This window comes from Paracidovorax oryzae ATCC 19882 (assembly GCF_000687165.1).
Classification (GTDB): Bacteria; Pseudomonadota; Gammaproteobacteria; order Burkholderiales; family Burkholderiaceae_C; genus Paracidovorax; species Paracidovorax oryzae.
Window position 1 is genome coordinate 1 of record NZ_JMKU01000028.1, and the last position, 56,098, is coordinate 56,098.

The following is a 56,098-nucleotide window of genomic DNA, read 5'->3' on the forward strand; positions in this document are numbered from 1 at the left end:
AACATGCGGAACCAGGAGGCGCTCACCGACGCCAGCACCCGCAACATGGCCAAGCAGGCCCTGCTCAACTTCCAGAAGGAAATGGCGGAAATGAACGCCAAGACCATCGGTGCCTTCGGGAAGGGCCTGTCCGGCCTCTCACCCAGTTGATGGATATGGGCTTCCGAGCAGACCTGGCCACCGATCAAGGAAAAAAGCATATGCCGTATGCCGTCTTCCTGGCCGTGGCCATGCTCTCCTGCGCGGCCTACGCGGTTCTGGTGCATTCCGGCGCCGAAGCGGCCACGCAGCCCGCGCAGCACGAGCTGCCGGCCACCTCAAGAACCCATTCCCGCACTCCGGACGCACCCCAAAAAACATCCAGGGAGACCGCTCCATGACCCCCGAACTCTCTCGCCGAGAAGTGGTCGCCGGCCTGATTCATCTGGTGACGAAAGCCATCGAGCTCGAACTCACCGACGACGCCGCCGAAATTCTCCAGGGTGCACGCATCCTGCGCCCGCGTATCGTCGAGCTGGACCTGCTGGAAGGCTGGATCTGCATCCAGCGCGGCCAGGTGGACGAGTGCATCCGCCTCACGCGCAACGTGGAAGGCAGCCCCACCCATTGGGGCATGGCCAAGGCGCTGATGGCGCGCTGCCAGCGTTTCATGCGGGATCCCGCCTGGCGCGCCAATGCCGAAGAGGTGCTGGCAGGCTGCACGGACCCCACGGCCCTGTACCTGGTGCAGCAACTGTTCGCACAGACCCGCGATGCCGATGGCCAGGATGCCGGCCAGGAAGCCGCCCCCCGGGAGGCCGGCGAGACGCCGGATCCGCAGTCCGCCCTCCGCCCGCGCAAGTTCGCGCCCGTGGATCCGCTCACCAACCCCTTCGTATTCCAGCTGCGCGCCTGAGCCCCGCGCGCAGTGCTCCCCTCTCCCTACAGGACAACGCCATGAACGCCCTCCAGCTGCCCGTATCCCCCGCGCCGGCCATCGAATCCGGCGCCGCCCAGCCCAGCCACCTGAGCGCGCTGGCGGAGAAGTTCGCACGCCTGATGGAAGGCAAGCCCCAGTCCACCCTGTCCGAAATGGCTCCGGACTCCACCCTGGGCAACGCGCTGCTGCAGCAGGACGAGTCCATGCGCAAGACGCTGCAGGATATGCACGCACTGGCCCACGCACAGAAAGACAACTCGATGAACGACATCGACATGACGTCCCGCCAGATCGAGCTGATGTACCGGGTGTCCGGCATGCAGTTCCAGTTCCATGCCATGGTCTATCTGGCCCAGAGCGGCAAGAGCGGCCTGCAGACGCTGATGCGCAACCAGTGAGCGGAGGCCACCATGACGCATGACACGCCTTATCCGGCACCGGGCTTCTCGCCGCTGCGCCGGTGGCTCGCTCCCCTCATCCTGCTGCTGGCGCTGGTCGGCTGCAAGGACGACCTCTACACCAAGCAGACCGAGGCAGACGCCAACGACATGGTGGCGGCGCTGCTCGAAAGCGGCATCGACGCGGGCAAGGCGAGCTCCGACGCCGGCAAGACCTGGAACGTGCAGGTGGAAAAGAGCGACGTGGTGCGCTCGCTCGCCGTGCTGCGCTCCTACGGGCTGCCACGCGAGCGCCATGCCACCCTGGGCGAGATGTTCAAGAAGGAAGGCCTGATCTCCACGCCGACGGAGGAGCGGGTGCGCTTCATCTATGGCGTCGCCCAGCAGCTGGAGGCCACGCTGTCGCAGATCGACGGCGTGGTCACCGCGCGGGTGCAGATCGTGCTGCCCAACAACGACCCGCTCGCCTCCACCGTCAAGCCCGCGAGCGCCTCGGTGTTCATCAAGTACCGCGAGAGCGCGAACATCGCCGGACTGACGGCGGGCATCAAGAACATGGTGGCGCGCAGCGTCGAAGGCCTGACGTACGAGAACGTCACGGTCACGCTCGTGCCGGGCATGCCCATCGGCCCCGCGCCGGAGAAAGAGGCCTCGCGCGCCGGCCTCTGGGCCGCGCTGGCCGCCGCCGTGCTGCTGGTGCTGGGCGGCGCGGCGGGATGGGTCGCCTGGAAGCGGCCGGCCTGGCTGCCTGCCGGCCTGCGCCGCAAGCCGGAAGCCGCCGGCGGCGAACTCGCCGCGGACGCATCCGCCCCATCCCCCGCATCCGCGGCCCCCCTGCCGTCGGCCCCCGCCATGGCCAAGGGACTTGCGGGATGAGCCGCGCACGCGATCTCGCCCGCCTGGCCTGCGAACTGCAGGCCCGCATCGACGCGCTGCCCGACCATGTCGATCCCAGCTGGCTGCAGCCCACGGACGCCGTGGGCCCCGCCGCGGCACGCGGCGATGCGCTGCCCCCGCAGGTGCAGGGCGCCCTGTCCAAGGACTGGTTCGTCCGCCGCTGCGGCCCCCTGCCGTCGCTGGAGCGGCTGGAGGACGGCGGCGCACGCCTCGCACTGCTGGACCGGACATCGCTGCTGGCACGCCTGTGCGCGCTGGCGCTGCTGGGCCGGCCCGGCGTTCTGCGCTGCTGCGTGCAGCGCAGCGCGCGCACGGCGCTGCAGGAGGCCCTGGGCCCCGCCTTCGCTCCGCTGCGCGCGCGCGACGGCGGCGCGGCCGTGTCTTCCGAAGTGGCCGGCTGGCCACCGCTCGCATGGTCCTGGGTGGGCTACCGCGAACTGGTGCGCGCCGGTGCCTGGCCGGACCGCGCGCTGCGGCGCATGGTGCGGCTGGCCCTGCCTGCATCGCGCTCCAGCGCCCCCCGCCCCCACCTGGTGCCCCGTGCATCGGCCGCGGCGCGGGAGCGCCTGCAGGCGCTGGAAACCCTTTTCGGGGAGGGCCGCGCATGCTGATCTGGTCTTCTCCCGCAGGCGCCGGCCTGCACTCGCCGACCGGCATTCTCCGGGCCGCCGAATTCGAAACCGCCACCACGGCCGTGGCCGTGCTGGAAGGTGCACGCACCGAAGGCGACCACCTCCTCGCACAGGCAAGACAGGAGGCCGCCGGCCTGCTGAAGGCCGCGGCCAGGCAGGCGCAGGCGCTGCGCGACCAGGCCGCGGCCGATGCCGCAGCGCTGGTCGATCAGGCCCGTGCCGATGCCCGGCTCCTCGCGGAGCAGGCCGTGGCCGACGCCTCCGAGGACGCCGCCCGCCGCTGGCACGCGGAGTTCGCCGCGCTGCAGGCATCGCACGATGCCGCCATGGCGGGCATGGAAAAGCGCCTGGCGGCCGTCGTCGCGATGGCGGTGGAACGCATGGTGCTGGCAGAGCCGAGGCAGGCCCTGCTGCAACGCGCGATCCTGACCCTGCGCGACACCCTGGGCGACGCACGCACCGCGCGCCTGCGCGTCCATCCGGACGATGCAGAAGCGGCACGCGCCGCGCTCTCGGCCATCGGCAGCGACCCCGACGCCCCGCGCGTCCAGGTGGAAGCCGATGCCGACCTCCCGCCCGGCAGCAGCATTTTCGATGCCGACATCGGCCGCCTGGACACCAGCCTGCAGGTGCAGTTGGCCGGCCTGCGCGGCGCGCTGGAGCGCGCCGTCCGCGTGGCCGCCGAGGAGCCGGTCACCGTGGCCTATGCGAGCCGGCTGGGCGAGGATGATGGCCAGGACGACGACCGCCTGCCCCGGGAGGATGACGATGCATGACATGAACGGAACCGCGCGGATCGCCCGCTGGATGGAGCGCGAGATCGCCGCCGCCCCGCTGGTGCGCCGCAGCGGCAAGGTGGCCGAGGTGATCGGCACGCTCATGCGCGTGAACGGCCTGGATGCCAAGCTGGGCGAGCTGTGCCATGTGCTGGACGAGCGCGGCGAACTGCTGCAGGCGGCCGAGGTGGTGGGCTTCGCGAACGGGCAGAGCATTCTCTCGCCCTTCGGCTCCATCCTCGGCGTGCGCGGCGGATCGCCCGTGGTGGGCCTGGGCGAAGTGCTCTCGGTGCCCGTCGGCCCGCGGCTGCTGGGCCGCGTGATCGACAGCCTGGGCCAGCCCATCGATGGCAAGGGACCGCTGGACTGCAGCGAAACGCGGCCCGTGTTCGCACTGCCGCCCACGCCCATGGAACGCGAAATGATCGAGCACCCCCTGCCCACGGGGGTGAAGGCCATCGACGGCCTCATCACCCTGGGCGAGGGACAGCGCATGGGCATCTTCGCACCCGCCGGCGTGGGCAAGAGTACGCTGATGGGCATGCTCGCGCGCGGCACGCAGTGCGACGTCAGCGTGATCGCGCTCATCGGCGAGCGGGGCCGCGAAGTGCGCGAATTCGTCGAGTTCATCCTCGGCGAGGAAGGCATGGCGCGCTCGGTGGTGGTCTGCGCCACCTCGGACCGCTCCTCCAGCGAGCGTGCCAAGGCGGCCCACGTGGCCACGGCCGTGGCGGAGTACTACCGCGACCAGGGCCTGAAGGTGCTGCTGATGATGGATTCGCTCACCCGCTTCGCGCGGGCACAGCGCGAGATCGGCCTGGCCGCGGGTGAACCGCCGGCGCGCCGGGGCTTTCCGCCTTCCGTGTTCGCCGAGATCCCGCGGCTGCTGGAGCGCGCCGGCATGGGCGCGCGCGGCTCCATCACGGCGCTCTACACCGTGCTCTACGAGGATGAAAGCGGCAACGACCCGATCTCGGAGGAAGTGCGAGGCATCCTCGACGGGCACATGATCCTCTCGCGCAAGATCGCCGCGCGCAACCAGTACCCGGCCATCGACGTGCTGGGCAGCCTCTCGCGCGTGATGTCGCAGATCGTGCCGCGGGAACACCAGCAGGCCGGCGGGCGCTTCCGCCAGCTCATGGCCAAATACGAGGAGATCGAACCGCTGGTGCAGATGGGGGAATACAAGCCCGGCAACGACCCGCTGGCCGACGAGGCCATGGAGAAGCACGAGGAGATCCGCGCCTTCCTCAACCAGTCCACGTCCGACCTCTGGGACTTCGGACGCTCCGTCGATACGCTCTCGGACATCTCGGGCTGACACGCCCTGCACGCCCGCGCGGCGGTCGCAGGCGCCCGGTTCCGGGGCACGGCACCCGCGTCCCCGCAGCCGGGCGTGCCAGTCCGCGAGGAGCGGAAGAATCACCCCAAGGGAAACAGTTCAGGCGAAGGGAAGGTGGCCAGCGCCTGCGCCCCGGGCCGAAGCAGGAACTCGACCACCTCGTCGGTGCGTTCGAGCATCAACGCACGCAGCGCGGACTCCTCCAGGGCCAGCCGCAGTGCCTTCCAGTTGGCGCGCAATGGCGCCGTCCGCAGGGCGCGGCCCCTGCCGCCCAGGAATTCCACCACCTGGCGCAGGCGGCCATGGGGCATGGCGTCCAGTTCGCAGAACTGGAAGCGCTCCAGCAACTGGCGGGCGGGAGAACCCGCCGCGCCATCGCCGGGCATGGGCGGGGATGCGCCGGCCAGGGGATCTCTGTCGGGTATGGGCACGGGCCCCGATGCCAGGGTCCGCGCCCCCCGCAGCGGCAGCCGTGCCCCGGCGGCAGGCACCGCGGTGGTGCGAAGCCGCCGGCCCCATCCACCGCGGGAGCGGAGCGGGGAGACGTCCGTCGTGGCTGGCGTCATGCGATAGCCTGGCGCAAGGATCAGACGTTCTCCGCACCCTGGGGCACGGTGCGGCGGTCTTCCGCGGCACGCACGGCACCGTCGGCCTGCCAGGTGGAGCCGATGCTCTTGTAGTTGACGCCAGCCCAGATCCCCTGCGCACCGTTGGTCAGCAAGGCACTGGTCGCCGGGGGCATGTCCTTGGTGAGGAAGCCCACCAGGTCCCCGACCGAGTTGGAGCTGTCGATGATCGCGACGCGTGCGGCGACATGGTCTTTCAGGCGACCGTAGTCGTCGGGCAGGATGCGGGGGGCCAGCTGCTGCTTCGCGCCCGCCTGGCGCGCCTCCTGCTCGGTCACGGAGAACCAGTCCGAGGCCTCCAGCACGGTGTTGATGGCGGCCTTCACGCCGATCATCTTGGCCGTGGCGCCGATGGCGCCCTGCAGGGACACTCCCTCCACCGGCACGCCGCGCAGCACGTCGCGCACGTTCGCCGCCGTCACGCCGGCCGGCAGGCCCAGGGGCGGCAATGCTCCCCAGGCATAGGCGGCCGCCAGGTTGGCCCCCCCATAGAACAGCCCGGCGCCAGTCAGGTGGCTGCCGCTCACCCCGTTGGTCGGCTTGTCAATCTTGATCATGGAGAACTTGGACTGGATGCCGTCCCGCATCAGCGAATAGGCGATCACCTTGGCCTCGCTCGCGATGCTGGATGCCGCGAAGGAGTTGTCGCCGTGCGCCGTGCCGTACGCCGCGAAGCCCACGTTCACCATGACCGAGGCCATCTGCAGCGAAACGACGCGGTCCGAGTGTTGCTGCTGCTCCTTGCGCAGCTGGTTTTTTTCCTCAGGCGTCTTGTTCGCCCACTGCTCGGGGCTCAGCGCATGGAAACCACGCGCCGCCTCGTCGGGATTGCGCTTCTCGCGCACCTGGCGCAGCGCCTGCAGCGACATGTTGACCACGCCCATGCCGATCTCGATGCCCAGCAGCGCACCGGCAGGCGCCTGGCGCAAGCCTGCGATCAGCGCTTCCGCGGCCACTTCGCGCACCGCGGTGGTCACTCCCACGGCGATGCCCTGGTGCGTCAGATGGCCGATGGCCACCTTGGGAATGCGGAAGGCCTGGCTGCCCATGTTCCACGCCGCAGAGACCCCGCTGCGGGCCAGGGAGACAGGGGCCATCGCCGTGCGTCCCAACGCCTCACCGCCGCTCTGCACGGCCTGCCGGGCGGCTGTCGCCCGATGGCGCAGCGCTGTGGTCGCCATCTGCCGCCAGCTTTGCTGTGCCGGCACGGCAGCGCCGTCTTCGTTGCCGGCGGGCGGGGACGGCTGCCGTTCGCCCACGGCTGTGCGGAAGGACTCACGGGCGGCGTCGGAGCCGTCCGCTGCAGGGCGCGCCAGCGAGCCGGAAGGACTGAATTCGATATAGGGCAACTCGTCCTGCAAGGCGTCGGAGTAATGCGTTACCTCCGTCCGGAAGGAAGGATGGCTGGATCCGAGATCGCTGCGGTCCCGCAGGGGCACCATTTCCCGCTGGGGCGACATGTCCATCGCCATGCGCGGTGGGCGCTGGGGGAGCGGCGCGTCCGCGCGGGCACGTCCGCTGTCGCTGCGCACCGGCGGTCCTCCCTCGTTGTTGAAGCGCTGGCTGCCGCGGGCCGACGGGGTCTGCGAGGTGGAGGCACCGGCCTGCGAACCGGAGCCCTGTTCGCCGGCAGCGGGGGTGATGGAAGACCTTTGGGTCGAAGAAAGGGGCGTCATGGCGTCACTCCTGGCGTTCGCCAGCGCCTTGCGCCGGCTGGGAAGGGGAAGGGGGAAGGAAAGAAGAAGCCCCGGAAGGGCTGGGGGCCCGGAAGCCCTGGGCGATCGCGCCCATCTGGCGCACGCCGTTGGCGAGTGCCTGTGCATCGGTCGAAGGCCAGCGGCCCACGAGCACGGGGCCGGCCAGGCTCCGGGCGAACACGACGCCGGCCTTGACGAACAGGTGCATGTTGGCGAGCAGCGCGGCCTGCGCGCGATCGGGATCGGCCAGGTAGTCGGGGCCCAGGTCCACCGACAGCAGCAGCGTTTCCTCTCTGGCATCGGGCGTCACGGCCACGGTGTGCCGTTCCAGCTCGAAGCGGCCGGTGCGCGCGGCCTCCTGCGCCTGACCGGCGCCGGCGCCCAGCACCAGCGCGGCATCGCACACCAGGGCCTGCAGGGCCGGCGAGGCCTCGAATTCCTGCACCGGGGCAGGCGACTGTTTCGACAGGTCGAGCGGGGCGTTCATGCGGCCTCCTTGCCCGTCTGGGCAGCCTGCGCCAGCGCCCGGGCCCCGGTGGACACGGCCTCGCACAGCGACAGCATGCCGTCAAAATGGGCCGCCAGCATGCGGGCGTCGGCCATGCCGGGCTCCAGGGGCATCAGCAGCACCGCGGCGCCGCTGTCGTCCAGGCTGAAAGCCCACGGGGCCAGCAGGATCGCCTGCCCGTTCGCCACCAGCAGGGCCTCGCTCCAGCGGGCCTCCGAGACGCCCTCGGGGCGGGGCAGCAGCGCGGAGGCCAACCAGCGCCCGTCATCGCGCTCCTGCAGGGATGCGATCGCCAGCAGGACGTCGTTGACCATCACCATGCCCTGCTCGGCGAAGGCGCGCACGGAGCCGTCGTCCGCCCCCATGTGCTGCAGGGCGGCCGCCAGGCAGGCGCGGCGCGCAGGGGACAGGGGTATACGGGGCGGCACATGCGCCTGCGCGGATTCGGTTGTCTTCGTTGTCATACTCCTCCAGATTTCTAAAAGGTCCGCCATGTCCGGGTGACCGTCGGATCAGCGCGATGTCCGCGCCGCCGCAGACCAAGCCGCCAGGCGGATCGACTGCTTGGATCCATCCTAGGAAGGTGCCGGCATGCCCGCGCGTGGCGGGCGAAGCCGCATGCGGCACCGCGAAGCCTCCCCTGGCCCTCTCCTGGCCATTCACCGGATCGCCGCCCTCCCTCGCCAGGCCGGCGTTCTCTTCGTGTCCGCAGGCACCTCCGCGCCGCGGCCCCGCCTACCCTGGGCGCTTTCGAATCCGCCTTCGCACGACGACACACCATGAACGCCTTCTGCCATGCCCCTGCCGGCCCGGACGCCGGCCCCGAGGAACACACCGTCCGCGACGTCCAAGGCCTGCTCGCGCTGTGCCGGGAGGACATGCAGGGCCTGCGCGGGCTCACCCTGCGCGGCGACTTCTGCGACGACGACCTGCGCCTGCTGCCCGCCACGCTCCAGTCCCTGGAACTGTCCGACTGCACCGGGTTGACGGCCCGCGGCCTGTCGTGGCTGCTCGCCCTGCCGCTGGCCTCCCTGACCCTGCGGCGCATGGCCCTGCGGCCCGAGGCCGCGCACGCGCTGGCACGCCACAGCCGCCTGGCGAACCTGGAACTGGCCCATGTGCCGCTGGATGCGGAAGGAGCGCGTGCCCTGGCGGGCGCGGGCTCGCTCGCCACGCTGCGGCTGGACCATTGCGGACTCACGCCGGAAGGGCTCGCGGCCATGTCGTCCCTGCCGCGGCTTTCGCGCCTGCAGGCCCGCGGCAACGGACTGGGCCCCGAAGCGGCGACCGCGCTGCTCGGCCTGCGCAGCCTGGCGGAACTGGACCTGGACGGCAACCGCCTGGGGGCCGAAGGCGCCGCCGTGATCGCACGCATGCAGGGCCTGCGGACCCTCTCGCTGAACCACAACGCGCTGGGCGACGACGGCGCATTGGCCCTGGCGGCACTGCCCGGCCTGCAGACGCTGTCGGCCCAGGCCAACCAGATCGGTGCGCAGGGAGCCGCCGCCCTGGCACGCGGTGCCGCGCTGCGCGCACTGGACCTGCACCGCAACCGCCTGGGCGATGCCGGCGTGCGCGCCCTGGCCAAGGGCACCCGGTGGCAGCAGCTCGACCTCGCACGCAATGGCATCGGCGCAGAAGGGGCCGCTGCCCTGGCCCGATTGCCCGCGCTCGCCGCCCTGGTCATCACCCACAACCCGCTGGGCGATGCCGGCGCCGGCGCCCTGGCGGCTTCGGATTCGCTGCGCTTCCTCGATGCGGGAGACTGCCGCATCGGCGATGCCGGCGCGTCGGCGCTCTCGCGCTGCCCCCATCTGGCCTCGCTGGTGCTCAACAACAGTTCGGCCGAGGGTGTGCGCATCGGGGAACGCGGCGCACTCGCCCTCGCCGCCAGCCCGTCCCTGGAGGAAATCGATCTGGAAGGCCATGCCGTGGGATCGACCGGGGCCCGCGCATTCGCCGCCAACCCGCGGCTGCGCCGGCTCGGCCTGGCACGCAACCAGGTCGGCAACGCGGGCGCCCACGCACTCGCCGGCAGCGCCAGCCTGGCCAGCCTGGACCTGTGGGACAACCGCGTCACGGACAAGGCCCTCCACAGCCCCTGCGCCCCGTGGCTGCGCCGCCGCGGCTCTGCGCCGCGCTGGGTGAGCCGCGCGGCCGGCTGACCGCCGGGGGCGCAGGGCGCCCCTGCCCCGAGAAACACAAAAAGGCCCCGGCATGTCGCTCGCGCGCATGGCCGGGGCCTTGCCCGGGTCCACCGGCGGCGGCCTGCGCCGCACGCCGGCAGCCGCCGTCAGCCGGTATAGCGCTTGGTTCCGCGGTGCTGTGCGCCCTCGACCTGCGCAGCCTGGGGTGCGATCACGTCATGGGGCGTGTTCACCACCGTGTTGCCTGCCAGGTGGATCTTCGCCTGCGCGGCATCAGTACGCACCACGGCCTCCTTGCCGTTCTTGAACGACGAACGGGTCACCGAGATATCGATCGGAAAGTCCTTTCCGCCATTGGTCCGCACGGCCTTGCCGAAGGTGTCCGCCGTGAAGTTGTCCAGCTTGAAGGAACCGCCTGCATTGAGCTGGAAGATCTTGTCGCTGGCATTGAAGGCGGAACTGTTGGTGACCTCCACATGCCCCGGCCCCTTCATCGTGAAGGCATCCTCCCCGACATCGGCCCACTTGATGCGGTCGAGCTTCGCATCCCCCATCGCATGGATGCCATCCGCCCCGGACAACTCCAGGTTGGCGATGGCTGACCCCGACTCCATGCGGATCAGCGGCTTCTGGCCCTCGGACTGGCCGCCGTCGCCCAGGGCCGGTCCGGCCTTGATCCGTGCGCCGTTGAAATCCACCTGCACCCCGGCCGGGATCACGCGGGTGGTGTTGTAGATGCCCACGCCGTCCGCACCCACCGCATCGGGCTTGAGCGCCTCCTGCAGCTGCTTGGCCTGCGCGCTGCTCAGGGGCCTGGAGGGATCCGTGGAGCGGATCACCGGAGCGCCGCCCTGGCCGGAAGGCTCCGCCACGCCGTGCGGGCCGTCCACGCCTTTGCTTCCAGCACCACCGCCTGCACCGGCGCAGGTACCGGTAACTGCGCCGGTATGACCGGGGCTGGCACCGCCGCCGCATGCGGGTGCACCTGCGCCCGGACCGCCACCCGAGCCACAGCCCTGGCCTGCCGGTCCACCGCCATCGGGCCTGCCGCCGGACAGCATCGTGACCAGTTGCGTCAGCAGCGCCAGGATCTGCTGGAGCGAATTCCTGCCGCCCTGGCCTTGCAGCAGCTTGTCCACGCCGCTCGTATCGCCCTGCATGAAGGCGCCCAACAGTTGCTTGACGAGCTCTGCCATGGCCTCGGCGCCACCGCCGCCGGCGGCATGGCTGCAACCCGCCGCGCCACCACCCGCTGCCTGCAGGCCCAGGCCCAGGAGCTGCACGAACTGCTCCAGCACCTTCAGGAGGACATCGGAGCCGGAGCCGCCGCGGTGGCCCAGCAGCTTGGCGAGCGCCTGGGGATTGCCGAGCAGCATCGCCAGGATCAGCTGACGCACGAGATCGCTCAGGTCATCGTCGTCATCCCCGTTGCCGCGGCCCACGCAGCCGGAGCCGCTGGCCGCGCCGTTGCCCGAGATCGCATCGAGGTTCTTGAGAAAGTCCTTCGCGAAGGACTGGAAGCTCCCGTTTTCCGCGCCGTCGTCCAGCCGGTCGAGGGTGCGGACATCGGTGCCCAGGGCGCGTGCCAGCTTGTTCGCGAACGCGTTCGCCCGCACGGCCGCCAGCGATTTCTCCAGCGCCTTGCCCAGGTTCTTGAGCAGTTCGGCGAAACGCTGCAGCACTCCTTCAGGGCCGTTGCACTGCCCCTGCGCGGAGCGCGTCCCGCTGGCACCGCAATAGCCACCGACGCCATGGCTGCTGCCCTGGGCGGCACCCTGCAGTGCGTGGAGCACCTGCTCCAGCACCTGCAGCGCGAGCTGATCGAGCACCGGCTCCGCACTGCCGGCCGGCGTGGCCACCGGCGTCTCGGTGATCTGCAGTGACGTGGATTGGGAATATGTCTGAACAGAGACGGACATGGATGTGGGTTCCTGTGAATGGTTGGAAGAGAAACGGATCCCTGCGGGACAGGGCCTCGCTGCGGGCGTGGCAGCTGCGCGCCCTCCCTCGGCAGCCTGCAGGCGGGCATTCCGGCGGAATGTGGAAAGGAGACCGGCGCGGGCCGAGTTCAGAAGGCCATGCCGCGGCCGGTCCGGGGCCGGCCGGCAGCCGCCGCCGCCGCCGGCGCGGCATGTTCCCCGGCGGGCCGGGGCACCGCCCGCGGCGACGGACCGCCCGTGGGCAGTCCGCCGTACTGCAGGTCAGCGGGACGCTGCATGCTGCTCCTGCTGGGGAGCGGGAGCGGGAGCCGGAGGCTGCGTGGCTTCGGGCTGCTGCACCTTGACCGGCTCCGGCTGCGACACCGGGGGCGGGGGCGGGGTCTTGGCCCGGGGATCGGAATCACGCTGCGTGCCATCTCGGGTCTCCGACTCGGTCGAGGCGGGCTGGGGTGCCGGGGTGCTCGACGGCTGGGGCGCCGGGGCCGGTGCGGGAGTCGGCGCAGCCTGGCCGCCCTGCGGTGCCTGGCCGCCCTGCGGTGCCTGGCCGCCCTGTGCGCCGCCTGGAGCCGGCGATCCACCGCCGCTGCCGCCACCCTGGCCGGCGCCATCGCTGCCGGGCTTCTTGCCGGTCAGCGCCTCGATCAGCTTCATCAGCATCTCGAGGATCTGCTTGAGCTGCTCCTGGCCTTTCTCGCCCTTGAGCATGTTGTCCACGCCGCTGGTATTGCCCTTCGCGAAATCGTCGAGCAGTTGCTTGATCTGGTCCTCGGGGCTGCCGGCACCGTCGGCGCCCTGGGCGCCACCGCCCGAGCCGCCCGCACCCTGCGCGCCGCCAGCCTCCGGCGAGCCGCCGCCAGCGGGAGCACCGCCACCGGCACCTTGCGCGCCGCCGGCACCACCCTGGGCGCCACCTGCCCCGCCCTGCGCACCGCCGGCACCGCCAGCGCCCTGGGGAGCACCGGCACCACCGCCGTTGCCGCCGCCCTGGCTGCCGTTGTTGCCCTTCAGGGCCATTTCCAGCAACTGGATGAACTGCTTGAGCACTTCCATCAGCTTGTCGAGCGAGGCGTCGCCCTTGCCGTCCGCACCGCCCTTGTCGCCGGCACCGTCCTTGCCCGACACGTTGTCCGCGCCCTTGGAATCGCCCTTGAGCAGGCGTTCGATCAGCTGCTTGACCAGATCGCCGATGCTGCCATTGGAGCCGTCCGAGCCATCCGCGCCGCCGGCGCCGCCAGCGCCTTCGGCTCCGCCGGTTCCACCGGCACCGCCCGCCCCATCCGCGCCGCCGGCATTGCCCGCGCCGCTGGCACCGCCGCCCGAGCCACCGCCCACGCTGCCGCTGCCGTCGGCGCCGCCTGCACCACCTGCACCGCCGCCCTGGGAAAGCGCGTCCAGGTTCTTCATGAAGTCCTTGGCGAAGTCGTTGAAGCTGCCGTTTTCCTTGCCGTCATCGAGCTTGTCCAGCGTCTTGGCGTCCGTGCCCAGCGCGTTGGCCAGCTTCTGCGCGAAATCGTTGGCCTTCTGGTCGTTGAGCGACTTGTCCAGTGCTTCGCCCAGGCCCTTGAACAGTTCGGCAAAGCGCTGCAGCGCACCTTCCGGGCCCGAACCTCCCTGGTTGCCGCCGGCACCGCCGGGACCGGACGCGGAATCGGCACCACCGGGTGCCTTGCCGCCGTCCTTGTTGCCGAGCTTGTCCTGCAGCGCCTTGAGCACCTGCTCGATGATCAGCATCATGATCTGCTGCAGCGGATTGTCTCCGCCGCTGCTGCCGGATGCCGCAGACGAATCGCTGGAAAGGCCCAGCGAGGAGGTTTGCATCTGCGTCTGGAGAGAAATGGCCATGGATGAACTCCTGTGAAGTGAATCAGAAAAGCAGCGGCCGCCTTGCGGCGGACGCCGTTGCCGCAGTCCTGGGAAGCAACCGCTCCCCGGACCACCGCCGAGCGATGGCCGGCATGCACGGCCGGCCACCCCGAAGGCGGCCGGCGGCAGGCATGCCGGGCAACACGTCCCGACCTCCCGCTCCTGGCTGCGCACTTTCCGCCGCGGGCACGCAGCGCGCCGACACTCCGAACCAGGAAGGAGCGACGGCGCGCTGCGTGCACGGAAGCAGAAACCCGCACGGCAGGCATCAGGAGATCGCATTGGCACGTTAAGAGCCGCCCCCCGCAGTCCACGGGCGCCACGCGAAGACGGCGCAGCGGATGCGAACCGTCTGCGGCAACAGGCATGGCTGCAGCGGATGCCCGGAGCGAACGGAGCAGGCGCAAAGGGGCACGCGGCACGCGCCCTTCATGCAGGGCGGGCCCACGGCGACAAGCGCCGGGCGCCCCACGGGGCGTGCCGGCGCACGAATGGAGTGAAGACTGCGGAGCGGGGCTATCTGCCTGCAGCGGCGCTCGCGCTCGCGGCAGGGGCCGGCGCCGGCGCGGGCACTGGTGGCGAAGCCATGCCTGCGGGGCCGGGATCCGCCGGGTCACGCGGGGCGAAGACGCGCTCCAGCCGCTGCGCCACGGGCCGCAGGGTGAGCTGCTCGCGCACCTGGTGGAAGAAGACACCCACCAGCAGCACCAGCAGGAGCATGGTGGCCGCGCCCTTGATGGGCTGCGCCAGGCTGCCCGGCTCGAGCTTCTCGGCCGCCTTGCTGAGAAGCCCCATGCCCAGGTCGATCAGCATCAGCGTCATGAGCACCGGCCCCGCGATCTTGAGCACGGTCTGCGCGTAGCCGGCAACCTCGTCGGGAAAGAAGCGTTCCGCCAGCACCGGCCAGCTGGGCATCATCCCCGTGAGCGGCCACCAGTCGTAGCTGTCGAACAGCAGCCCCACGAACACCATCATGCCGCCCAGCATGTAGAAGCCCACGATCGCCAGCTGCATGAGCAGGTTGCCCACCGGCGTGCTCTGCTGCCCGCTGAGCGGGTTGGTCTGCTGGATGTTGTTGTAGCCCGCCTGGTTGTCGATCAGCATGCCGATGCCTTCGGCCGCCCAGAACACCACCGAGACGGCGAATCCGATCAGCATGCCGATCAGCGCCTCCTTCACCACCAGGGCGATGAAGACCAGCGGGCCGGTGGACTCGAGCAGCCCCGAGGGCTGCCCCCACGCCACGAAAGCCCCCAGCAGCAGCACCGTCCCGTTGCGCACGCGCCCCAGCAGCAACTGGTCATTGGTCGCAGGCAGCACCAGCATGGCCGCGTAGAAGCGTGCGCAGCAAAGCGCGAGCAATCCCAGCATGCCGTGCAGGTCCCCGCCCAGCCGGACCAGCGCATGCCCATTCTGCAAATACTCTTCCATCGCGTCAGGCCTCCACCGCCCTCGATGCCCCGGATCGCGCGCCGGTGCGCCGCCCCTGCCGCGCAGTGGCCAGCATGCGGGCCACCGCGGTTTCCTCGGCCTCCTCGTCCTGCGCGTCTTCCTGCGCGCGCTCGGCGGCCGCAAGGGCCTGCTCCAGGCGCTCGCGCGTGGCTTCCAGCTGCCGCTGCGCACGGCGCACGGCCGCGTCGCGCAGCCGGACCTGCTCGCGGGCAGCCTCCACGCGCCCCCGGGCCTGCGCCGTATGGCGCTCGGCCTCCGCGCTCTGGCCCTGCGCCTCGGACACCAGCATCTGCAGGGTGATCGCATCGTTGGCCACGAAGCAACTGCCCGTCGACGTGGCCGACGCCAGCCGCTCGCGGCGCGCACGCTCCGCATCGCGCGCATGCGACTCCTCGGCCTGCGCCTGTGCCAGTCCCTCCTCTTCGCCTTTCAGCGACTGGATGCTTTCCTGCAGGGCCGCTTCGGCCTGCTCCGTGCGGCGTGCCTTGAGGCGCACCAGCGTGCGCAGGCCCTTGATCGTGCTCACGAGTTCTCCATCGGCCGATCCACCCCGGCCTGCTGGCCAGCAGCCTGGGGCATGGCGGCCCGCGCGGCGGCGGACGCCCCGAAGCCGTCCACCGGAATGCGAAACCCCGGGACGCACGCGCCCGCGCCCGGCCATCGCTTCGCGCCGGGCGGCACCGCTTCGCCCGGCACGGGGCACCGCAGCCACCCGGGCCCTAGATTGGCGCATGCCGCGCATTCCGCGCCGGATCGATGGCCCACCATGTCGGAAAAAACCGAAGAGCCCACAGCCAAGAAACTCAAGGACGCCCGCAAGAAGGGCCAGACCACCAAGAGCCAGGACCTGGTGGCCGGTGCCGTCCTGGGAGCGGCCCTGCTCGTCCTCACGGGTGCGGGGCCCCTGCTCTACGACCGCGTGCGCCGCATCGTCACCACGGCGCTGGAGCAGGGCGTGCGCGTGCACGGCACGCAGGAGCTGCTCGCGCTGCTGTCCTCCATGGCGCTCGACGGCATGGCGGTGGCCTTCGGGATGGTCATCGTCTCCGTGCTGGTGGCCGTGCTGGCCCTGCTGCCGCAGGTCGGCTTCATGATCACCTTCGAGCCCCTCACGCCCAAGTTCGACAGCCTGAACCCCGCCGAAGGGCTCAAGAAGATGTTCAACGCGCGGTCGCTCGTCGAATTCGCCAAGTCCGTCCTCAAGGCGGTCGTCTTCGGCGCCGTGCTGTGGCACATCGTGACCGGGCTGGTGCCCCTGCTCGTGGCCTCGGTCTATCTCACACCCGAGGCCAGCGGAAAGATCGCCTGGAGCGCGCTGCTGAAGCTCTTTTCGTTCGCATTCCTCGTCTTCCTGGTCATCGCCCCCCTGGACTTCGGCCTGCAACACTGGCTCTTCGTCCGGGACCAGCGCATGAGCAAGGACGACGTGAAGCGCGAGAACAAGGACAGCGAAGGCGATCCGCACCTCAAGGGCCACCTCAAATCGCTGCGCGAGGAAATGGCGACATCGCCGCCGCAGGAACGGGTGCCGGGCGCCACGGTGGTCGTGACCAATCCAACCCACTACGCCGTGGCGCTGCGCTACGAAGCCGGCGCGACCCCATTGCCCATCGTCGTGGCCAAGGGGATGGACGAACAGGCGGCCGTCATCCGCGGACTGGCCGCGCTGCACCACATCCCGCTCATCGCCAATCCGCCGCTGGCGCGTGCCCTGCACAAGCTGCCGCTGGACCAGCCCATTCCCGAGGAACTGTTCGAGGCCGTCTCCGTCGTGCTGCGCTGGGTGGCGGAACTCGACCGGCTCGGCGGCGGCAGCCCGCGCTGACGCCCTGCTTTCCATCCCGTGCCCCGCTCCCCGAGGACCCTTCCATGGCCAAACGATTCGACTCCACCCTGGTCAACGACCTGACGATGGCCGGCTTTCTCGTCGGCGTGATCGCGCTGATGATCCTGCCGCTGCCCACGCTGCTGATCGACTCGCTGCTCGCGATCAACCTCAGCATCAGCGTGCTGCTGCTGATGACCACCCTGTTCATACCGGACGCGGTCTCGCTCTCCACCTTCCCTTCGCTGCTGCTGTTCACCACGCTGTTCCGGCTGTCGCTGAACATCGCCTCGACCAAGGCCATCCTGCTGCACGCCGACGCGGGCCACCTGATCGAGAGCTTCGGCCAGCTCGTGGTGGGCGGCAACCTCGTGGTGGGGATCGTGGTGTTCCTGGTGATCACCATCGTGCAGTTCATCGTCATCGCCAAGGGCTCGGAGCGCGTCGCCGAAGTCGGCGCGCGCTTCACGCTCGATGCGCTGCCCGGCAAGCAGATGAGCATCGACGCCGACCTGCGCGCCGGCCTGCTCACCGCCGACGAGGCCAAGGCCAAGCGCGCCCGGCTCAGCATGGAGAGCATGCTGCACGGCGGGATGGACGGCGCGATGAAGTTCGTGAAGGGCGACGCCATCGCGGGCCTCATCATCACGCTGGTCAACATCCTCGCGGGCATCGTGGTGGGCATCATGTACCACAGCATGACCGCCGGGGAGGCAGCCAACCGCTTCGCCGTGCTGTCCATCGGCGATGCCATGGTCTCGCAGATTCCCGCGCTCTTCATCTGTATGGCCGCCGGTATCCTGACCACCCGCGTGGCCGACGAGCACCGCAAGAAGCCCACTTCCCTGGGCGAGGACATGACGGAGCAGCTCACGCGCAATACCCGCTCCATGTACCTCGCGGGCGCCCTCACCCTGGGCTTCGCCGCCATTCCGGGCTTTCCCGCCGTTCCGTTCTGCCTGCTGGCGGCGGGTCTGGTGGGCGGCGGCCAGTGGCTGGCGCGCAGCCGCAAGTCTGCCACCCCGGGCAGCGCCAAGACCCACTCCAAGCCCATCGCCTCCCTGCTGCGCGAAGGCGGCAAGGGCGAGGGCACGGCCATCCAGCACCGCGCGCCCGAGTTCGCCAAGCCGCTGTCGATCCGCCTGTCGGACCCGCTCGCCCGCCTGCTCAATGCCGAGCGGCTCGACCAGGCCCTGAACAAGGAGCGCGAAGGGCTGCAGACGCGGCTGGGACTGCCCTTCCCCGGCGCCGCGATGTGGGTCTGGGACGGCCTGGAGGAGCTGCGCTTCGACATCCTCATCAACGACGTGCCCGTGGCCCAGCCCCAGTTGCCCGGCGACATGCTCCTGCTGCTGGACCCGCAATCCCCCCTGGCTGCGCAGGCCCAGCGGCACGGCCCGCTGCTGGGCATGGAGGAATCGCTCTGGGTTCCCCAGGCGGCCATCCCGCCCGCGCAGCGCACCGGGGCCTGCCTGGAGGTCGAGCAGGTGATCGCCCGCGAAGTGGTGGAGATGCTCCAGCGCCACGCCCACCTGTTCATGGGCGTGCAGGAAGTGCAGTGGATCATCGAGCGGGCCACGCCGGAATATCCGGGGCTGGTGGCCGAAGTGCAGAAGGTCATGCCGCTGCAGCGCATGGCCGAAGTGCTGCGCCGCCTGCTGGAGGAACAAGTGCCCATCCGCAACATCCGCAGCATCTTCGAGAGCCTCATCACCTGGGCGCCCAAGGAAAAGGACCTGCTGCTGCTCACCGAATACGTGCGCTCCGACCTGGGCCGCTACCTCGCGCACGAGGCCGGCGGCGGCCAGCGGCACATCTCGGCCATCCTGCTCGCGCCTGAAATCGAACAGGCGATCCGTGGCTGCATCAAGCCCACGCCCGCCGGCAACTACCTCGCCATGTCGCCCGACGACGCGCGGGACATCACCGACCGCATCGCGGCCGTCGCCCGCTCGTCGCCCGCCACCGGCGTGGCCCTGGTCACGTCGATGGACATCCGCCGCTACGTCAAGAAGATGATCGAAGGCCGCATCGACTGGCTGCGCGTGTATTCCTTCCAGGAACTGGGCAGCCTGATCGAGCTGCGGCCGATCGGCCGCGTCGCCTAGCCTGCGCCATGGGCCGAGACCTCTCGCAACTCCGCCCGGCCCCCTCCGGCGGCCGCCGCCTGGCCCCGGAGGCCGCATGGCGCGGACCATCCACCCTGCCGCAGGCGGCCGGCGCCGCGCACCGGTTCCAGCGCCACCTGCTGGGCAGCGCGGCCGACGATATGCCGGAATCCGCCGGTTTCCTGCAGATGCCCGGACGGCGTGCGCCCGCGGCCCCCGCCGAGCCAGGCTCACCCGCCGCGGCCCCGCCAGTGCATCCGCTGCCTGTCCACGCCTGCAGCCCGGACGAGGGAGCCCCGCCGTGGTCCGGCCCCGAGGCCATGGCGGAGAGACAGGCCCGGACCAGCCAGCAGGCGGAGGAAGACGACCCGGCGGCCGGCCGCGCCACGGCGCAGGACGGCGCCACGCCATCCGCCGGCACCGCGGACTCCATGCAGGAAGCTGCCCTCGCCGCGCCTCCCGGCACGCCCCTCCCGCCGTCCCCCGCTCCGGCCCCGCCGCCGCCCCCACAGGCGCCGCCGCAGGCGCGCCAGGACGGCGACACCTCCCGGCAGCCCAGGCAGGACTCCGGAGCGGAACAGCCCGGCGCCGCCGCACCGGCACGCCCCGCCTCGGCCGATGCGCCCGCGTGGCTGCAGGACACCGTGCAGCGCATCGCATGGCTGTGTGCCCAGGCGGATCCGGCCTTCCAGTCCTGGTCCGTCACGGTGCCGATGGACCCGGCCGTGCTCCCGGAAAGCGAAGTCGCCCTCACCCTTTCGCCTTACGCGATGAGCCTTCGGTTCCGCACCCGGTCGTCCGAATCGGCACGGCTAATCTCCCTCCATCGCGATCCACTGCGTGCGCAGCTCGAGGCATTGGGCCCCGGGCAGCGCGGCATCGACATCGATCTGGAATCTCCAACGTGAACGTCCTTGCGCCCCCATCCGCCGCCAACGCCGAACTGGCCGACTGTCTGCCGACCGTGCCCGCCGGCGAGGCGCATCTGGCGCGCATCGCCTTCGACCGCCGCTTCGCGCGCTGGGCAGCCGGCCTCTTCGGACAGCCGCAAGGGCGCGTGGCAGCTGCCACGCCCGGCCACCGGCACGAAGCGGCGATGCTGGACTTCTCCTGCATGCACGGACACCTGCAGGTCTCCGTACCCGTGTCGGCCTGGCCGGCGCTCGGCATGGCGGCCCGCCTCGCCGATGCCGCGCTGGCGCGCGAAGTGGCGGAAACCCTGCTCGCAGGCCCCCTCGCCGCCGCGGCCCCGGTGCTGCCAGGCCTCGCCCTGTCCGGCGTGGCCGTGCGCCTGGCCGTGCAGGCGCCACTGGAATGGATATACGGCGGCCTGCGCATCGGCCTGCATGCCATCGACGGCACCGTGGCCGCCCGGCTGCAGGCCAGCCTCGCGCAATCCGCGCAGGCCGACGGCGCCCCCCTCGCGGCGCTGCGCCTGCCCGGCACCGTCCGCCTCGCCACCCGCAGGCTCGCGCCCGCGGACCTCGCCACCCTGGCGGCAGGCGACGTCGTCCTGTGCGGCACGCTCGCCGCAGGCCGGCGGCGCCCCTGCCATCTCTCTTTCGGACTGGGAACCACCATGCACATACCCGCAGAACTCGATCTGGACGACTCCGAAATCGCCCTGCACGCCGCGCCGCAGGCCGATGCCTTCGCGGACCTGGACGATGGCAGCGGCGAGCCGGCCTCCGCCAGCGCCGGCGCGGAAATCCCGGAAGACACCGGCAGCGAAGCCGCCCCCCCGGCCACGCCCCTCCCCCTGGCCGACATCGGCGGCATCCGCGTTCCCGTCGCCATCGAGATCGACACCGCGCACATCCGCCTGGACGAACTCGCGGCGCTGGATGCGGGCTCGGTCGTCCCGCTCGCCGTCCCCGCCCGCGACGCCACCGTCCGCCTCGTCTGCCACGGCCAGGTCGTGGGCACGGGCCGCCTGGTCGTGATCGGCGAGAACCTGGGCGTGCGCATCGCGCACACGGCGGAGGCCGGCTCAGCGGCATCGCCCACGGCGGCGGATGCGCCATGACGCCGATTTCGGGACTCGATCCCATCTCGCTGGCGCTGGCGCTGATGCTGCTGGCGGTGCTGCCGTTCGCAGCCATGATCGTCACGTCCTACACCAAGGTAGTGGTGGTCCTGGGCCTGCTGCGCAACGCGCTCGGCGTGCAGCAGGTGCCTCCCAACATGGTGCTCAACGGCATCGCCATCATCATCTCGGTGTACGTCATGGCCCCGGTCGCCATGGAGGCGTCGGACCGCATGCAGATGCTGCCGCCCTCCGCGCAGAGCTCCAACACCCAGCAGATGCTCGCCGCCGCATCGGCTGCGCGCGAGCCGTTCCGCAAGTTCCTGGACAAGCACGCCGACGCCGCCGAGAAGGCGTTCTTCCTCAAGTCGGCCCAGGCGCTCTGGCCCGAGGACCGTGCCCGGTCGCTGCAGGCCGACGACCTCGTCGTGCTGGCACCCGCCTTCCTGCTCACCGAGCTCACCGCCGCCTTCCGCATCGGCTTCCTGCTCTACCTGGCCTTCATCATCGTCGAGCTGGTCATCGCCAACGTCCTGCTGGCCATGGGCCTGTCCCAGGTCTCCCCCACCAACGTCGCCATCCCCTTCAAGCTGCTGCTCTTCGTCGTGCTCGACGGATGGTCCCAGGTGATGCACGGGCTGGTCATGACCTACCGCTGACCGCACAGGGCATGCATGCCATGAACCACGACAACATCGTCCAGCTCACCTCCGAGGCGCTCATGCTGTGCCTGCTGCTGTCGCTGCCGGCCGTGGCCGTCGCGGCGATCGTCGGCCTGCTCGTGGCGCTGGTGCAGGCCGTCACCTCGCTGCAGGACCAGTCGATCTCGCAGGGCATCAAGCTCATCTGCGTGACGGTCACCGTCGCCGTGAGCGCACCCTGGGTGGGCAGCACCGTACTGCAGTTCTCCCAGCGGCTTCTCACAGCGGTGTTCACGCCATGATGCAGAACCTGTTCTCGGTATTCCGGCTGAAGCAGCTGCGCACGCGCCAGCTGCAGCAACAGCAGCTGGTCAAGCGCGAAAACCTGCGCACGCAACTGCATGAAGAAGCCGTGCAGGACCGGCAGCGCGCCGTGCTCCAGGGCCGCTATGGTGACTACGTCTTCAAGACGCTGGGACGCCCACCGCCCCCGCCGCCGCCCCGGCACAGCCACCTGCCGGGCCAGGGCAGCGAGCATGCGCCCACCGAGGAGCGCACGCCGCTGGACTTCCTGGCCGACTTCGAACAGGCCAGGGAAACCGGCGAATCCGCGCGCAGCGAGCACAAGGGCCAGGAAGAGGAAAGCAGCCGGGAGGTGCGCGAGCGCGGCCGCGAAAGCCTTACCGAGCGCCGGCGCGACCAGGAGGAGCAGGAGCATTACGCCCAGGACATCTTTCTGCAGCCCGGCAGCAACACGGCGCAGCAGGACACGCGCGATGGCGAATCCGGCTCCGGCGGGCAGTCCGGCGGCCACCAGGGCGGCGATGGCCGCGGCCATGGCGGCCAGGCCCAGGCGGGTGGCAGTGCGGCGAAGCTGCGCATGCAGGCCATGCTCGCGGACCTCGAGTTGGGCATGTCCAGCGACGACCCCATGGTGCAGGCCGACACGCTGGTGGCCGCGCTCGGCTCCATCGTCTGGGCTTCGCACGGCGCCGGGCACCCGGTACAGGCCATGCTGCTGGCACGGATCGCCGAGCACCTGCGCCGCCAGAACGGCGGAAAGCCGCTCACCACGGTCGCCGAAGTGCGCGAGGCGCTGCTGCGTGCCGGCATGGACGTCTCGAGCAAGCCGTCCGACCGTTTCGCGCTGCTGCCCCTGCAGCTCCTGAACTACAGCAGACCCCGCACCACGTCACAGCTGCGGCTCACGACGGAACGGCTGGCCGGCGGTCCGGCATGGCTTCTGCCGCGCATGCCCGAAAGATCATGAGCTTCCAGCAGTACGAACAACTCGTCACCGATCTCTGCGGTGTCATCGACCTGCCCGATTCCCGGGCCGTGCTGGACCGGGGCTGGGTGGAAGTCGAAGGCTTCGAGGTCCAGATCGCGCACTACGAGAACGACGTGGGCGCGATGTACCTGAACTTCCATTTCGGCATCGTCACGGCAGGCCGCACGCTGGCCGTGTACCGCCTGCTGCTGGAGGCCAACCTCACTGTCTATGCGCAGGACCAGGCGCAGGCCGGGATCAACCCGGACACCGGCGGCATCATCCTCATCGTGCGCGTGCCGATGACGCCCGACATCACGGGCACCTGGCTGGCCGAAACGCTCACGCACTATGCCGAGCACGGCCGCTACTGGAGCGACAACATCCTGACCTCCACCGACGAGGCCTTCACGGGGATCTGCTCCGGCGAATACCTGTGGATCAAGGTCTGAGCCCGGCCCCGGGCGGGGCCGGCAGGCCGCCGGCTCAGCTGCCCAGCGGCGGCATGGAGAACATCGCCGCCATGGCCGCGGGCGCCGCGGGCACCACTGGCACCGCTGGCCGGACCCGGGACACCTGCATGCCGGGGGGCTGCGCGACCGGAGCGGTGGTGGATTCCTCGGTGGACGACATGAGGCGGTAGCCCCGGCCGTACGCGGCCTGCACATGCAGGCTGCAGCCGCACTGGCGCAGCTTCACGCGCAGCTTGTAGATGTGCTGCTCCAGCGTGCGCTTGTTGGATTCGACCGACCGCCCCCAGACCCGGGCCACGATGGTGGGCGAGGACACCACCTGGTTGGGCCGCGAGAACAGCAGCCAGGCGAGTTCGCATTCGCGGTGGGTGAGCTCGACCACCGTGCCGCGATGGACGAAGCACTGGCGGGCCGGATCCAGCTCGCAGCCATCCACCGTGATCGACCGCGCGGTCTCCAGCGCATAGGCCTCGACATGACCGCGCAGCCGCGCCTTCAGTTCGTCATGGCCCACCCGGGACAGGTTGATGTAATCCACCGCCCCGCACGCCAGGGCCGTGCCGAAGCCGGCCTGCAGCTCGGAGCCGGCCACCAGCACCGGCACGTGGGCCGAGATGCAGCTGCGGATCAGGCCGAGGTCCTCGGCCAGCGTACCGCCGCAATCCTCCAGGATGACCGCATCGGGCGGGTGCCGACGGGCCTGCATCCGGAAGGCAGCGATGCTGACCTGCAAGATGGCCTGGATGCCCCCTCGATTCAACAAATCCACCAGGAATTGATTTACCGCCGAACGGCGCGACAGCAATGCGACTCGCATGAATTTCCCCATACGCAAACGTTTTCGTAGATCTAGTCATGACCATGACAGTCATGTGTCAGCCACCGGGATATTCACAATTTTTGCATTTCATTGCAAATATCCGTGCGTGAGTAGCGACAGGCGCAAGCTTAGTTCATTCCGGCCGAGATAGGTGTATTGATCGTCTGTAAGACGTCGATAGGAATATGCAATTTCCTGCAGGAATTTGTATCAATGATTCTGGCGATGCTTCCACTTGCTAATCCGCGAAGTCAATACTGTCAAGGATCTGCGCACATGTTTGGTTTTTCGTGTCAATAACTTTCCTATATGGACCACGCAGCTGCGTCCACTTCCCGCGTGCGGCCCCATGGCGCAAATTTCGGGTCCCCGTGCCTGGAGTGTGCAAATTTGAGGATTTGGAAAACCTAGGTGAGATTTGTCCGCGGCATGGTTCCTAGCATCGCCTTCATCCAAACCACATGGGGCGCGGCGGGGGCCGCGACGATCGACATGCTCCTTTCTCTGCTCTCTCTTTCCTGCCATCGCATCGGCCACGGAGCGCAGGCGCTCACCCAGCTGCTCCAGAATCTGCAGGTCAAGGAGGCCGCCGCGATGGGCCGCCGGCGCCTGGAACGCGGACAGTCCCGCGATGCGAGCCCCGTGGAAGAAGGTGCCCTGCTCGGGCGCACCCTGCTGCTGATCGGACAGGAAGAGCTCGCGAGCGATGTCTTCCACCAGCAACTCAAGGCCTACGACGCCGTCTCGCGCAGCATGGTGCGCTGGCATTCCGCGCTGGACCAGGCCTGGATGTTCCAGCACCTGCGCAAGCCCGCCCGGGCCGCCGCCTGCTGGGCCATCGTGGCCAATGACCACGACGTTCCCGCCCCGCTGCGCGTGGAAGCCTGCTGCGGGCTCGCCCTGTCGCTGCAGGCCCAGGGCCAGCACGCCTCGGCACTGGTGGCGGCCCAGCGCGCGCAGTCACTGTGTGAATCGGAGGAGGCAGCGGCCTCCCTCGCGCTCCACGCCGCAGCCATCCGGCTCGAAATCCTTTCACGCGTGGAACTGCTGCACAGCGAAGAGCTGTCGGACCACGCCTTCGCCGAGGCCGCGCAGGAACTGGGCCGCGAGCGCCTGTCCGGCGAGGCCCTCGCCGCCGAACTGCGCACCCTGGAATCCACTCCCGGCACGCCCGCCTTGCTGCGCGCCCGGCTTGGGTACCTGGCCGGCATACATGCCGGCGATCCTTCAGGCCGCCAGGAAGCCGTTGCCGGCTTCGGGCGCTGGCTGCGCCAGCATGGCATCTCGGGCATCGACGCGGAAGCCCGGGTCGAGGGTTGCCTCGCCCTGCTGGCAGACCGCGCCATTCCTGCGGCCCGCGAAGCGATCATGCCGCTGGCCGGCGGCGAGCGCGAGATCGAACACCACCCCCTGGCCTCGGACATCCAATACTGCCTGTCGAAAATCCACATGAGCGAAGGCCGTCTCGGCGAGTCGCTGCGGCAGTACAAGCGCCATGTGGCGCAGGCCATGCGCGTGGTGCACCACGCGGCCCTGCAGAGGATGGACACGCCCGCCAGCAACGCCCCGCAGGACACCGTGGGCCTGCGCCTGCCTCCGCGCTACCGCGCCGCCTACCGCTACATCATCGAGAACCTGCACGACCCCAACCTCTCGGTGCGCGAGATCGCCGGCCGGCTCGGCGTCACCGAGCGCGCACTGCAGCTGGCGTTCCGCAACCACCTGGGCATGACCCCCGCGGAACTGATCCGGCGCGAACGCGTGCGGCGCATCGAAGGGGAGATGGAAGAGGCCAGCGCCACGGGCGGCCGCGTCCACATGCTGGACGTCGCCTCCCGCTGGGGCATCAGCAACCGCTCCACCCTGGCGAATGCCTTCAAGCTGTCGTCGATGCGGCACTGAGCGCCCCGCGCCCGGCCCGGGCGTGCCGGCGGGCAGAAATTGCGGTCAGGCCGGCCTGCCGTCCGCCTCGCTGTCCGCCTTTGCACCCGCCTTCTCGCCCGCGGCGACCATCCGGTCGAACTCGCGGTGCTCGTAGGCGATGTAGGCTTCCATCATGCCGCGGTAGATCGCCTCGATCACATCGGGCTCCCCCCCTTCGGCCAGCGCGCGCTCGCGCACCCGCCGCACGATGAACTCGATGCGCCCTTCGTCGCGCACCTGGGAGGCCTCGCGCTTGTTGCGCGCCGCCTGCGTCATGTAGCCGCCCCGCTCCACCAGCAGCGGCACGAGGATGTCGTCGAGCGCATCGATGCGCTCGCGCACCTCCGCCATGCTGCTGCAACTGCGGGTCTTTTCGATGGCGCGGGTCATTCCAGTCCTTCTTCGACGAGTTCGGCCGCGCGCAGCAGGGCGCGGGCCTTGTGTTCCGTTTCCTTCCATTCCAGCTCGGGGACCGAGTCCGCCACCACGCCGGCCGCGGCCTGCACGTAGAGCGTCCCGTCCTTCACGATGCCGGTGCGGATGGCGATGGCCACGTCCATGTCGCCCGCGTAGCTGAGGTAGCCGCAGGCGCCGCCGTACAGCCCCCGCTTGGTGGGCTCGAGCCGGTCGATGAGCTCCATCGCATGCACCTTGGGCGCGCCGGTGAGCGTGCCGGCGGGGAATGTCGCCTTGAGCACGTCCATGCTGGTCATGCCTTCGTTCAGCAGGCCTTCCACATTGCTCACGATGTGCATCACGTGGCTGTAGCGCTCCACCGCGAAGGCCTCCGTCACTTTCACGGTGCCGGTGCGGGCGATGCGCCCGATGTCGTTGCGCGCGAGGTCGATGAGCATCACGTGTTCGGCCCGCTCCTTCGGGTCGTTCACCAGCTCGACCTCGGCCGCCTTGTCCTTCTCGGGCGTGGCGCCGCGCGGGCGCGTGCCCGCCAGCGGACGGATGGTGATCTTCTGGCCCTCGTCCGTGCGCTCCTGGCGCACCAGGATCTCCGGGCTCGCCCCCACGACGTGGCAGTCGCCGAAGTGGTAGTAGTACATGTAGGGCGAAGGATTGAGCGAGCGCAGCGCGCGGTAGAGCGACAGCGGCGACTCCGTATAGCGCTTGTGGATGCGCTGGCCCACCTGCACCTGCATGAAATCGCCCGCGGCGATGAGCTCCTTGGCGCGCTCCACGGCCGCCAGGTAGTCGGCCTTGGCGAAGTCGCGCTGCGGCGGGTGGCTCTCCGTCGGCTTGACCAGGGGGGCGGCCACCGAGTACTTGAGCTGGTCCTTGAGTTCGCGCAGGCGCTTCTTGCCGCGCGCATAGGCCTCGGGCTGCGCCGGGTCCGCATAGACGATCAGGTAGAGCTTGCCCGAGAGGTTGTCGATGACGGCCACTTCCTCGCACTGCAGCAGCAGGATGTCCGGCATGCCCAGCGTGTCGGGCGGGCAGGTCGATTCCAGCTTCTTCTCGATGTAGCGCACCGCGTCGTAGCCGAAATAGCCCGCCAGGCCGCCGCAGAAGCGCGGCAGGCCGGGCCGCAGCGCCACCTTGAAGCGCGCCTGGTAGGCGGCGATGAAATCCAGAGGATTGCCGTGGCCGGTTTCCACCACCTGCCCGTCGGTCACGACCTCCGTGCGGGCCTGGTCGCCGAAGCCGCTGGCGCGCAGCAGCGTGCGCGCCGGCAGGCCGATGAAGCTGTAGCGCCCGAAGCGCTCGCCCCCCACCACGGATTCCAGCAGGAAGCTGTAGCGGCCGCCGTCGCGGGCATGGGCCAGCTTGAGGTAGAGGGACAGGGGAGTTTCCAGGTCCGCGAAAGCCTCCGCGATGAGCGGAATGCGGTTGTAGCCTTCGCCGGCCAGGCTTTTGAATTCGAGTTCGGTGATCACGGGAGATCGCTCCAGATCGGCCGGACCGCCACGGGCGGTCGTTGCGCCCGCGGCCGGTACCGCGCCAGGTTCATTGCATTCGGCCCCGCGGGGGCCACGGAGGACACGCCGGGATCGCGGGGCCCGGGTGCGGTCAGCGGTTCGGTGCGGCAGGCTTGCGCCAGGGCCAGGCTCCCCGGCCGCTGCGACCTGTGATGACCACGTGGTGAATGAACATGGGCTCAAAGTGTAGCAAAGCGGCCTGCGCGAAAACCCTGTTGCGTCGCCTGCGGCAGGGCGCCGAGAATAAAAAGAACGATCGTGCTTTTTTAGGGAGTCGCCATGACACTTCGGCAACGCAGCCTCGCCTGGGCGCTCGCCGGGCTCATCGCCTGCGGCGCCGCGCCCGCGGGCGCGCAGACCGCCGTCACCGTGGCCGGCGTGGCTTTCGAGCCGCGTGTCACGCTGGCGGATGTCCCGCTGGCGCTCAACGGCGCGGGCGTGCGCTACAAGGCCGTCTTCAAGGTCTATGCCGCGGGGCTGTACCTGGAGCGCCATGCCGGCACGCTGCAGGACGTGGTGGCGCTGCCGGGACCGAAGCGGCTGTCCATCACCATGCTGCGCGACATCGACTCGACGGAACTGGGCAAGCTGTTCGCGCGCGGCATCGAGGACAACCTGGACAAGGCGGCGTTCTCCCGCCTCGCGCCGGGCGTGCTGCGCATGGGCGAGCTATTCGCCGCGCACCGCCGGCTGGCGGCCGGCGACCGCTTCACCGTGGACTGGCTGCCCGGCACCGGCACGGTCATTACCGTGAAAGGCGTCCCGCAGGGCGAGCCCTTCCGCGAGCCCGAATTCTTCGACGCGCTGATGGGCATCTGGCTCGGGCCGCAGCCCGCGGACTGGAAGCTCAGGGACGCCCTGCTGGGCAAGGCCGGCTGATCACCGGGCCCGCCGCGGCCCTGCACTGCGTCAGCGCGCGCACATCTCCTGCAGGCTGTCCACGTGCGCGTCCGCGTCCACCTGCCGGGCGGGCTGGCCGTGGTTGTAGCCGTAGGTCACCAGCACCACGGGGCAGCCGGCGGCGCGGGCCGCGCGGGCATCGTTGACGGAGTCGCCGATGGCCAGGGTCCGGGCGGGCGCCGTTCCCAGGGCCTCGCAGGCCTTGAGCAGCGGCAGCGGGTCGGGTTTCTTGCGCGCGAACGCATCCCCGCCGAAGACATGCTCGAAGAAGCCGTCCAGCCCCTTGGCCTGCAGCAGGGGCACGGCGAAGGCCGCGGGCTTGTTGGTGACGCAGGCCAGCCGCAGCCCCGCGGCGCGCAGGGCCTGAAGCCCCTCGGCCACGCCCCCGTAAACGCGCGAATGGCTGCCGTTGATGGCCAGGTAATGGCGACCGTAGGCCTCCCATGCCTGCGGGTAGTGCGCCTCCACCGCTGCGGCGCGGCGCTGCGGCTCCATCGGCTGCAGCACGTGGTCCAGCACCGAGCGCAGCAGGTGCTCCGTGCCCTTGCCCACCATCCGCTCGATCTCCGCCGCGGCAATGCCCGGCAGGGACAGCTCGCCCAGCATGCGCCGCAGCGCTTCCGCGAAATCGCCCAGGGTGTCCACCATGGTCCCGTCCAGGTCCACGATCGCCGCATCGGCGCGCGCCACCAGCGCCGCCGGGGAACATTCCAGCATGCCCCATCCTCCAAAGTGCCGCCAAGCCCGCCGGGGCGGTGCGTTAAAAAGGTCCGCCGGCGATCAGCGCCGGCGGGGCTGCCCGGAGTGTAGGCCGTGCGCCAACGGCCACAGCGATTGTCTGGTCCGTCCGACACGGCACGCGCACCGCAGCGGCTACGCTGGCTCGACCGTTTTCGCCCTACGGCGCGGAAACTGTGACCCCACGCCGTCCGTCCGCGGCCGGCACCACCGACACATGGAGGTTCTTGATATGCCGAATCGCTTTGCCATCGCACCCCGCATCCTGTCCGCAGCCTGTCTGATCGCGGCCTGCGCCGCCGCCCAGGCCGCCCCCGCGGACGCCGCCGGCGCCCGTGAGCGCTACCAGCAGGACCGCCAGGCCTGCATGAGCGGCGCCACCGCCCAGAGCCGCGACACCTGCCTGAAGGAAGCCGGCGCCGCGCTGCAGGCCGCCCGCTCCGGCCAGCTCGACTCCCAGGACGCCGCCGCGAATGGCTACAGCCGCAACGCGCTCCAGCGCTGCGAAGTGTTCAAGACCCCCGTGGACCGCGACGCCTGCGTGGCGCGCGTGCGCTCCGGCACCCAGGACGGCTCCGTGGCCGGCGGCGGCATCCTGATGGAAGCCACCACCCAGGTGCCCGCGACCCCGCAACCCGGCGCAGGCGCCATGCCCCCGCCTCCGGCCGGCGCTGCCGGCGCCATGCCGCCCCCGGGCCGCCCCCATCCGCACGGCAAGCCCCATCCGCACCCGATGCCGGCGCCCATGCCCCAGCCCATGACGCAACCCGCCCCCCAGCCGATGCCTCAGCAGTAAGGGACCGCACGCCGGGCCGCACGTCCGTGCGGCCCGGCTGCGCAACGCGCGCTCAGCCCAGCTGGGCGCGCATCGCGTCGATCACGGCGCGGTAGTCGGGCTTGCCGAAGATCGCGCTGCCCGCCACGAAGGTATCGGCACCGGCATCCGCCACGCGGCGGATGTTGTCCACCTTCACGCCCCCGTCCACCTCCAGGCGGATGTCCTTGCCGCAGGTGTCGATGCGGCGCCGCAGGGCCTCGATCTTGCGCAGCGCCGAATCGATGAAACCCTGCCCCCCGAAACCCGGGTTCACGCTCATCACGAGGATCAGGTCGATGTCGTCGATCACCCAGTCCAGCACGTCCAGCGGCGCCGCCGGGTTGAACACCAGTCCCGCCTTGATGCCCTTGGAGGTGATCGCCTGGATGCTGCGGTGCACGTGCGCGGAGGCATCCGGATGGAAGCTGATGTAGTCCGCTCCCGCCTCCGCGAAGGCCGCGGCCAGGGCGTCCACGGGCTGCACCATCAGGTGCACGTCGATCGGCGCGGGCCGGCCGTCGGGCGTGACGGCATGGGGCTTGAGCGCCTGGCACACCATCGGGCCGAAAGTGAGGTTGGGCACGTAATGGTTGTCCATCACGTCGAAGTGCACCCAGTCGGCGCCGGAGGCGATGACGTTCTTCACTTCCTCGCCCAGGCGGGCGAAATCGGCGGACAGGATCGAGGGGGCGATGCGGAATTGGCGGGTCATGCCCGGATTGTCGCAGCAGCGGCGCGGCAGCCCGCCTTCCGCAGGCCTCCTGCACCGCACCCTGGCCCCCGCCGACGGAACGGCCGGGCCGCCCGGCCCCGGAAACCCTAATAATCGCGCCCATGCCGAAGTACCAGTTCCGGGCCGAAGTCCAGCCCGAATACCTTCCCGACCAGTCCGCGCCCGAGGACGGCGTCTACAGCTTCGCCTATACGGTCACTGTGACCAACACCGGCGACGTGACCGCGCAGCTCATCGCGCGGCACTGGACGATCAGCGACGCCCGCGGCCACACTGAGGAGGTCAAGGGCCTGGGCGTGGTCGGCCAGCAACCGCTGCTGCGCCCGGGCGAGGCGTTCCAGTACACCAGCGGCTGCCGCCTGCGCACCCCCAGCGGCAGCATGCACGGCAGCTATTTCTGCGTGGCCGAGGACGGCGAGCGCTTCGACTGCGCCATTCCCCTGTTCGTGCTGGAAGCCCTTTCCGGCGGCCCCGCCGGAAGCACTCCCCTGTCGGGCCGGGTGCTGCATTGACCCGACGGCCGACTGCCCCGCAGCCCGGGACGCTGCTGGCCGACCTGGACCCGTCCGCCCCGCTGGCGCGGCGGCACCTCTGGCTCATCGAGTGCCTGGCCTGGGTGCGCGGCAACTGCCGCTCCCCCGAGGAGGCCGTCGCCCGCATGACCCTCCTCGTGGAAGCCGCGGAAAGCGACGCCGGCGCGCGGGCCCGGCTGCAGGCCTGGTGGAGCGCCCTGGTCGGCACGGTGGACATCACCACCCTGCTGGCCGATTTCGGGTTCGCGCCGCGCACCGCGCTCGCGAGCGAGGTCGCGGAACGGCTGCGCTACAAACTCCTGCCCGGCAGCCCGGAGACGATCGACGCCTCCGAGCTGTTCATGCTGGCACTGCCCCACGAGTTCGATGCCCAGTGGCTGGCCCTGCTGGACGAGGCGCTGCTCGCGCGGCTGCTGGCCGTGCTGGCGCCGGCCGGGGACGGTGGCGGCGCCACGCGCTGGCAGCACTCGCTGCTGGACGCCATCACCTACTGCGCGGGACAGATCCTGTCCACCGGGTTCGCGCCCGAGCTGCGGCTGCGCATGAGCGACTCCGCCCGCGACGCGCAGCCGTTCCATGCATTGATCCGAGACGTGGAGAGCCTGCGGGTCGAGGTCCTGCACCAGTTGCGCACCACCGACCGGCTGGACGAGGCGGTGCTGCGCCTGCGCGAGCGCCTGGAAGCCTGTCGCGCCGCCGCGGCCACGGTGTATTCGCATTTCGAGGACAACGGCATTTCGGTGGGCCTGGTCTTCCGCCTGCGGCAACTGCGCGAACGCATCCTGCGGGTGCGCGACCTGCTCGATTGCCTGCTGTCGCCGGAGCCGGCCGCCAGCGCCGCACGCCTCATGGCGCGGCTCGTCACCGTGGGCCGGGAGCGGCGCAGCCTGCGCGCGCTGATCGCCTCCAACTCCTCGCTGCTCGCAGCCAAGGTGGCCGAGCGCAGCGCGGAGACCGGCGAGCACTACATCACCCGCACCGGCGCCGAATACCGCGCCATGGTGGCGAAGGCGGCGGGCGGCGGCTTCGTCATGGCGTTCACCACGCTCATGAAGTTCGGCATCGTCGCGCTGGCCCTGTCGTCCTTCTGGAGCGGCTTCTGGGCCGGCATGAACTATGCGGTGAGCTTCGTGCTCGTCATGCTGCTGCACTGCACGGTCGCCACCAAGCAGCCGGCGATGACCGCGCCGGCCATGGCCGCGAAGCTCAAGGAACTGCAGACGACCGAGGCCGTGGAGTCCTTCGTGGACGAGGTCACCCACCTGGTGCGCTCGCAGGTGGCCGCCATCCTGGGCAACGTGCTGGTGGTCTTCCCCACCGTCGCGGGCCTGACGCTCGCCATTGCCTGGGCGACCGGCAGCCCGGCCATCGACCAGGCGGAAGCGCGGCACGTGCTGCAGTCGCTGCAGCTGGCGGGGCCTTCGCTGCTGTACGCGGCCTTCACGGGCGTGCTGCTGTTCGCCTCCAGCATCATCGCGGGCTGGGCCGAGAACTGGTTCGTTCTGCACCGGCTCGATTCGGCGCTGCGCTACAACCCGCGCATCACCGGCCTGCTGGGCCGCGAGCGCGCCGTGCGCTGGGCGCGGTTCTGGCGTGAAAACCTCTCGGGTTTCGCGGCAAACGTGTCGCTGGGGTTCATGCTCGGGCTCGTGCCGGCGTTCTCCGCGTTCTTCGGCCTCGGGCTGGACGTGCGCCACGTCACGCTCTCGACCGGGCAGCTGGGCGCCGCGCTGACCTCCCTGGGTACCGCTGCCCTGCACCAGCCCGCCTTCTGGTGGGCGGCCGCGACGCTGCCCTTCATCGGCGCGCTCAACGTGACGGTGAGCTTCTACCTCGCCTTCCGGCTCGCGCTGCGCGCCCACAACGTCACCCGCGTGGACCGCGCACGGCTCACCGCCGCGCTGCGCGCGCGCCTGCGACACGCCACGCTGCAGTTCTTCGTGCCCCGGCGCATGGCGCCGCGGGCCTGAGAACGGGCCGCCCCGGTACCCCTTTTCCGGGAGTGCCCGTCCTACAGCGCCCTGCCGGATCAGCAGGTACATTCGGTCGGCCCCGGCCGGGGGACGCGCGGCCTCCCCGCGCGGTTCGGGCGGGAATGCGAGGACTAGAACAAATGGATGAAATCATGGGCTTCTGGGCGCAATGGCTGCGCCCATCGGCCGGGCTCCCGACGGTGCAGTGGTCGCTGCTGCTGGCCGTCGCGGCGGTCTCCGGCTATCTCTTCCAGCGCCACATCGGCCTGCCCAAGGTGGTGGGCTACACGCTCGTCGGCACCATCGCCGGGCTGCTGGGCTTCAGCGGCGCCGTCTGGCCCCTGCAGGGCATCAGCCTGTTCCTGCTGGAGCTGGGCATCGCCATCGTGCTGTTCGAGGCCGGCGGGCGCATCCCGCTGCGGTGGTTCCGGCACAACCCGATGGTGCTCGTGCAGAGCATCATCGAATCGGCGCTGACCTATTTCGCGGTGTACTACGCCATGCTCTGGCTGGACGTGCCCCAGCGCGCCGCCGGGCCGCTGGCGCTGGTGGCACTGGCGGCGTCGCCCGCCGTGCTCACACGCGTGGTGGCGGACACCCGCGCGGCCGGCCCGGTGACGGACCGGGCCATCGTGCTGGCCACGCTCTCCACCCTCTACGCGCTCACCCTGGGCAGCGCCACCGCGGAGCTGATCAACCGGCCCGCCGCCCGAATCATGGACACCGTGTACCCTGTCATGGTGGTGCTGGGTGTCTCGATCATCGTCGGAGCGGTGCTGGCCCTGGTCCTGCGCATGGCCCTGCGCTTCATGAGCCCGACGAGCGAGAACACCGCCTTCCTGCTGCTCACGCTGATCGCCGCCGGCACCGCCGTGGCCGCGCACATGGGCGGCTCCGCACCGCTCGCCGCGCTGCTGGCGGGCATGCTGCTCAAGCAACTCAACCCGCGCCCCTGGGCCTGGCCGCGCCAGCTCGGCACCGCGGCCTCGCTGCTTACCATGCTGATGTTCGTGCTGGTGTCCACCGTCGCCGCGCAGGCCGACTGGAGCGGCCCCGTGGCCGGGCTGGTACTGGCCCTCATCGTGGCGCGCCTCGTGGCCAAGGCCCTGGGCGTGGCCCTGGGCAACGTGGGCAGCGGCGCCAGCTGGCGCCAGGCCCTGTGGGTGGGCTGCGCGATGACGCCGATGTCGTCGATCGCGCTGCTGATCGCCTCGCAGTTCGTGGTGGCATCCGCTTCCACGGGGCAGCTCATCGCGCGCGTCGCACTGCCCACCATCCTGCTCATGGAAGTGCTCGGCGCCGTGATCGCCACGGTGGCCATCTACCGCGCCGGCGAGAGTTCGAAACCCTGGGCGCCCCAGACACGCGCCGCCAATGCAGAGCGGGAGCAGCAGCAATGAGCCTCGAAGCCTTCCACCATTCCGAGCCGCTGACGCTCGGCGTCGAGCTCGAGCTGCAGCTCGTCAACACGCACAACTACGACCTCGCGCCCTACGCCGAGGACATGCTGCGCCTCATGGCGAAGCAGCCGCTGCCCGGCAGCGTGGTGCCCGAGATGACCAACAGCATGATCGAAGTCTCGACGGGCATCTGCCATTCGGGCAGCGAAGTGCTGGGCCAGCTCTCGCAGATCCGCGACGCGCTGGTCAGGAGCGCCGACAAGCTGAACATCGCCGTGGCCGGCGGGGGCACGCACCCCTTCCAGCAATGGCACGAGCGCCGCATCTACGACAAGCCCCGCTTCCAGGAGCTGTCGCAGCTCTACGGCTACCTCTCCAAGCAGTTCACGATCTTCGGCCAGCACGTGCACATCGGCTGCCCCAGCGCCGACGAGGCGCTGCTCATGCTGCACCGCATGTCGCGCTACATCCCGCACTTCATCGCGATGTCGGCCTCCAGCCCCTACGTACAGGGGCAGGACACGGCCTTCGATTCGGCTCGGCTCAATTCGGTGTTCGCGTTCCCGCTGTCGGGCCGCGCCCCCATGGTGCTGACCTGGAAGGACTTCGAGGCCTACTTCGACAAGATGACGCGCACCGGCGTGGTCAAGAGCATGAAGGACTTCTACTGGGACATCCGGCCCAAGCCCGAGTTCGGCACGATCGAGATCCGCGTATTCGACACGCCGCTCACCATCGAACGCGCCGCCGCGCTGTCGGCCTTCGTGCAGTCGCTGGGGGCCTGGTTCCTGGCCGAGCAGCCCTTCACGCCCAGCGAGGACGACTACCTCGTCTATACGTACAACCGCTTCCAGGCGTGCCGCTTCGGCATGCAGGCGGTGTACGTCGATCCGGCCACCGGCGAGCACATGCCACTGCGCGACCACATCCTGCAGACCATCGACCACATCGCGCGCCACGCCACGGTCACCGGGGCCTCGGGCGCGCTGCACCTGCTGCGCAGCGAGGCCGCGGCCGGCCAGAACGACGCACGCTGGCTGCGCGACCGCCAGCGCGACGAACAGTTGCTGGGCGAGGTGAGCCGCCAGGCCGCGCTGCGGTTCCGGGGCGAGCCCGCCTGACGGGGCATCGGCCTTCGCGGCCTTCCGCGGGCCGCGGATCCGTCCGGGCGGATCATCAGAGGGGTATCCCGGCGAATCCCGGGGCGAGGGAGAAATCCACGCACTGCCGCACCAGCGCGTGCATCGTCCCGATGAGGGCCCTCGTGTCGCCCCGCTTCCACTGGAAAGCGTAGTGCAGGGGTGCCAGAGGGACGCGCGCGCGGGCCGTGCGCAGGCCCATGGCGTCCACCCATGGGCCGGGCAGGATACCCGTGCCCACACCCAGTCGGAGCATGCCCGCCACGGCGCCCCAGCTGTTGCAGGCGATGCGCCCATGCACCGAGGCACCGTTGGCGAGCAGCCAGTCGTCCAGCAAGCGGGTCGTGCCCGCCCCCTCGGGCAGCGTGACCAGCGGATGGGACTGCAAAAGGGCCGCAACATCGGTGGCGCCCCCCGGCACCAGGGAAGACGCCACGCTCCACTGAAAATGCACGGCGCCCACGGGCTGGGACAGGAGTTCGCTGCGCGAGGAGCGGCCGGCGATCACGGCGAAGTCCAGGTCACCCTCGGACAGGCGGCGCTCCAGCACGCCGCCGACATCCACGACGGGCTCGAGGTGCAATTGCGGGTGCGCCGCCCGCACCGCCACCACGAAACCCGGCATCCAGGTCAGCGCAGAGAGATCCCCCACGCCGAAACGGCACGAGCCGGCGAGTGCCGCGCCGTCATCCCTGGCCTCGTGCAGCGCGGCCATCGCATTGAGCACGTCCAGCGCCCGTGGAAGCGTCCGCCGTCCCGCATCGGTCAGTACCGCGCGGTGGCCGCTACGGTCGAAGAGGGGCTGTCCCAGCGCCGCCTCGAGCTCGGCAATGCGCTTGGAGAGCGACGAGACGGACAGGTGGACACGTTCAGCCGCCGTGGCGAAGTTGGCGCAGGTCGCCGCCCACCAGAAGGCCTCGAGCTGCTTGACGGTGGGTGGCGGCACGGTGATGCATTTTCCATAGAGCGAACAAATACATTCTAAATAAGTCACTTTTATTCAACATGCCACCGCCGTAGATTCGCGCCATCACCGGCCCGCAAGCGCGTTTCACCATGGCATCCTACGCAGAGCCCTCCTCCTCCCCCAAGCTTCCCCCCGCCTTGCGCGGCCTTCTGGCGCTGCACGATTTCGAGGCGGCCGCGCGCCGGCGGTTGCCGCGGCCCATCTTCGGATACATCGCCGGCGCCGCCGAAGACAATGCCTCGCTGCGCGACAACCGCTCGGTCTTCGACGAATACGCTTTCTCCACCCGCGTCCTGCGCGACGTTTCGCAGCGCTCCCAGGCGGTGGAACTGTTCGGGCAACGCTACACCAGCCCTTTCGGCATCGCCCCCATGGGCATCGCCGCCCTGTCGAGCTACCGGGGCGACCTGGCGCTTGCCCGGGCGGCGCGCCAGGCCGGCATCGTGTCGATCATGAGCGGCACCTCGCTGGTCCGGATGGAAGAAGTCGCGCAGGAGAGTCCCGGCACCTGGTTCCAGGCATACATTCCCGGAGACCAGGCCCGCATCGACGCGCTGGTGGACCGTGTTTCCAGGGCCGGGTTCGGCACGCTGGTGGTGACGGTGGACATCCCCGTTTCCGCCAACAGGGAGAACAACCTCCGTACCGGATTTTCCACACCGCTTCGCCCCGGACTGCGCCTGGCGTGGGACGGCCTGGTACGTCCACGCTGGGTGGCGGGCACCTTTCTGCGGACCCTGCTGCGCCACGGCATGCCGCATTTCGAGAATTCCTTCGCGACCCGCGGCTCCCCCATCCTGTCATCCACCGTGCTGCGCGACTTCTCCGCGCGCGACCACCTCAGCTGGGCGCACATCGAGGCGATCCGCCAGCGCTGGAAAGGCCGCCTGGTCATCAAGGGGCTGCTCAGCGTGGAGGATGCGCTGCAAGCCCGGGACATCGGCGCGGACGGCATCGTGCTGTCCAACCACGGGGGCCGCCAGCTCGATGGCGCCGCCTCGCCGATGCGCGTGCTCGAAGCCGTCGTTGCTGCCGTGGGGCCCGGCTACCCGGTGCTCATCGACAGCGGCTTCCGCCGTGGATCCGACGTGTTGAAGGCCCTGGCCCTGGGCGCCCGCATGGTGCTGGTGGGGCGGCCCTTCAACTATGCCGCGGCGGTGGCGGGCGAGGCGGGCATCGCCCACGCGATCGGCCTGCTGCGCGATGAAGTCGATCGCAACCTGGCGATGCTGGGAGTGACGTCCTGCGCGGCACTCGGCCCCCGGCACATCGTCCACCGCCGACCCCGAGCGGAATGAGCGACCGCCCCGTTTCTCCATCGATGAAAGGATGTTTCCCATGCCCACCGATTTCCCGCGGCGCATAGCGCTCGCATCGCTGTGCTGCGCGGCGCTCGCCGCCGGCTCCTCCGCGTCGGCCCAGGCCGCCTACCCAGCCAGGCCCATCCGGCTGATCGTTCCCTTCGCGCCCGGCGGGACGACCGACATCATCGCCCGCGTGGTGGCCGACCCGCTGGGACGTGCACTGGGCCAGCCGGTGGTCGTGGACAACAAGAGCGGCGCAGGCGGCACCATCGGTGCGAGCGAAGCCGCACGCGCCAAGCCGGATGGCTACACGCTGAGCATCGCCACCGTTTCCACGATGGCCACCAATCCGGCCATCATGCCGAACCTTGCGTACGACCCGTTGACGGACTTCGTGCCCATCACCAACATCGCCGCGACCCCGAACGTCATCGCGGTCCACCCCCGGTTCCCGCGGCACGACTATCGCGGCTTCGTCGATGAATTGAAGAAGCACCCCGGCCAGTACGCCTACGCCTCCACCGGCACGGGCAGCATCACCCACATGCTCATGGAGCTGTACAAGAGCATTGCTGGCGTGCAGATGACGCATATCCCCTACCGAGGCGCAGGGCCCGCGCTGAACGACGTGGTGGCCGGCCAGGTGAGCATGAACCTCGACAACCTGCCTTCGTCCCTGCCGTTCATCAGGGAGGGAAGGCTGGTGCCCATCGTGGTGGCGGCACCACAGCGCCTGGCCGTGCTGCCGGGGGTTCCCACCTTCAGGGAAGTGGGACTGGAGTCCGTGAACAGGATGGCCTATTACGGCATGGTCGCGCCCAGGGGCACCCCGCGCGACATCGTGGACACGGTCGGCACCGCGCTCCGGAAGGTGCTGGCGGACCCCGCGGTCAGGAAACGGATCGAGGACACCGGCTCGCTCGTGATTGCGGGCACGCCCGAGCAATTCGCGGAGCAGATCAGAAGCGAACTCGGCATCTACAGGGACGTGGTGCGCACCCAGAAGCTGACGCTGGAATGAGACGGCGCATTTTTCAGGACTGCCTGACCAGCTCCACCCGCCGGTTCTTCGCCTTGCCCTCGTCCGTCGCGTTGTCCGCCACCGGATCGGCGGCGCCGAAGCCGGCGGACGACAGGCGGGACGCATCGATGCCCTGGGCAGCGACGGCGGCAGCGACGGCCTTGGCCCGCCCCTCCGACAGCGTCTTGTTGTGGGCCGCGTCGCCCGTGTTGTCGGTGTAGCCGTTGACGGCGAGCTTCAGCGAAGCGTCCTGCCTGAGCAGTTGCACCACCTGTTCGATCTGCGGCTGCGAATCGGGCAGGATGTCGGTCTTGTCGGTGGCGAAGTTGACGTGCAACGCCACCTTGCCTGTCTTGTCGATCTGCGCCTTCAACTCGCTGGCCGGCAACAGGCCGGCGGTGACCTGCAGGGGCTTGGTCTCGGCGATGAGCAGGCCGCCACCGAACTCGTAGTTGCACAGGTGGATCCAGATGTCGCGGTCCGCGCGGTGGACGACGAAGACCTGCACGGCGTTGTTCCAGATGTCGCCCAGGCCGCTGTTGTAGCGCGAGACCATGTCCCGCGGCCACTCCTTCATCTTGTCCGTCACGGCTTTCGGCAGCTTGCCCTCGAAGATCTTCCTGCCGCCCATCGAGGCCACCACGGACTCGATGTTGCGCGACAGCTCCAGATCCGAGAACGTCTTGCCCTGGGCGGCGGCGATGTGCGCCGACCAGACCCGGCCCTCCACGGGCTGCAGGCGGTCGCCCGTCCAGAAGGGCACCTGGTCGAAGTCGATCACGTCGGGCTTGGTGCCGGTGACGTAGCCGGTCGGCAGCGCGATGTACGGGAAGGCTCCCAGGGGTGCGGTGGAAACCGGCAGGCTGGCCGCATCGAAGCCCTTGCCGGTGGCCGCCTCCGCGGGCTGCGAAGCGGGTGCGCTCGCGGCGGTCGCCGGTGCGGCGGCGGCCGGCGGTGCCGCAGGCTCGCTGGCGGCTTTCTGCGGCGCCTCCTGCTTCCTGCAGGCACCCAGGCCCATGGTGAGGGCCAGAACCAGCGTCGCCGCTACTGCTTTTTGCACAGAGAACTCCTTGCCAGAAAAGAGCGCCTCAGTTTAGCGGCGGGTCCGGCCGGGCGGCCGCCTTCCCCCCCATGGTGGGGGTGCCGGGTATGCTCGAGCCCATGGGTGAATTCGATCTGATCGCGCGCTATTTCCACCGCCCCGTGCGCCGCGCGGCCCTGGGCGTGGGCGACGACTGCGCGCTGCTTTCTCCGGCCGCCGGCATGCAGCTCGCGGTGTCCAGTGACATGCTGGTGGAAGGCCGGCACTTCTTCGCCGATGTCTACCCCGCGCACCTGGGCCACAAGGCCCTGGCGGTGAACCTGTCGGACCTCGCGGCCTGCGGCGCACGGCCGCTGGCCTTCACTCTGGCGCTGGCGCTGCCCCGCGCCGACGAAGCCTGGCTGCAGGGCTTTTCGGAAGGCCTGCTGGCCCTGGCCGACGAGCATGGCTGCGAACTGGTGGGCGGGGACACCACGCAGGGCCCCCTCAACATCTGCATCACGGTGTTCGGCGAAGTGCCCGCCGGCCAGGCCCTGCTGCGCAGCGGCGCACGGCCGGGCGACGACCTGTGGGTGAGCGGCCACCTCGGCGATGCGCGCCTGGCGCTGGATGCGCTGCTGGGCGAAATGCCCGTGCAGTTGCCACCGCAGGTGCTGGCGCAGGCACGCGAACGGCTGGAGCGCCCCACGCCGCGGGTGGCGCTGGGCCAGGCATTGCGCGGTGTGGCCAGCAGCGCCATCGACGTGAGCGACGGGCTCGTGGGCGACCTGGGCCATATCCTGCAGGCGTCGGGCGTGGGCGCGCGCATCGACACCACGCTCGCCCCGCAGCTCATGGCGGCCTGCGACGGGCATGCCCCCGAACATGTGCCCTACGGCTGGGAAAACCTGCTGCGCTGCGTGCTGGCCGGAGGTGACGACTACGAATTGCTTTTCACGGCGCGCCCCGACAGGCGCGCACAGGTGGAAGCCGCGGCCCGCCAGGCGGGAACGCGCGCCACCTGCATCGGCGCGATCGAGGCCGAGCGCGGCCTGCGCCTGCTCGACGCGCAGGGCCGGCCCATGTCGGCCCGCTACCTGGCGTTCGATCACTTCCGCTGAACACGCACTGCCGGCGCACCCCAAGTCGTACGACATCAAAACACATGGCGTCACCTCGCCAGGGAGCTTGGCATTCGCCCTGCTCACCACCGGTGACAAATTCATTGGAAAACTCCGGGTAAGCACGGAATTCCATTGCACAGAATCATCACAACAATCCCTGCTGTTGTACGACGTCATTTGACTCATTGACGCATGCATCCCGCCTTGGCATGCGGAAGGCTTCGTGCGGCTGCGCGCCTTCCGGCCCGCTTTCCATAAAGAAATACGACGAGAGGAAACACCTGATGAAAAGAAGAGACTTCGCGCTGGCTGCGCTCGCGCCCATGGCCCCGCTCTGGCTCACGGCGTGCGGGGGCGGCGAAAACCCGGGCACGCCCCAGGGCCGGGCGGCCCAGGCCATGCGCAGCGCGGCCGAATACATGGACGAGGTGGTGTCGTACCGGGGCGGCTACGTATGGTCGTATTCGCCCGACCTGCAGCAGACATTCGGCGAGATGCAGGCCTACCGCACCATGTGCTGGATCCAGCCGCCGGGCACCCCTTCAGTGGGCCACGTGTACCTCGACGCCTACCACGCCACCGGCGACGAGCGCTACTACCAGGCGGCCGAACGCACCGCGCTCGCCATCGTGGCGGCGCAGCACCCCTCGGGAGGCTGGAACTACATCCACGACTTCGCGGGCGAGGACTCGCTGCGCCGCTGGTACGACACCATCGGCCGCAACGGCTGGCGGCTCGAGGAATTCCAGCACTACTACGGCAACGCCACCTTCGACGATGCCGGCACGGCCGTGGCCTCGCAGCTGCTGCTGCGGATGTTCCTCGAAAAGCGGGACACCCGCTTTCTCGAGCCGCTGCAAAAGGCGATCGGGTTCGTACTCGGGGCGCAGTTCGGTCCGGAGTGGGGCATCGCGGACGGCGGCTGGCCGCAGCGCTTCCCGCATTTCCCCGGCGCGGTGTCCAGCATGCCGCCACCCCATCCCGAGCAGGTGCCTGCCGGCGCGCATGCGGGCATGGACGACGGCGACTACACACTGCACGTCACCTTCAACGACGACGTGATGGGCGAGAACATCAAGTTCCTCACGATGTGCGTGATCGCGCTGGGCGACACGCGCCTGGTGCCGGCCATCGGCCGGGCGATGGAGTGCATGCGGCGCATGCAGCAGCCCGGTCCGCAGGCCGGCTGGGGGCTGCAGCACCTGTCCCGGCCCCAGGACAGCCGGCCCGCGGGCGCCCCGGCCGGCGCGCGCAGCTACGAGCCGCGCTCGCTCGCCACGCACACCACGCAGACCAATATCCGCCAGCTGTTCAATTACTTCCAGCTCACCGGCGACCGCCGCTACCTCGCGCGCGTCCCCGAGGCCATCGCCTGGCTGCGCAGCTGTCCCCTGCCGGCCGAAGCACTCGCGGCGAACCCGCTGCTCTCCGGCCGCACGCATCCGACATTCGTCGAGCTGGACACGAACGATGCGCTGTACGTGCACCGCTACGGATCGAACGTCCACAACGGCGGCTATTACGCGGACAAGGATTACCGCGCCACGCTGAGCCACTATTCCGCGGGCCGCGCCATCGACATCGCCGGGCTGCAGTCGGCCTATGACCGGCTGAGCGCGATGAGCGACCGCGACGTGGCGGACATGGCCGCGCGCTCACCGCTGCGCACGGGCACGCCGCGCCCGCTGCCGACGTATTTCTCGATCCGCGAGGTGGACTTCCCCGATCTTTTCGAGGGAGCCACCATGGCCACCCCCACGGTGACCGAGGCGGAGGCGCAGCAGCTGGTGGACGAGCTCGGCGGCCGGCGCTATTGGACTTCGCCGGTGCCGGAGATCGTCAACCCATACCAGGGAGACGGCCCTGCCGCGGCCTACACGGGCAGCGCCTACCGCAGCAGGCACGTGGGCGACGTGTACGACACGTCCCCCTATCCCGCCGACAACCCGCCCGAAGCAGCGCCCTATGTGAAAAAGGACAAGCCGCAGTTCATCGTCACCTCGGAATGGATCCGCCGCATGGGGCGACTCATCGCCTACCTCGCGCCGGTCCGCTGAACCCGGGGCGGGCCGCTGCTAGCATTGCCCTCCCCCAGTCCTACCCTGAGATAAGGAGCGCGGATGTCCTCTGCATGCCCGGGCGCGGCCCATTCCTCGCATCCCACGCGACCCGCGGCGGCGCCCCTGCACGCCGGCGCGCTGCGCGCAGCGGTCGCCGGCATGGCGCTTGCCGCCGCCGGCATGGCCTGCGCGCAGGAGCGCCCTGCCGTGGTGGCATCGCGCATCACGCAGGTGACGGTGGCACCGGGCATCGCCACGATCGAGCGCAGTGCGCGCGTCGCCGCGGGCGCGCGCACTGCCACCTTCGCCTGCCTGCCCGCCAGCCTGGACCCGGACAGCCTGCAGATCAGCGCGGACGCCGGCGTGCGCGTGGGCGAATTCAAGGTCACCACCGAGGACCGCGACGTGGCGGCCGGCTGCGCGAGTCCGCTGGACGACCGCGTGCGGGCGCTCGAAGACCAGATCGCGGGCGTGCAGGCCGAGATCGCGGCGCTGCGGCGCGCGGACCGGTACCTCGACCACCTGGCAGGCAGCAGCAGCTCCGACGGCGCTCCGCGGGACGGCCAGGGCAGCCCGCCAGTGGCCGCGGCCGCCGTGGTGCCGGCCGTTCCCGCCGCCCAGATCCCGGCCACGGCCGAAGCGCTGCGCAGGACGTCGGCCGAAACCATCGTGCGCCTGCAGCCGCTGCAGCGCCGCCAGGAAGCACTGGAGCGCGACCTGAAACCGCTGCGCGCCGAACGCGACCGCACGGCGGGCGGGCCGCGCGCCAGGGTGGTCTCCGTGGCCGTGAACCTCGCCACCGACCGGGATGCCGGCCTGCGCCTGTCCTACCAGGTGCGCGGCCCCGGCTGGCAGCCCGCCTACCGCGCGCGGCTGGACACCGCCACGGGGGCAGTGGTGCTCGAGCGGCTGGCCGTCGTCGCACAGCGCAGCGGCGAAGACTGGAACGACGTGCGGCTCGCGCTCACCACGCAGGCGCCCGCGCGGGCCACCGCGGGACCGCGGCCCGGCACCTGGACGGTGGATGTGGCGGCACCGCCGGAGCCGCAGAACCGCCTCGCCCGGCTGCCCGCAGCGATGGCGATGGCCGCGCCCGCGCCGGCCCCCGTGGCGGAATCCGCCGATGCCGCGGAAGACCCCTTGCCCCGCTTCGACGTCACGGCCCTGGCCGGCAGCTACGCCACGCGCTTCGAGGTGCCGCAGCGCCTGAGCGTGCCCGCGAGCGGGCAGCGCACCACGCTGCTGCTGGGCACGCACGACGCCGCGGCCCGCCTCGTCACGCGCACCGTGCCCGCGCAGCGCGAAACCGCCTACCTGGTGGCGGAGATCGCCCCGCCCGCAGGCCCCTGGCCGGCCGGGACCGTCGGCCTGTACCGCGATGGCGCCTTCGTGGGCCAGGGCCGGCTGGACTTCGCCTCGGCCACGGATGCAGGCAGCCCGGGTGGGCGCACGGTGCCGCTGTGGTTCGGTCCGGACGACCTCGTGCGCGTGCAGGCCGAGGCGCCCCGCACCACCACCGGCACGGCCGGCTTCACGGGTACCACCGTGGAGCGCCGCACCCAGCTCGCCTACCGCATCGAGAACCGCCATGCCACCCCGATCACGCTTCAGGTGATCGACACCGCCCCTGTGTCGCGCAATGCGAAGATCGAGGTCGAATCCCGCTACGCGCCGCCACCGCTCACCACCGCCTGGGAGGGCGCGGCCGGCACCGTCGCATGGCAGCAGCCCCTGGCGCCAGGCGCCGAGGCGCGCTTCACGGCGGAACACGTGGTGCGACATGGCAAGGACGTGGAACTGAACGAGAACCGCCGATGAACGTATTGCCTCCCCTGCCCGCGGCCGGATCGGCCGCAGCCCCCCGCAGGGCCAGCGCCGCCTTCATGCGGTCCCACCCCGCGCACTGGATCGCCCTGGGCTTCGGCGCAGGCCTCTCGCCGCGCGCGCCCGGCACCGTGGGCACGGCCTGGGCGTGGCTGGCCTATCTGGTGCTGCAGCATTGGCTGTCCCCCCTGCAGATCGGCGGGCTCATCCTGGCCGGCACGCTCGTGGGCTGGTGGGCCTGCACCACCACCGCCCGTCACCTGGGCGTGGCCGACCCGGGGTGCGTGGTGTGGGACGAGATCGTGGCGTTCTGGTGCGTGCTCTGGCTGGCAATGCCCATGGGCTTCTGGGGCCAGTGCGCGGCGTTCGCGCTGTTCCGCTACTTCGATGCCGCCAAGCCAGGCCCCGTGGCCTGGGCGGACCAGCTGTTCAAGGGCTTCGGCTGGCGCGGCGGCTGGGGCATTCTCTTCGACGACTTCGTGGCGGCCTTCTGCGCGCTGTTCGCCATCGCGCTCTGGAGGGTGCTGTGGTGAGCGCCGACATCGCCTTCCTCGCACAGGCACTCACGGCCCGCGGCTGGATGATGGCCACGGCCGAAAGCTGCACCGGCGGCATGATCGCCGGTGCATGCACAGACCTGGCCGGATCGAGCCAGTGGTTCGAGCGCGGCTTCGTCACCTACTCCAATGCCGCCAAGACCGAACTGCTGGGCGTTGCCGCCGAACTCATCGACACGCACGGCGCCGTGAGCGAAACCGTGGCGCGCGCCATGGCGGAAGGCGCCGTGCGCCACTCCCACGCGCAGGCCGCGCTGTCCGTGACCGGCGTGGCCGGCCCCGCGGGCGGCAGCGCCGCCAAGCCCGTGGGCACCGTCTGGTTCGGCTGGCACCTGGGCGGCACGACGCACAGCGAAATGCGCCGTTTCCCCGGTGACCGGGCCGCCGTGCGCTCCGCCGCCCGCGACCATGCGATCGCCGGGCTCGCCAGGCTGCTGCGCTGACCTCCTGCAACCGGGGCTTGATCCGGCTCCCATCGCCCTTCCGCACACTGGCTCCCTTACGCCCCTTGGCGCATCGCCCACGGCAGCGCCAGACTGGGGCACGCCTGCGCGCCGTGTGCAGGAAATGAACGCCCATCTCGGCAGCAAATGATGAATGCGACGCATGTCTGTAGTCCCATGAATTGAAATTCGTGAATTCCGAAAAAATGATGAGCAAATATTTCAGATTGGTTCCAGACTGGAAGGACAAAGACGACTATTTTTCCTGGAGGTACCCATGGCCGCCCGCGCCCGCTCCCTGACTGTTTCCCAGCGCCTGCTCATCGCTTTCGGCCTGGTGATCGCCATCTTCATCGCCGTGGCCACCAGCGCGCTCGTCACCAGCCGCAGCCTCGCGGAAGCAGAATCGTGGAACGAGCACACCTACCAGGTGCTCGACCGCTCCAACACCCTGCTCAACAGCATGGTCAACATGGAAACCGGCGCCCGCGGCTTCCTGCTGAGCGGAGATGACAAGTTCCTGGAGCCCTGGACCAGCGGCACCCAGGAGTTCACCAAGACGCTCCCCGACATCAAGGCCCTCACGGCCGACAATCCCGCCCAGCAGCGGCGCCTGGATGACATGAAGGCCCGCGAGACCGAATTCACGTCCGTGATGTCCGGGCTGATCCAGGCCCGCCGTGACGTCACGGCAGGCAGCAAGACCATGCAGGACTTCATCGCGCAGTTCGCCCAGGGCAAGGACAAGGCCGCCATGGACGGCTTCCGGGCCCTGCAGAAGGAGCTGGACCAGACGGAATCCAGCCTGCTGGCCGAACGCAAGGCGGGGACCGACCGGATGCGCGGCATCAATACCACCGTGATCCTGGCCGGATCCGCGCTGGCCGTGGCACTGGCCATCGCACTGGGCATCTGGGTCACCCGCTCCATCACGCGCCAGCTGGGCGGCGAGCCCGACTATGCGACCGGCATCGTGCGGCAGATCGCGCAGGGCAACCTCGCGGTGGACGTGGATACCCGTTCCAATGACCAGTCCAGCCTGCTGGCCGGCATGAAGGACATGCGCGACCAGCTGGCCCGCGTGGTCGGGCAGGTGCGGCAGAGCAGCGACTCCATCGCCACGGGCAGCACGCAGATCGCCACCGGCAACGCCGACCTGAGCCAGCGCACCGAGGAACAGGCCTCCAACCTGCAGCAGACGGCCGCCTCCATGGAGCAGCTGACGGCCACCGTGAAAAACAACGGCGACACCGCCCGGCAGGCCACGCAACTGGCGAACTCCGCCAGCGAGGTCGCCGAACGCGGCGGCACGGTGATGGGGCAGGTCGTGAGCACCATGGGCGCCATCACCGACTCCAGCCGCCGGATCTCGGACATCATCGGCGTCATCGACAGCATCGCCTTCCAGACCAACATCCTGGCGCTCAATGCCGCGGTGGAAGCGGCCCGCGCCGGCGAGCAGGGCCGCGGCTTCGCGGTAGTGGCCAGCGAAGTGCGCAGCCTCGCGCAGCGCAGCGCCGATGCCGCCAAGGAGATCAAGGGACTCATCTCCACCAGCGTGGAGAAGGTGGAAGCCGGCAGCCAGCAGGTCGAGGAAGCCGGCCGGACCATGGCCGACATCGTCACCCAGGTCAGGCGCGTGAACGACCTGATCAGCGAAATCAGCGCTGCCACCCAGGAACAGGCCCAGGGCATCGGCCAGGTGAGCGACGCGGTGAGCCAGCTCGACCAGGTGACGCAGCAAAACGCCGCGCTGGTCGAGGAGAGCGCTGCCGCCGCGGACAGCCTGCGGGCCCAGGCCGGCCGGCTCGTGGATGCGGTGAGCCAGTTCCGCCTGCACCACGACCAGGGCCTGCCAGCCCCGGCACCGATGGCCGCACCGCGCGCCGCCGCAGCGCCGGCTGCAGCCAGCGCACTGCCGGCCGCCAGACCGGCACCGGCCCGGGTGCCTGCCGCGCCGCGCGCTCCGGCCGTGGCGGCCCGCCGGCCCGCGCCTGCACCCGCGAAAGCCCCCGCGCCTTCGCTGGCCCTGGCGGGCAGCTCGAGCGAGGACGACTGGACGAGCTTCTGACGGTCAGGGCCCGCCCACGCGCTCCACGAGGCCGGCACTGGCCTCGTTCATTCCCACCACCTCCACGGGGCAGCCGTGGTGCCGCAGCCGCATCACCACCTTGTCCAGCGCGGCCACGGCGGTCACGTCCCAGAAGTGGGCCCGCGAGACGTCGATGCGCACCGGGCGGCCTTCGGCGGCCAGGATGTCGAAGGCATCGATGAACGCATCGGCTGACGCGAAGAACACCTGGCCCGCCACATGCCAGGTGCGCAGGCCGGTGGCCCCGTCGTCCTCGGCGCGGACGTCCAGCAGGCGCGCCACCTTGAAGGCGAAGAACACGCCGCTCAGCACCACCCCCACGGCCACGCCGGCCGCCAGGTTGTGGGTGGCGAGCGTCACCGCCACCGTGGCCAGCATCACGGCGCTGGACGTGCGCGGATGGCGCACCAGCGTGCGCAGCGAGGCCCAGTCGAAGGTGGAGGCCGACACCATCACCATGATCGCCACCAGCGCGATCACCGGCACGCGCGACACCCAGTCCTTGAGCGCCACCATCAGCACCAGCAGGAACACGCCCGCGAACAGGGTGGACAGGCGCCCGCGGCCACCGTATTTCACGTTGCCCACCGCCTGCCCGATCATTCCGCAGCCCGCGATGCCGCCGGTCAGGCTGGCAGCGATGTTCGCCAGGCCCAGCCCGGCGCATTCGCGGTTCTTGTCGCTGGGCGTGTCGGTCATCTCGTCCACCACCGCGGCCGTGAGTACGGATTCGAGCAGGCCCACGAAGGCGATGGCGAGCGCCGGCAGCGCGATGATGCGCAGCGTCTCCAGAGTGAACGGCACGCCGGGCAGCGCGAAGGCGGGCAAGGCGTCCGGAAGCCTGCCGAGATCGCCCACGGTGGGCAACCGAAGGCCCGCCGCGGAGGCCAGCGCCGTGAGCGCCACGACGCAGACCAGCGGCGACGGAATGGCGGTGAACACCCGCCAGCCCGACCACGCGCCCAGGCGCGGCAGGCCGTAGATGATGGCCAGGCCCAGCGCCAGCATGGCCCATGTGCCCGGACCGGCGCCCCGCAGGTGCGGCAACTGGGCCGAGAAGATCAGCACGGCCAGCGCATTCACGAAACCCGTGCGCACCGAACTGGAAACGAAGCGCACCAGCACCCCCATGCGCAGCAGTCCGAAGGCCACCTGCACCGCGCCGGCCAGCAGCCCCGCGGCAAACAGGTAGCCCACGCCATGGGACTGCACCAGCGGCGCGGCCACCAGCGCCACCGACCCGGCCGCCGCCGACACCATGGCCGGGCGCCCGCCCGCGAAGGCGATCACGATGCTGATGACGAACGAGGCGAACAGCCCCACGGACGGATCGACACCCGCCACGAACGAAAACGCGACCACCTCGGGAATGAGAGCGAACGTGGCAACGGCGCCGGCCAGCAGTTCACGCGGAATGCTGGGCGCCCACTCCGCGCGCAGCCGGGACCTCAGCTTCCGCAGCACTTCTTGTATTTCTTGCCGCTGCCGCAACTGCACGGGTCGTTGCGGCCCGGCGTGTCCGCACGGCGCACCGATTCGACGCGCGGACCCATGCTCTTCCAGAGCTGGCGCAGGTCATAGACCGCCCAGATCGCCTCGCCGAACACCTCCAGCCGGTCCTCGCTCACGCTGGGCGGGCCGTCCTCGGCATACATGTTGTGCTCGGGGCGCCCGGTGTCGTCCTCGGTCAGCGCGACGATGTGCTCGAGCGCGCCGTCCAGCCACTGCGCGGCCTCCTTGTCGCGCGGCGCGGCCCACTCCTCGGGCCAGTTCTCCACGGCGAACATGAAGCCCAGCGCCCAGACCTGCCCGAACGAAGGCACGTCCTGCCCGGACATCTCTGCGCGCTCCTCCTCGGGCAGGCAGGCGATCGCGCCGCGCATGTCCATCACCTCGGGCTGGAAGGCACGGTCGTCCTCCAGCGACTCCACCGTGTCCTCGAGCTGACCCGCCACCTCGTTCCAGCGGCGCATCCACAACTCGATGAAGCGCGCCTGCTGCGCATCGTCCTGGAAGGCCGGAAGGCGCGGCAGCGCCTCTCCTTCGGCCACCATGTCCATCGGGCCGCCGTCGTCCAGCAGCATGGGCAGGTACTCGGCCGGCGCGATCGCGCGGCGCGTGCAGACCAGCGCGGTGAGGAAGCCGTCGCAGAATTCCCACTGCGGGATTTCCTCGGCGCGCGAACGCAGGTCGTCGAGCAGTGCGTCCAGCTCATCGAGGTCGTCGTTGCTGAGCGCGGGAACGGCGCCGGAAGTATCGGCGGCGGGGGCGTGGGGATCGGTCATCGGGGGGCTCCTGGCCGGCGCGCACGCGCGGGCAGGCCGTATTTTGAAGAAGATGGCGAAAAAGGCGGACAGCGGCGGGCCGGCCCATCGCTCTATGATGCCGCCGCGGCGGACAGGATTGCCCACCTTGCGCATTCCAAGGCGGCGAGTGTAGCCGCGCCCCCTGACGCTCCGATTCCCTCCCTCCAGTCCATGCCCGCCTTTCCGCCAGATCCGGCGCTCCCGCCCTCTCCCGCCCGGCCGGCGACCCACCCCGCGCCCACCGACTGGGACGCATTCCTGCGCGAGCGGCTGCCCACCCAGGTGCATGCGGTGGAGAGCCACATCGCGGCCGACGGAACGCGGGTGTGGCTCAAGCGCGCGGCGCCCGTGCGCGGGCCCGGCAGGCACCGTGCCATGGCCCTGCTCGCCGGCATGCTGGGCCTGCCCGTGCTGCGGCCCGTGCCCACGCCGGGCGGGGCCGAGGGCATCGCCACCGAGGTGCGGCGCCTGCGTGCCTTCTCGGCCCTCGGGCTGCGCGTGCCCGAGGTGCTGGCGTTCAGCGGCGAGGGCCTGCTCACCCTGGACCTGGGCCGTCCGGAGGTGGACACGCACTCCCTGGGCAACGAGATCGAACACCGCCTCGGGGACGGGCCCGAAGCCGTGCTCGCGCTCTGGCGCCAGGGCCTCGCGGCGATCGCGCAGGTGCATGCGCGCGGCACCTGCCTCAGCCAGGCCTTCGCGCGCAATCTCGTGCGCTGCCCGGACGGCGTGGTGGGCTACCTGGACTTCGAGGACGACCCGGCCGCCACCCTGCCGCTGCCCGCATGCCAGGTGCGCGACCTGCTGTGCTACGCCCACTCCACCGCGCTCTACCTGCGCGCATCGGACGCGCTGGCCCCGGCGCGCGCCGAAGCCGCCGCATGGACGGCCGCCCATGGCCCGGAATTCCGGCAGACCATGGAACAGGCACTGCGCCGCCTCGCCTGGCTGCGCCGGCTCCCCCAGGACCGCCGCTGGGGCCGCGACGTGCAGCGCATACGCGCCGCCTACGACCTGCTCGCGCCGTAGCAACGCGATCGTGCGGTGGTGCGGCAGGTCGGGGGCGTTTCCGTAATGCCCCGTGGGCGGCGTCCGACAGGCCACGGTAGAGCCCCCCGCATATCGTGCGGACAAGCGCTCCCGCTCCGCTCCGCCCCCGCATGCCTTCATCCGCCACCGCCGCCGCGCCGCTGCCCACCGCAGCCGAACCCGATCCGAAGGCCGCTGCCGGCGCACGGGCTCCCAGCCTTTCCCTGGCTGCCTGGCGGCAATTCATGGCCGTCGCCAAGCCCTACTGGCTGGGCGACCGCAAGGTCGCGGCCTGGGCGCTGCTGGGCCTGCTGATCCTGCTCATGCTGCTGGAAACGCACCTGGCCGTGCGCCTCATCGACCGAACGGGGGAGATGACCTCCGCGCTGGCGGCACAGGACCGTGACCGCTTCTGGGACGCCGTGCGCAGCTGCCTCACCGTGCTGGCCTTCGCCGTGCCGGTCTATGCCTTCTACTACTACATGCGCGATGCGTTCGCGAACCACTGGCGCCTCTGGCTGACCCACCGTTTCCTGGACGGCTACCTCGGGCGCCGCCGCTACTACGAGCTGAATGCGGAAGGCACGGTGGACAACCCGGACCAGCGCATCAGCGAGGACATCAACAGCTTCACCGGCCGCTCCACGCATTTCCTGCTGATCTTCATCGGCGCCATGATGCAGCTGGTGGCGTTCAGCGCGGTGCTGTGGTCCATCTCGCAGACGCTGGTCGCTTTCCTCGCGGTATATGCGCTCGTGGGCACGGTGGTGGCGCTCTACGTGTTCGGCGCCCCGCTCATCCGGCTGAACTTCTGGCAGCTGCGGCGCGAGGCGGATTTCCGCTTCGGGTTGATGCGGCTGCGGGAGAACGCCGAATCCATCGCGTTCTACCGCGGCGAGGCGCAGGAGCGCGCCCAGCTGGACCGCAGCTTCCAGGCCGTATTCAACAACTACGCCCGCCTCATCAAGCGCCAGCGCTCGCTGAACCTGTTCCAGCGGGCCTTCAGCCAGCTCACCCTGGTCATCCCCAGCATCATCCTGGCCGATGCGGTGCTCTCGGGCGACATGGAAGTGGGCCGCGCCATCCAGGCCGGCGGCGCTTTCGCCGCGGTGCTGGCCTCGGTGTCGCTGATCGTGGACAACTTCGAAAGCCTGAGCCGCTTCGTCGCGGGCATCGGCCGGCTCGACACGCTGCGCCAGGCCCTGCTGGAAACGCCCACGGAGCGCGGCACGCCCGAGCCCATGGAGCCGGAGGCCGCCGCCGCCGCACGCCGGCAGCGCCGCGAACAACGCCGCGAGCAGCGCCGTGCACGCCGGCGGGGCGGCGCCCCGTCCGCCAGCGCGGCGGCAGCCGCTCCGGTGGCCGAGCTGTCCCCGGAGACATGTGGCGAGATCGAGGCCCGGGAGGGCGAGCGGTTCGCCGTCGAAGGGCTGGACCTCTACACGCCACGCTTCTCGCGCCTGCTGGTGCGCGATCTTTCCCTGGACCTGCAGCCCGGCGACGCGCTGCTCATCACCGGTGCCAGCGGCTGCGGCAAGAGTTCGCTGCTGCGCGCCCTGGCCGGCCTGTGGCGCGACGGCCGGGGCGTGGTGCACCATCCACCGATGGACAGCGTGTTCTTTCTGCCGCAGCGGCCCTACATGCAGCCGGGCACGTTGCGCAGCCAGATGATCTATCCCGCCCGCGACACCGATCTTGCGGACGCGCAACTGCTGGAAGTGCTCGACGCCGTGCACCTGCCCGACCTCGCCGGCCGCGTCGGGGGCCTGGACGCCGTACGCGACTGGGAAAAGGAGCTGTCCATCGGCGAGCAGCAGCGGCTGGCGTTCGCGCGGGTGCTGGTGCGGCAGCCCCGCACCGTCATCCTCGACGAGGCCACCAGCGCGCTGGACAGCGCCAACGAGGCTGCCCTCTACGAGCGCGTGCGCGCCAGCGGGGCATCGGTCATCAGCATCGCGCACCGGCCGGCCGTGCTGGCCCACCACACCCACGTGCTGGTGCTCGCGGGCGACGGAGGATGGTCCCTGCACCCCGCGGAGGGCTTCCGGTTCGACGAGGGCTGAAACACGCCGGTGCCTCGCTCAGGCGGCTTCCGGTTGCGCGGCCTCCAGCACCAGGGCCGTGGCCACGTGCGCGTCCATGCTCAGCAGCCGCTTGCGCATGCACAGCACGGCCTTGTCCTTCGACAGCAGGATGGCGCGGTGGGCCGCCGCGAGGTCGATGAACTTCTGGTCATCTGCGTCCTTGCAGACATAGGCCACGCGCGGCGCGATCTCCACCAGGCGCGCCTGGGCATCGAACGCCGCGAGCACCTGCGCGGCATCCACCCGGTAGAAGTCCATGCGCTCCACGATGTGCGCGTAGGCCAGCACGCGCTCGAGCTCGTCGCGCATGACCTGCGTGGCGATCCATGCCAGCCGGCCCTGGGCGAGCAATTGCCGCAGCGGCCCCGTGCGCGGATCGGAAAAGATCAGCAGGTCCAGGACCACGTTGGTGTCCACCACCACGCAGCGCACCGGTTCGCCCTCCGCTGCCTGCGCGGGCAGCCGCAGCTCAACCGGCATGGTCCCCGCCCGCATCCGCCGCGCGTCCGGGGCCGGCAGGCGCATCCGCCGGCGGCGGCGCAGCGCCCTCCGCCCGCTGGCGCACGGCGCCCTGCACCATGTCGAAACGGAACAGCCGGCATTCGATCGGCCCGTTCCACATCGGCACGCGGCGCGATTCCTTCAGGCGCATCTTGCCGGGCAGCTTCAGGTCGGGCGTGAGCATCCAGGCCTGCCAGCCTGCGTAATGCTTCTTCCAGTGCGCGGCCAGTTGCAGGAAGAAATCCCCGCCATCCTCGGTCTGCGCGGTCTCCCGGCCGGCACGCTCGACCACGCCCATGCGCTCCCGCGCGCTGCGCCCCGCCGTGCCGGCCGCGGCAATGCGCTCGCCATAGGGCGGATTGAGCAGCATCACGCCGGGCCGGTCGCCGGGCGGCATGCGCTGCAGTGCATCCCCGCCGCGCAACTGCACCGCCTGGGCAACACCCGCGCGCTCGGCATTGCGTTGCGCGAAATCCACCATGCGGTGAGACACATCGCTGCCGAACACCGGTACGGCGGCCGGCACGATGCCGCCTTCCGCTTCCTCGCGCAGAGCATTCCAGACGTGCGCCTGGAAGGGCAGCAGTTTCTCGAAGGCGAAGCGCCGGTGCAGGCCCGGGGGAATGCGGCAGGCCATCTGCGCGGCCTCGATGGCGATCGTGCCGCTGCCGCAGCAGGGGTCGTACAGCGGCATGGGCGCGTCGCCCAGCGGATCCCAGCCGCTGGCGGCGATCATGGCCGCGGCGAGCGTCTCCTTGAGCGGCGCATCCCCCTTGTCCTCCCGCCAGCCGCGCTTGAACAGCGGCTCGCCCGAGGTGTCGATATAGACCGTGGCCTGGTCCGTGGTGAGGTGCAGGTGGATGCGCACGTCCGGCCGCTGCGTGTCCACATCGGGCCGCACGCCGCCGGCTTTCGCGCGGAAACGGTCGGCGACCGCGTCCTTCACGCGCAACGCCGCGAAGTTCAGGCTCTGGAGCGGGCTGTGCTGGGCAGTGACGTCGATGCGGAAGCTCTGGCGCGGGGTGAACCAGATCTCCCAGGCGATCCCGGACGCGATGGCGTAGAGATCGTTCTCGGAGCGGTACATCCGCTCGGCCAGGTGCACCAGCACCCGTTGCGCGAGGCGGCTGTGGAGGTTCAGCCGCAGCGCTTCGCGCCACGACGCACGGGCCATCACGCCGCCGCGCCCCGTGAGCAGGTCGTGGCCCGTCAGGCCGGTAATGCCATGGACTTCGTCGGCCAGGAAGCCTTCCACGCCGGCGGCGCAAGGCAGAAAAATTTGCAGTGAATTCATAACGCAGGCGAGAGGATACGCCTTGCG

52 protein-coding genes are annotated in these 56,098 nt (G+C 70.3%); 32 read left to right on the plus strand and 20 right to left on the minus strand.

What is annotated here, in order from left to right; genetic code table 11:
- Positions 1–376: 376 nt before the first annotated feature.
- Genes T336_RS0118695 through sctN form a run of 6 tightly spaced genes read left to right on the plus strand, consistent with a single transcriptional unit; the run spans position 377 to position 4,943 of the window.
- A complete protein-coding gene (locus T336_RS0118695; protein ID WP_019701368.1) occupies positions 377–895 on the plus strand; it encodes an HrpB1 family type III secretion system apparatus protein in 519 nt (172 codons plus the stop codon).
- Between the two features lie 41 nt (positions 896–936).
- Positions 937–1,317 carry a type III secretion protein gene (locus T336_RS0118700; protein ID WP_019701367.1) on the plus strand — a complete coding sequence of 127 codons (381 nt, stop codon included), beginning with the start codon at positions 937–939 and terminating at the stop codon, positions 1,315–1,317.
- 12 nt (positions 1,318–1,329) lie between these two features.
- Positions 1,330–2,193 carry a type III secretion system inner membrane ring lipoprotein SctJ gene (sctJ, locus tag T336_RS0118705; protein WP_019701366.1) on the plus strand — a complete coding sequence of 288 codons (864 nt, stop codon included), beginning with the start codon at positions 1,330–1,332 and terminating at the stop codon, positions 2,191–2,193.
- Positions 2,190–2,825, plus strand: coding sequence for a type III secretion protein HrpB4 (locus T336_RS0118710; RefSeq protein WP_019701365.1), 636 nt, complete (start codon positions 2,190–2,192; stop codon positions 2,823–2,825). Before sctJ ends, T336_RS0118710 begins: the two co-directional genes overlap by 4 nt.
- Complete coding sequence (locus T336_RS0118715; RefSeq protein WP_026433695.1) at positions 2,819–3,622, plus strand: FliH/SctL family protein; 804 nt, start codon at positions 2,819–2,821, stop codon at positions 3,620–3,622. Before T336_RS0118710 ends, T336_RS0118715 begins: the two co-directional genes overlap by 7 nt.
- Positions 3,615–4,943 (plus strand): type III secretion system ATPase SctN, encoded by a 1,329-nt coding sequence (gene sctN, locus T336_RS0118720; RefSeq protein ID WP_035226545.1) that lies wholly within the window; start codon positions 3,615–3,617, stop codon positions 4,941–4,943. The genes T336_RS0118715 and sctN overlap by 8 nt, the downstream gene beginning before the upstream one ends.
- A gap of 101 nt (positions 4,944–5,044) precedes the next feature.
- Here sctN and T336_RS0118725 read toward each other — a convergent pair whose 3' ends face one another.
- The 4 genes from T336_RS0118725 to T336_RS0118740 all read right to left on the minus strand — a co-directional run bounded on the left by T336_RS0118725 (position 5,045) and on the right by T336_RS0118740 (position 8,259).
- Positions 5,045–5,395, minus strand: a complete 351-nt coding sequence (locus tag T336_RS0118725) for a hypothetical protein (RefSeq protein ID WP_244883988.1) — start codon at positions 5,393–5,395, stop codon at positions 5,045–5,047.
- 155 nt (positions 5,396–5,550) lie between these two features.
- A complete protein-coding gene (locus T336_RS0118730; protein WP_026433698.1) occupies positions 5,551–7,266 on the minus strand; it encodes a hypothetical protein in 1,716 nt (571 codons plus the stop codon).
- A 4-nt stretch (positions 7,267–7,270) separates the two neighbouring features.
- Positions 7,271–7,774 (minus strand): hypothetical protein, encoded by a 504-nt coding sequence (locus tag T336_RS0118735; protein WP_026433699.1) that lies wholly within the window; start codon positions 7,772–7,774, stop codon positions 7,271–7,273.
- On the minus strand, positions 7,771–8,259 hold the full coding sequence (locus T336_RS0118740) for a CesT family type III secretion system chaperone (RefSeq protein WP_026433700.1): 489 nt from the start codon (positions 8,257–8,259) through the stop codon (positions 7,771–7,773). Before T336_RS0118740 ends, T336_RS0118735 begins: the two co-directional genes overlap by 4 nt.
- 315 nt (positions 8,260–8,574) lie before the next feature.
- Here T336_RS0118740 and T336_RS0118745 point away from each other — a divergent pair, with 315 nt between their 5' ends.
- On the plus strand, positions 8,575–9,960 hold the full coding sequence (locus T336_RS0118745) for a leucine-rich repeat domain-containing protein (protein WP_026433701.1): 1,386 nt from the start codon (positions 8,575–8,577) through the stop codon (positions 9,958–9,960).
- 128 nt (positions 9,961–10,088) lie between these two features.
- Here the strand turns inward: T336_RS0118745 and T336_RS0118750 are convergent, their stop codons facing one another.
- From T336_RS0118750 to T336_RS0118770, 5 genes are all read right to left on the minus strand, one after another.
- Complete coding sequence (locus T336_RS0118750) at positions 10,089–11,861, minus strand: pectate lyase (protein ID WP_026433702.1); 1,773 nt, start codon at positions 11,859–11,861, stop codon at positions 10,089–10,091.
- Between the two features lie 149 nt (positions 11,862–12,010).
- Complete coding sequence (locus T336_RS26785) at positions 12,011–12,160, minus strand: hypothetical protein (protein ID WP_156957901.1); 150 nt, start codon at positions 12,158–12,160, stop codon at positions 12,011–12,013.
- A complete protein-coding gene (locus tag T336_RS0118760; protein WP_026433703.1) occupies positions 12,144–13,724 on the minus strand; it encodes a hypothetical protein in 1,581 nt (526 codons plus the stop codon). The genes T336_RS26785 and T336_RS0118760 overlap by 17 nt, the downstream gene beginning before the upstream one ends.
- Before the next feature lie 537 nt (positions 13,725–14,261).
- Positions 14,262–15,176: a type III secretion system export apparatus subunit SctT gene (gene sctT / locus T336_RS25385; RefSeq protein WP_026433704.1), complete on the minus strand. Its 915-nt coding sequence runs from the start codon at positions 15,174–15,176 to the stop codon at positions 14,262–14,264.
- Positions 15,177–15,180: 4 nt separating this feature from the next.
- On the minus strand, positions 15,181–15,723 hold the full coding sequence (locus T336_RS0118770; RefSeq protein ID WP_019702426.1) for a type III secretion protein: 543 nt from the start codon (positions 15,721–15,723) through the stop codon (positions 15,181–15,183).
- Positions 15,724–15,963: 240 nt separating this feature from the next.
- On the opposite strand from T336_RS0118770, the gene sctU reads away from it, so the two are divergent.
- The 8 genes from sctU to T336_RS0118810 are packed head-to-tail and all read left to right on the plus strand — an operon-like array spanning position 15,964 to position 23,519.
- A complete protein-coding gene (sctU, locus tag T336_RS0118775; RefSeq protein ID WP_026433705.1) occupies positions 15,964–17,022 on the plus strand; it encodes a type III secretion system export apparatus subunit SctU in 1,059 nt (352 codons plus the stop codon).
- Between the two features lie 44 nt (positions 17,023–17,066).
- Entirely contained in the window at positions 17,067–19,130 is a 2,064-nt protein-coding gene (gene sctV / locus T336_RS0118780) for a type III secretion system export apparatus subunit SctV (protein WP_026433706.1), read from the plus strand.
- A gap of 8 nt (positions 19,131–19,138) precedes the next feature.
- Complete coding sequence (locus tag T336_RS0118785) at positions 19,139–20,038, plus strand: type III secretion HpaP family protein (RefSeq protein ID WP_026433707.1); 900 nt, start codon at positions 19,139–19,141, stop codon at positions 20,036–20,038.
- Entirely contained in the window at positions 20,035–21,156 is a 1,122-nt protein-coding gene (gene sctQ / locus T336_RS0118790) for a type III secretion system cytoplasmic ring protein SctQ (protein ID WP_026433708.1), read from the plus strand. Before T336_RS0118785 ends, sctQ begins: the two co-directional genes overlap by 4 nt.
- Positions 21,153–21,815, plus strand: a complete 663-nt coding sequence (gene sctR, locus T336_RS0118795) for a type III secretion system export apparatus subunit SctR (protein ID WP_013593006.1) — start codon at positions 21,153–21,155, stop codon at positions 21,813–21,815. Before sctQ ends, sctR begins: the two co-directional genes overlap by 4 nt.
- 20 nt (positions 21,816–21,835) lie before the next feature.
- Positions 21,836–22,099, plus strand: a complete 264-nt coding sequence (sctS, locus tag T336_RS0118800; protein ID WP_013593005.1) for a type III secretion system export apparatus subunit SctS — start codon at positions 21,836–21,838, stop codon at positions 22,097–22,099.
- A complete protein-coding gene (locus tag T336_RS0118805) occupies positions 22,096–23,067 on the plus strand; it encodes a hypothetical protein (protein ID WP_026433709.1) in 972 nt (323 codons plus the stop codon). Before sctS ends, T336_RS0118805 begins: the two co-directional genes overlap by 4 nt.
- Positions 23,064–23,519: a type III secretion system chaperone family protein gene (locus T336_RS0118810; protein WP_019699786.1), complete on the plus strand. Its 456-nt coding sequence runs from the start codon at positions 23,064–23,066 to the stop codon at positions 23,517–23,519. Before T336_RS0118805 ends, T336_RS0118810 begins: the two co-directional genes overlap by 4 nt.
- 34 nt (positions 23,520–23,553) lie before the next feature.
- On the opposite strand, the gene T336_RS0118815 is transcribed toward T336_RS0118810, so the two are convergent.
- Positions 23,554–24,357, minus strand: a complete 804-nt coding sequence (locus tag T336_RS0118815; protein WP_026433710.1) for a response regulator transcription factor — start codon at positions 24,355–24,357, stop codon at positions 23,554–23,556.
- Positions 24,358–24,852: 495 nt separating this feature from the next.
- On the opposite strand from T336_RS0118815, the gene T336_RS0118820 reads away from it, so the two are divergent.
- On the plus strand, positions 24,853–26,262 hold the full coding sequence (locus T336_RS0118820) for a helix-turn-helix transcriptional regulator (RefSeq protein ID WP_237711345.1): 1,410 nt from the start codon (positions 24,853–24,855) through the stop codon (positions 26,260–26,262).
- 45 nt (positions 26,263–26,307) lie between these two features.
- Here the strand turns inward: T336_RS0118820 and T336_RS0118825 are convergent, their stop codons facing one another.
- Together T336_RS0118825 and trpE are read right to left on the minus strand one after the other, a co-directional pair.
- Positions 26,308–26,673, minus strand: a complete 366-nt coding sequence (locus T336_RS0118825; RefSeq protein ID WP_019699783.1) for a chorismate mutase — start codon at positions 26,671–26,673, stop codon at positions 26,308–26,310.
- Positions 26,670–28,169 carry an anthranilate synthase component I gene (trpE, locus tag T336_RS0118830; RefSeq protein ID WP_019699782.1) on the minus strand — a complete coding sequence of 500 codons (1,500 nt, stop codon included), beginning with the start codon at positions 28,167–28,169 and terminating at the stop codon, positions 26,670–26,672. The genes T336_RS0118825 and trpE overlap by 4 nt, the downstream gene beginning before the upstream one ends.
- 321 nt (positions 28,170–28,490) lie before the next feature.
- Here trpE and T336_RS0118835 point away from each other — a divergent pair, with 321 nt between their 5' ends.
- Positions 28,491–29,090, plus strand: a complete 600-nt coding sequence (locus T336_RS0118835) for a chalcone isomerase family protein (RefSeq protein WP_026433711.1) — start codon at positions 28,491–28,493, stop codon at positions 29,088–29,090.
- A gap of 30 nt (positions 29,091–29,120) precedes the next feature.
- Here T336_RS0118835 and gph read toward each other — a convergent pair whose 3' ends face one another.
- Positions 29,121–29,828: a phosphoglycolate phosphatase gene (gene gph, locus T336_RS0118840; protein WP_026433712.1), complete on the minus strand. Its 708-nt coding sequence runs from the start codon at positions 29,826–29,828 to the stop codon at positions 29,121–29,123.
- Between the two features lie 253 nt (positions 29,829–30,081).
- On the opposite strand from gph, the gene T336_RS0118845 reads away from it, so the two are divergent.
- The gene (locus T336_RS0118845) at positions 30,082–30,645 is read left to right on the plus strand and encodes a hypothetical protein (RefSeq protein WP_019699779.1); all 564 of its coding nucleotides are present in this window, start codon (positions 30,082–30,084) and stop codon (positions 30,643–30,645) included.
- Between the two features lie 52 nt (positions 30,646–30,697).
- Here the strand turns inward: T336_RS0118845 and rpe are convergent, their stop codons facing one another.
- Entirely contained in the window at positions 30,698–31,378 is a 681-nt protein-coding gene (gene rpe / locus T336_RS0118850) for a ribulose-phosphate 3-epimerase (RefSeq protein ID WP_026433713.1), read from the minus strand.
- A gap of 122 nt (positions 31,379–31,500) precedes the next feature.
- Here rpe and apaG point away from each other — a divergent pair, with 122 nt between their 5' ends.
- The 4 genes from apaG (at position 31,501) to T336_RS0118870 (ending at position 36,426) form a co-directional block, all read left to right on the plus strand.
- Complete coding sequence (gene apaG / locus T336_RS0118855; protein WP_019699777.1) at positions 31,501–31,911, plus strand: Co2+/Mg2+ efflux facilitator ApaG/CorD; 411 nt, start codon at positions 31,501–31,503, stop codon at positions 31,909–31,911.
- Positions 31,908–33,902 carry a transporter-like protein TlpB gene (gene tlpB / locus T336_RS0118860; protein WP_019699776.1) on the plus strand — a complete coding sequence of 665 codons (1,995 nt, stop codon included), beginning with the start codon at positions 31,908–31,910 and terminating at the stop codon, positions 33,900–33,902. The genes apaG and tlpB overlap by 4 nt, the downstream gene beginning before the upstream one ends.
- 143 nt (positions 33,903–34,045) lie before the next feature.
- On the plus strand, positions 34,046–35,305 hold the full coding sequence (locus T336_RS0118865; protein ID WP_026433714.1) for a cation:proton antiporter: 1,260 nt from the start codon (positions 34,046–34,048) through the stop codon (positions 35,303–35,305).
- Positions 35,302–36,426 carry a YbdK family carboxylate-amine ligase gene (locus T336_RS0118870; RefSeq protein ID WP_013592993.1) on the plus strand — a complete coding sequence of 375 codons (1,125 nt, stop codon included), beginning with the start codon at positions 35,302–35,304 and terminating at the stop codon, positions 36,424–36,426. Before T336_RS0118865 ends, T336_RS0118870 begins: the two co-directional genes overlap by 4 nt.
- A 55-nt stretch (positions 36,427–36,481) precedes the next feature.
- Here the strand turns inward: T336_RS0118870 and T336_RS0118875 are convergent, their stop codons facing one another.
- A complete protein-coding gene (locus T336_RS0118875; protein WP_026433715.1) occupies positions 36,482–37,390 on the minus strand; it encodes a LysR family transcriptional regulator in 909 nt (302 codons plus the stop codon).
- A 110-nt stretch (positions 37,391–37,500) separates the two neighbouring features.
- Between T336_RS0118875 and T336_RS0118880 the strand changes: the two genes are divergently transcribed.
- Positions 37,501–38,709 (plus strand): alpha-hydroxy acid oxidase, encoded by a 1,209-nt coding sequence (locus tag T336_RS0118880; RefSeq protein WP_026433716.1) that lies wholly within the window; start codon positions 37,501–37,503, stop codon positions 38,707–38,709.
- Between the two features lie 40 nt (positions 38,710–38,749).
- Positions 38,750–39,736, plus strand: a complete 987-nt coding sequence (locus T336_RS0118885; protein WP_035226559.1) for a tripartite tricarboxylate transporter substrate binding protein BugE — start codon at positions 38,750–38,752, stop codon at positions 39,734–39,736.
- A gap of 13 nt (positions 39,737–39,749) precedes the next feature.
- Here T336_RS0118885 and T336_RS0118890 read toward each other — a convergent pair whose 3' ends face one another.
- Positions 39,750–40,796, minus strand: coding sequence for an OmpA family protein (locus T336_RS0118890; RefSeq protein WP_244883989.1), 1,047 nt, complete (start codon positions 40,794–40,796; stop codon positions 39,750–39,752).
- Between the two features lie 101 nt (positions 40,797–40,897).
- Here T336_RS0118890 and thiL point away from each other — a divergent pair, with 101 nt between their 5' ends.
- The 6 genes from thiL to T336_RS0118920 all read left to right on the plus strand — a co-directional run bounded on the left by thiL (position 40,898) and on the right by T336_RS0118920 (position 48,836).
- Positions 40,898–41,878: a thiamine-phosphate kinase gene (gene thiL / locus T336_RS0118895; RefSeq protein ID WP_026433719.1), complete on the plus strand. Its 981-nt coding sequence runs from the start codon at positions 40,898–40,900 to the stop codon at positions 41,876–41,878.
- 287 nt (positions 41,879–42,165) lie between these two features.
- A complete protein-coding gene (locus T336_RS0118900) occupies positions 42,166–43,938 on the plus strand; it encodes a pectate lyase (protein WP_026433720.1) in 1,773 nt (590 codons plus the stop codon).
- A gap of 63 nt (positions 43,939–44,001) precedes the next feature.
- Complete coding sequence (locus T336_RS0118905) at positions 44,002–45,759, plus strand: DUF4139 domain-containing protein (protein ID WP_026433721.1); 1,758 nt, start codon at positions 44,002–44,004, stop codon at positions 45,757–45,759.
- A complete protein-coding gene (locus tag T336_RS0118910) occupies positions 45,756–46,298 on the plus strand; it encodes a phosphatidylglycerophosphatase A family protein (protein WP_019703920.1) in 543 nt (180 codons plus the stop codon). Before T336_RS0118905 ends, T336_RS0118910 begins: the two co-directional genes overlap by 4 nt.
- Positions 46,292–46,765, plus strand: coding sequence for a CinA family protein (locus T336_RS0118915; protein WP_035226551.1), 474 nt, complete (start codon positions 46,292–46,294; stop codon positions 46,763–46,765). The genes T336_RS0118910 and T336_RS0118915 overlap by 7 nt, the downstream gene beginning before the upstream one ends.
- Before the next feature lie 277 nt (positions 46,766–47,042).
- A complete protein-coding gene (locus tag T336_RS0118920) occupies positions 47,043–48,836 on the plus strand; it encodes a methyl-accepting chemotaxis protein (protein WP_026433723.1) in 1,794 nt (597 codons plus the stop codon).
- A 3-nt stretch (positions 48,837–48,839) separates the two neighbouring features.
- Here the strand turns inward: T336_RS0118920 and T336_RS0118925 are convergent, their stop codons facing one another.
- Positions 48,840–50,354 carry a SulP family inorganic anion transporter gene (locus tag T336_RS0118925; RefSeq protein WP_035226554.1) on the minus strand — a complete coding sequence of 505 codons (1,515 nt, stop codon included), beginning with the start codon at positions 50,352–50,354 and terminating at the stop codon, positions 48,840–48,842.
- The gene (locus T336_RS0118930; protein ID WP_020425098.1) at positions 50,306–51,142 is read right to left on the minus strand and encodes a YecA/YgfB family protein; all 837 of its coding nucleotides are present in this window, start codon (positions 51,140–51,142) and stop codon (positions 50,306–50,308) included. Before T336_RS0118930 ends, T336_RS0118925 begins: the two co-directional genes overlap by 49 nt.
- A gap of 192 nt (positions 51,143–51,334) precedes the next feature.
- Between T336_RS0118930 and T336_RS0118935 the strand changes: the two genes are divergently transcribed.
- Both T336_RS0118935 and T336_RS0118940 read left to right on the plus strand, forming a co-directional pair.
- A complete protein-coding gene (locus T336_RS0118935; RefSeq protein WP_026433725.1) occupies positions 51,335–52,192 on the plus strand; it encodes a BUD32 family EKC/KEOPS complex subunit in 858 nt (285 codons plus the stop codon).
- A 131-nt stretch (positions 52,193–52,323) separates the two neighbouring features.
- Positions 52,324–54,255: an ABC transporter ATP-binding protein/permease gene (locus tag T336_RS0118940; protein ID WP_026433726.1), complete on the plus strand. Its 1,932-nt coding sequence runs from the start codon at positions 52,324–52,326 to the stop codon at positions 54,253–54,255.
- A gap of 18 nt (positions 54,256–54,273) precedes the next feature.
- On the opposite strand, the gene T336_RS0118945 is transcribed toward T336_RS0118940, so the two are convergent.
- Both T336_RS0118945 and T336_RS0118950 read right to left on the minus strand, forming a co-directional pair.
- Positions 54,274–54,756 (minus strand): putative toxin-antitoxin system toxin component, PIN family, encoded by a 483-nt coding sequence (locus tag T336_RS0118945; protein ID WP_026433727.1) that lies wholly within the window; start codon positions 54,754–54,756, stop codon positions 54,274–54,276.
- Positions 54,746–56,071 (minus strand): THUMP domain-containing class I SAM-dependent RNA methyltransferase, encoded by a 1,326-nt coding sequence (locus tag T336_RS0118950; protein ID WP_019703911.1) that lies wholly within the window; start codon positions 56,069–56,071, stop codon positions 54,746–54,748. The genes T336_RS0118945 and T336_RS0118950 overlap by 11 nt, the downstream gene beginning before the upstream one ends.
- Between the last annotated feature and the right edge of the window lie 27 nt (positions 56,072–56,098).

What these genes read in the sequence shown, in the direction of transcription:
- T336_RS0118695 (WP_019701368.1), top strand. Translation starts at nt 377, where the DNA reads ATGACCCCCGAACTCTCTCGCCGAGAAGTGGTCGCCGGCCTGATTCAT.
- T336_RS0118700 (WP_019701367.1), top strand. Translation starts at nt 937, where the DNA reads ATGAACGCCCTCCAGCTGCCCGTATCCCCCGCGCCGGCCATCGAATCC.
- sctJ (WP_019701366.1), top strand. Translation starts at nt 1,330, where the DNA reads ATGACGCATGACACGCCTTATCCGGCACCGGGCTTCTCGCCGCTGCGC.
- T336_RS0118710 (WP_019701365.1), top strand. Translation starts at nt 2,190, where the DNA reads ATGAGCCGCGCACGCGATCTCGCCCGCCTGGCCTGCGAACTGCAGGCC.
- T336_RS0118715 (WP_026433695.1), top strand. Translation starts at nt 2,819, where the DNA reads ATGCTGATCTGGTCTTCTCCCGCAGGCGCCGGCCTGCACTCGCCGACC.
- sctN (WP_035226545.1), top strand. Translation starts at nt 3,615, where the DNA reads ATGCATGACATGAACGGAACCGCGCGGATCGCCCGCTGGATGGAGCGC.
- T336_RS0118730 (WP_026433698.1), bottom strand. Translation starts at nt 7,266, where the DNA reads ATGACGCCCCTTTCTTCGACCCAAAGGTCTTCCATCACCCCCGCTGCC.
- T336_RS0118735 (WP_026433699.1), bottom strand. Translation starts at nt 7,774, where the DNA reads ATGAACGCCCCGCTCGACCTGTCGAAACAGTCGCCTGCCCCGGTGCAG.
- T336_RS0118740 (WP_026433700.1), bottom strand. Translation starts at nt 8,259, where the DNA reads ATGACAACGAAGACAACCGAATCCGCGCAGGCGCATGTGCCGCCCCGT.
- T336_RS0118745 (WP_026433701.1), top strand. Translation starts at nt 8,575, where the DNA reads ATGAACGCCTTCTGCCATGCCCCTGCCGGCCCGGACGCCGGCCCCGAG.
- T336_RS0118750 (WP_026433702.1), bottom strand. Translation starts at nt 11,861, where the DNA reads ATGTCCGTCTCTGTTCAGACATATTCCCAATCCACGTCACTGCAGATC.
- T336_RS26785 (WP_156957901.1), bottom strand. Translation starts at nt 12,160, where the DNA reads ATGCAGCGTCCCGCTGACCTGCAGTACGGCGGACTGCCCACGGGCGGT.
- T336_RS0118760 (WP_026433703.1), bottom strand. Translation starts at nt 13,724, where the DNA reads ATGGCCATTTCTCTCCAGACGCAGATGCAAACCTCCTCGCTGGGCCTT.
- sctT (WP_026433704.1), bottom strand. Translation starts at nt 15,176, where the DNA reads ATGGAAGAGTATTTGCAGAATGGGCATGCGCTGGTCCGGCTGGGCGGG.
- sctU (WP_026433705.1), top strand. Translation starts at nt 15,964, where the DNA reads ATGTCGGAAAAAACCGAAGAGCCCACAGCCAAGAAACTCAAGGACGCC.
- sctV (WP_026433706.1), top strand. Translation starts at nt 17,067, where the DNA reads ATGGCCAAACGATTCGACTCCACCCTGGTCAACGACCTGACGATGGCC.
- T336_RS0118785 (WP_026433707.1), top strand. Translation starts at nt 19,139, where the DNA reads ATGGGCCGAGACCTCTCGCAACTCCGCCCGGCCCCCTCCGGCGGCCGC.
- sctR (WP_013593006.1), top strand. Translation starts at nt 21,153, where the DNA reads ATGACGCCGATTTCGGGACTCGATCCCATCTCGCTGGCGCTGGCGCTG.
- sctS (WP_013593005.1), top strand. Translation starts at nt 21,836, where the DNA reads ATGAACCACGACAACATCGTCCAGCTCACCTCCGAGGCGCTCATGCTG.
- T336_RS0118805 (WP_026433709.1), top strand. Translation starts at nt 22,096, where the DNA reads ATGATGCAGAACCTGTTCTCGGTATTCCGGCTGAAGCAGCTGCGCACG.
- T336_RS0118810 (WP_019699786.1), top strand. Translation starts at nt 23,064, where the DNA reads ATGAGCTTCCAGCAGTACGAACAACTCGTCACCGATCTCTGCGGTGTC.
- T336_RS0118815 (WP_026433710.1), bottom strand. Translation starts at nt 24,357, where the DNA reads ATGCGAGTCGCATTGCTGTCGCGCCGTTCGGCGGTAAATCAATTCCTG.
- T336_RS0118820 (WP_237711345.1), top strand. Translation starts at nt 24,853, where the DNA reads ATGCTCCTTTCTCTGCTCTCTCTTTCCTGCCATCGCATCGGCCACGGA.
- T336_RS0118825 (WP_019699783.1), bottom strand. Translation starts at nt 26,673, where the DNA reads ATGACCCGCGCCATCGAAAAGACCCGCAGTTGCAGCAGCATGGCGGAG.
- T336_RS0118835 (WP_026433711.1), top strand. Translation starts at nt 28,491, where the DNA reads ATGACACTTCGGCAACGCAGCCTCGCCTGGGCGCTCGCCGGGCTCATC.
- gph (WP_026433712.1), bottom strand. Translation starts at nt 29,828, where the DNA reads ATGCTGGAATGTTCCCCGGCGGCGCTGGTGGCGCGCGCCGATGCGGCG.
- T336_RS0118845 (WP_019699779.1), top strand. Translation starts at nt 30,082, where the DNA reads ATGCCGAATCGCTTTGCCATCGCACCCCGCATCCTGTCCGCAGCCTGT.
- rpe (WP_026433713.1), bottom strand. Translation starts at nt 31,378, where the DNA reads ATGACCCGCCAATTCCGCATCGCCCCCTCGATCCTGTCCGCCGATTTC.
- apaG (WP_019699777.1), top strand. Translation starts at nt 31,501, where the DNA reads ATGCCGAAGTACCAGTTCCGGGCCGAAGTCCAGCCCGAATACCTTCCC.
- T336_RS0118865 (WP_026433714.1), top strand. Translation starts at nt 34,046, where the DNA reads ATGGATGAAATCATGGGCTTCTGGGCGCAATGGCTGCGCCCATCGGCC.
- T336_RS0118870 (WP_013592993.1), top strand. Translation starts at nt 35,302, where the DNA reads ATGAGCCTCGAAGCCTTCCACCATTCCGAGCCGCTGACGCTCGGCGTC.
- T336_RS0118880 (WP_026433716.1), top strand. Translation starts at nt 37,501, where the DNA reads ATGGCATCCTACGCAGAGCCCTCCTCCTCCCCCAAGCTTCCCCCCGCC.
- T336_RS0118885 (WP_035226559.1), top strand. Translation starts at nt 38,750, where the DNA reads ATGCCCACCGATTTCCCGCGGCGCATAGCGCTCGCATCGCTGTGCTGC.
- thiL (WP_026433719.1), top strand. Translation starts at nt 40,898, where the DNA reads ATGGGTGAATTCGATCTGATCGCGCGCTATTTCCACCGCCCCGTGCGC.
- T336_RS0118900 (WP_026433720.1), top strand. Translation starts at nt 42,166, where the DNA reads ATGAAAAGAAGAGACTTCGCGCTGGCTGCGCTCGCGCCCATGGCCCCG.
- T336_RS0118905 (WP_026433721.1), top strand. Translation starts at nt 44,002, where the DNA reads ATGTCCTCTGCATGCCCGGGCGCGGCCCATTCCTCGCATCCCACGCGA.
- T336_RS0118910 (WP_019703920.1), top strand. Translation starts at nt 45,756, where the DNA reads ATGAACGTATTGCCTCCCCTGCCCGCGGCCGGATCGGCCGCAGCCCCC.
- T336_RS0118920 (WP_026433723.1), top strand. Translation starts at nt 47,043, where the DNA reads ATGGCCGCCCGCGCCCGCTCCCTGACTGTTTCCCAGCGCCTGCTCATC.
- T336_RS0118930 (WP_020425098.1), bottom strand. Translation starts at nt 51,142, where the DNA reads ATGACCGATCCCCACGCCCCCGCCGCCGATACTTCCGGCGCCGTTCCC.
- T336_RS0118935 (WP_026433725.1), top strand. Translation starts at nt 51,335, where the DNA reads ATGCCCGCCTTTCCGCCAGATCCGGCGCTCCCGCCCTCTCCCGCCCGG.
- T336_RS0118940 (WP_026433726.1), top strand. Translation starts at nt 52,324, where the DNA reads ATGCCTTCATCCGCCACCGCCGCCGCGCCGCTGCCCACCGCAGCCGAA.
- T336_RS0118945 (WP_026433727.1), bottom strand. Translation starts at nt 54,756, where the DNA reads ATGCCGGTTGAGCTGCGGCTGCCCGCGCAGGCAGCGGAGGGCGAACCG.
- T336_RS0118950 (WP_019703911.1), bottom strand. Translation starts at nt 56,071, where the DNA reads ATGAATTCACTGCAAATTTTTCTGCCTTGCGCCGCCGGCGTGGAAGGC.